This is a genomic window from Endobacter medicaginis (assembly GCF_014192375.1).
Taxonomy (GTDB): domain Bacteria; phylum Pseudomonadota; class Alphaproteobacteria; order Acetobacterales; family Acetobacteraceae; genus Endobacter; species Endobacter medicaginis.
Genome location: NZ_JACHXV010000006.1, coordinates 166176 through 223846, shown reverse-complemented (window position 1 = coordinate 223846; position 57671 = coordinate 166176). Strand labels below are relative to the sequence as shown.

The following is a 57671-nucleotide window of genomic DNA, read 5'->3' as shown; positions in this document are numbered from 1 at the left end:
AGGGGTGCGGCCACCGGCGCTGCTGGTGGTCGAGGGCTACATGGATGTCATCGCCCTGCACCAGGCCGGGCTGGTGGCGGTGGCACCGCTCGGTACGGCGCTGACATCCGAACAGATCGAGCTGTTGTGGCGGGCGGCGGCGGTGCCCGTGCTGTGCTTCGACGGCGATGCCGCCGGAACCCGCGCGGCGCGGCGCGCGGTCGAGGTCGCGCTGCCGCTGCTGACCCCGGAACGCTCCCTGCGCATCATCCGGCTGCCCCCCGGCGAGGATCCCGACAGCATGCTGCGCGCCTCCGGCCGGGCGGCGTTCGAGCCGTTGCTCGCCGCGGCGAGTCCGGTGTCCGAGGCGTTGTTCGACCTGCTGCGCGAGGGCGGCGAGGACAGTGCCGAGGGGCGCGCCGCGTTTCGGGCCCGGCTCGATGCGGCGGCGTCGGCGATCGGCGACCGCGCTTTGGCCCAGGAAGTGCGCAGCCTGCTGCGCGACAGGTTCTGGACCACCTTCCACAAGCGCTCCGACCGCCAGCCGCCGGTCGCGTCGCGTCCGCGCCGGGGCGGCGGTCGCGGCGATCCGGACCTTGCGCCCGCGTTGATCGGCACGCGGCCGGTGATGCGGCCCGGCGGTTCCGATGCCGAGCGGCTGCGGGCGATGACCGCGATCCTGCTGCGCCATCCGTCGCTGCTGCACGATCTCGAGGAGGCGTACGCCGGTCTGGTGTTGCCCGAAGGCCTCGCCCGGCTGCGCGCGGCACTGTTTGACTGGGCGGCGGAGACACGGGAACTTGACTCGCACGCCCTCATGGACCACCTGCACTCAGCCGGATTAGCGCCGGTCGCGACCGATGTTCTCGCCTCGTCGCCCTACCCACTGCCGAGCGAGGCGCGGGAGGGGGCGATGCCGGCGGAGGCCGCGGCGGGGTGGTGGCACTTCTTCGCGCTTGTCAGCCGCCACCGGCTCGACGCGGAGGTGGATGCGGCACGCGCGGCCATGTCCGCGTCATTCGACGCCGCTTCGGAGCGCCGGCTGGTGGCACTCTGCGCGGCGCGAGAGGCGTTGGCACGGGGCGAACAGGGCGAGGACGCCTGAGGCGAAGAGCGCCGGTAGGCGCGGTGGTCGATGCAACCTTCGGCCACCGGGTTGGATTTGAGGGTTGAGGATCGGGGATGAGTTCGGCGATGGCCACCAAGACAGCCGCGAGCACTGAGACCGCATCCAGCGATGCGGATGTCGATACCGGATTGCTGGATGTCCAGTCTGCGGCCGTGAAGCGCCTGATCGCGCGCGGCAAGGAACGCGGCTACATCACCTTCGACGAGCTCAATGCCGTCCTGCCGCCCGACCAGATGTCGTCGGAGCAGATCGAGGACGTGATGGCGACCCTGTCCGAGATGGGCATCCAGGTCGTCGAGAACGAGGAACAGGAAGACGGCGAGGCCGCCGCCCGCCCCGAGCCCGCCGAGGGCGAGGAGGAAGAGGAAAAGACCGGCAATCTCGACGAGGAGAGCCTCGGCCGCACCGATGACCCGGTGCGCATGTATCTGCGCGAGATGGGCAGCGTCGAACTGCTGTCGCGTGAGGGCGAGATCGCCATCGCCAAGCGCATCGAGGCCGGCCGCGACGAGATGATCGGCGGGTTGTGCGAGAGCCCGCTCACCTTCCGTGCGATCATCTCCTGGCATGACCGGCTCAAGGCCGGCAACATGCTGCTGCGCGACATCATCGACCTCGAGGCCACCCAGTCCGGGGGCGCTCCGACCGAGGAGGCCGAAGGCGACAGCGAGTCCGAGGGCGAGGCTGCCGAGCCGGCGGCGTTCGACGCCCCGCGCGGTGGCGACGACATGGACGAGGGCGAGGATGGCGAGGGCGCTGGCCTGTCGCTCTCCGCACTCGAGGAGAAGCTCAAGCCCGAGGTGCTCGCGCAGTTCGAGGAAATCGAAAGCCTCTACAAGAAGCTGCACAAGGTGCAGGCAAAGCGTCTCGACACGCTGACCGCCGGTGCGGTGATCTCCGACCGTTCGGAGAAGAGCTACGAGAAGCAGCGCGAGGAGCTGGTGCAGCTCGTCGAGCGCGTGCGGCTGCATAATAACCGCATCGAGGAGCTGGTCCTTTACCTCAAGCAGATCAACCAGCGGCTCAACGCGGCCGAGGGCAAGCTGCTGCGCCTGGCCGAGAGCTGCAAGATCGGCCGCGACGACTTCCTGCTCAAGTATCGCGGCCATGAGCTCGACCCGGCCTGGATCGAGACTGTCTCGGCGTTGCCCGGCAAGGGCTGGAAGACATTCGTCGCCAAGCATGCCGAGGAAGCGGCTCAGCTGCGCGGCCGCATCGCCGAGGTGGCACAGGATTCCGGCCTGCCGATCAGCGAGTTCCGCCGCGTCTATCAGACCATCAGCCGTGGCGAGCGCGATTCGGCGCGCGCCAAGAAGGAGATGATCGAGGCCAACCTGCGGCTGGTGATCTCGATCGCCAAGAAATACACCAATCGCGGGCTGCAATTCCTCGACCTGATCCAGGAAGGCAATATCGGCCTGATGAAGGCGGTCGACAAATTCGAATACCGCCGCGGCTACAAGTTCTCGACCTATGCCACCTGGTGGATCCGCCAGGCGATCACCCGTTCGATCGCCGACCAGGCGCGCACGATCCGCATTCCGGTGCACATGATCGAGACGATCAACAAGCTGGTGCGCACCTCGCGCCAGATGCTGCACGAGATCGGCCGCGAGCCCGCCCCCGAGGAGCTGGCCGAGAAACTCGGCATGCCGCTCGAGAAGGTGCGCAAGGTGCTCAAGATCGCCAAGGAGCCGATCTCGCTCGAGACGCCGATCGGCGATGAGGAAGACAGCCATCTCGGCGACTTCATCGAGGACAAGGCGGCCGTGATCCCGCTCGATGCGGCCATTCAGGCCAATCTGCGCGAGGCCACCACGCGCGTGCTCTCGTCGCTCACCCCGCGCGAGGAACGCGTGCTGCGCATGCGCTTCGGCATCGGCATGAACACCGACCACACGCTCGAGGAAGTCGGCCAGCAGTTCAACGTCACCCGCGAGCGCATCCGCCAGATCGAGGCCAAGGCGTTGCGCAAGCTCAAGCACCCCTCCCGCAGCCGCAAGCTGCGCAGCTTCCTCGACGACTGACCGGGTGGGCGAAATGCGTGGCCTGGCGCGGCAGGGTCCGTCCGGGACGATCCGGATCGTCGTGGAGGTCACTTTCCTGCGCATGTCGCGCCCGCTCCCGCGCCCGGCGGCGCCTCTGCCCGAGGGTCTTCGCCTCGAGGTGGCGCAGGCGGTTCCGGTCGCGTTCTACCGCGATCTCTACGACGCGGTCGGTGCCGATTATTGCTGGTGGCTGCGTCGCATCCTGCCCGACGAGGATATCAGGGCGGTGATGCGAGCGCCGGGCTGGTCGCTGCACGTCCTCTATAACGGCGACAGCCCGGCCGGGTTCTATGAACTCGAGCGACGCGGCGCGGACATCAACCTGTCCTATTTCGGTCTGATGCCGTCGATGATCGGCCGCGGCGCCGGCCGGCCACTGCTGGAGGCGGCGATCGAGAGCGCCTGGCGGCAGAACCCGTCGGCGCTGCGGGTCAATACCTGCACCGCCGATCATCCCCGCGCGCTGCCGCTCTACGAGGCGGCGGGTTTCCGCAGGATCCGGCAGGTGCGCGAGATCTGGGACATTCCCGACAGTCTCGGGTTGCGCATCCCCGCCTCGCTGCGGGTCTGATCGCTGGTATCGGCCGGATGCGGCGCTATTGCAGGGTCGTGCATTTCCAGGTCGATCCGATCAGGGCGCAGAGCTTGCTGTCGGCGGTGTCGACCAGCAGCGAGGTGGTGCCGGTGACAGTCGGGCTGGCGGTGCTCGGCACGGAGGCCGTCGTGGGCAGGTTGAGCTGCTGTTGGGCGGTGATCACGCTGGTCTGGAGTCGTGCGGTGCCGCCGCTTTTGAGACTGCCCAGAATCGCGCCACCGGTGCTGTCCGGCGACAGATAGGCGGCGGACCCGGCGCTGTCGCGCAGGATCAGCGCGCCTCCGTTGCCGGGATAGATGTTGGCGCTGGAGAACAGGTTGCCCGTCGAGGTGAAGTCGTTGCTGTGGGTGCTGGTATCTCCGACCAGCCCGGTCGCCGCGAGTGCGGTGAGGATCTGGTTGAGGGTGGAACTGCTGGTGCTCGCTCCCGTCACCACGGTCTGGGCGGCCGTGGCGTGGCCATAGAAGCCAAGCGCCTGTCCGGCAGCGGCCAGCGTCACGCCCGGGCTGCCGCCGCCGAAATTCACCGTCCCGTCCTTGTTGCCATTGATCGCCGAGCGGAGCGCGCCATTGCCGTCGCGGAAGCTCAGGCTGGCATTGCCGGCGTTCGTCAGCACCAGTTGCGGCGAGAATACGGCCGAGCCCGCGATCTGCATGTTGCCGTTGCCGTCGAGGCCCATGTCGCCGACGTTGCCATTATAGCCGTTGCCGCTCATCACGATTCCGCTGCCGGTGGGCAGTACGGCCGGGGTCGAGACACTCACCCCCGAACAGGTGTTGGCGGAGATGGTGGCGTTTCTGATCGAAGTCCCGAGATCGAAGCACGGTCCGTTGAGGAACACCACGGCGTTGTTGCTGACCACCTCGAACTGACCGTTGGTAATGCGGGCGAATGTCTCCGAGCCGACGCCGCCGCCATTGGTGGTGTTGGCGGTCAGCGTGTTGTAGCCGCTGGAGAGGAGCTGCACGGCTCCATAGTTGCCCGATGCGACCGGATTGAAATGCAGGAAGAGATTGTTGCTGATGTTGTTCTCGTTCCAGTTGCTGAGGTAGATGCCGGCGGTGGTGTTGTTCCAATGTGAATTGTTGACCGTCGCCAGTTCTGCATAGTGCGTGCCGTCATCGACACCATAGATGCCATAGTCCGATCCGATGCCCTCGCTGTTGGTGATGAACACACCCTGCACCGAGCCGATCAGCTGAAGGTTGATATGGCCGCCCTGGAAGGTCGAGTTGCTGATCTTCGCGTCGATCGCGAACTGCTGGTTCGACAGGCCCTGGATGATCATGCCGACCGGGCCGCTGGCCTGCATCGTGGCATCGGGCTGCTGCACGTTCAGCGCATCGATGGTCGGATTGACCAGCGAGACCAGCGACAGCCCGACATTCCAGGTATCGGCCCGGTTGAGGCCCATGAAGCTCAGATTGGTGAGATGGGTCGGTATGGAGTTGACCACGCCGGATGCCGCGCGAATGCTCAGCCCTGTGCCGACCGCGCCCTTGCCGTCGGACAACCGGATGAACCGCAGGTTTGCCGCGGAAAACGTGGCAGTGCCTGCGTTGAGGGCGATCGAGGGACCGTCGACCCCGCCTGGAAACAGAAGTGTCGATCCGTTGCTGCCCTCGAGGAAGACACCGCTCGACGCGCCGATCGACAGGCTGATGGCCGTTCCGATCAGGCAGCTTCCCCGCGGCACGGTGACCTTGGCATAGCCCATGCCTGACGCGACATTGAGCGCGGTCTGCACGGCCGCGCTGTCATCGGTGACACCGTCACATCTGGCGCCAAAGTCGCGTATGCTCACCACATCCGCAAAATGATCCGCGAGTGTCCGCGCCACCGCATTCGGCAGCGCCGCCGTCGAGCGGCCGGTGATCGTGTTGAACTGTCCGTCGCCGGCGCGCGAGAACACCGGCTGGCCGAGCGCCGGGCCGGCCGCCGCGGCGAGGGAGATGATCATCAAAAGTGAAGGCCGCACGGCTTACCCTTCCGGTGCTGGTCCGCGCCCGGCCGTATGGCGATCTGGCCTGACGGCGTGACGGCATTGCAGGTCAGCCGCATGATAGCCGACCCTAGCCGCCCCGATCTCGGAGACGCCGGTGCGGCGCGCGGCTCAGGTCACCCGGCGCGCCGTCGCGCCAAGCGCGGAGACCAGAGCCGCGCGCCGCGCCGGCGACATGCTGGCTGCGATGATCGGCAGCATGTCGAACAGCGGCAGGGCGGCCTCGGGGAGGATCGACGGCAGCGCCACCTCGCCGGTGATCGATCGCAGCAGCGCGATGCCGTTGTCCGATTCCAGCCACCGCGCCAGCGCTTCGCCCGGCGGTCGCAGCCTGAAGCGTTCCCACGCCTGGGCCCGCACGACATCGCCGATCACGGCACCGCCGTTCTCCGGCGGCTTCACGCCGAGGATGCGCCGGGTTTCGGGATTGCGGAACGAGAAATCGTCGTAATGATCCTCGAGGAGATAGCGCCGCATTCTGGTGGTGCGGAAATCGCCCTCGACATAGGGCCAGCCGCCCGGTCCTTCCGCCCAGAGCAGGAAGGCGGTGTCGGGCAGCGAGGACAGGGTCAGGCAGGCAAGCGGAAACGCCGGATGGTCGTCGCGTCGCGATACCAGTCCGTCATGCGTATCGAGCGCTACGAGATGACCGAAATCGCTGACCACCTCGCGCACCGTGATCCCGCTTGCGATCGTTGCGGATGCCGTGGCCGACACGGCTGATGGCTGTGCGGCCGTATCGACCGACAGTCCGGCGATGACGCGCTCCACCGTCAGCCGGTCGATGCTCCGGACCAGCTCGAGAACCTTCGCCGCCAGCTCGGATGCACGCAGGTCGGTCATCTCCGCGTAGTCCATCGCATCGAAGAGCGCGGGCGATGGCACGAGGTCCATGCGCTTCTTCATCCTGTCGACGAAATGCTCCATGCTGCGGAGCTGGAAATGCATCACCCGGGCATCGGTCCAGTCGACCTCGGCCAGCGTGATCCCGTCGCGTTCCCACTGGACGTCGCGGCCATTGGGATAGACGTAACGGCTGTTGCCCACATCGAACTTGTGGACGTTCATCCAGCCGCCGCACCACAGTCCCGGCCGAACGAAGGACTTCACGTGCCGATTGATGCCCGTTGCGGGATCGGCGTGATGAACATAGGTGGCGAAGGATGGCCCGCCATTGGCGATGACCCATCCGCTGCTGCCGTAGTTGCACCAGTGGAATGCCATCGCACCGACATCCGCATCGACGCTGTCGAGGCGCTCGCGAAGACCGCCGAGGCAGATCTTTCCGTCCTTGTAGAACGCGAGATACTCGTCGGCATCGAAGAACCCGATCCACTCGAACTCGTCGCGGTGGTTTTGCAGCATGTTCAGATAGCAGTCGCGCTGGCGTAGCTCGTAGCGCTCGGAGCGCCGCGACAGCCGCAGCACCCGGACGTCGAACATCCTGCCCGCATCCTCGGCAATCTCGGCCGTGCCATCGGTCGAGCCGTCGTCGAAGACGAAGATCGTGTCCGCGCCGAGCAGATGATACCAGGCGAGCCAGTAGGCGAGTTCCGTCGCCTCGTTCTTGACGATCACGGCGACGGCGATGCGGCCCGTTCCGTGCGGCGCGACGGACTGGCTCATGCCCGCTTGCCCGGATCGCCGGACCGGACGGGACGGTAGCCCAGCGCCGCGCCGCTGGCGACAAAGTGGTGAAGCGCGTCGTGGAATTCGTTGCGGCTAAGTGCCGCGGCGGCGGACGGATAGGCCAGGCAGTACCACTCGGGGTCGAGACGCAATGGCGGGTGGCCGCTCGCGAAGCCATGTTCAAGATAGTGGTTGTAGACCGCGCAGTCGCCATATTGCGTTCGCAGCGCTGCCAGACCGGGATTCGCCGATACGTAGTAATCGAGATCCAGCCACCTGGCGTAGTCATCGATGCGCCTCGGCGTGGTGCAGCTTCGCTCGGTGATCAGCCGCATCGTCGTTTCGTCGACGGCCTGCCAGCTTCCGGCCAGCGCCCGCTCGCTGTGCTCCTGGCGATCGATATCGGTCCAGTAGGTGTGGGGGAACAGGAAGTAGCGGAAGCGCTCGTCCCCATAGGGGATGAACATGCCCTGTCGATGCTGGCACGGATTCAGCAGGCCCAGCACCGGCATGAAGATCCGCTGGGCATCCGACAGCCACGCCGCGAGCCAGGCGAAGGTGCTGACGCTCGGAATGATGTTGACGGAGCGCCGGATGAAATCGAAATCGGCGGCAGCGTTCGTGCCGGCCCGGAAGATCGCATCGGGAAAACGCTTCCTCAGCCGGTCGCAATACGGATTGTCGCCGAGCTGGCCGAAGAAGACGGGCTTCAGTCCTGATTGCCGGATGATGTCGGCGTAGAAGTCGATCGGCACCTGCACATAGTCCGGATGTGCGATGTCGCGCAAAATCTCGCCGCCACGGATGCTGATGACCAGCTCGTCGTCGGCCCCTCCGGCGACCGGCAGGGCAGGGTGCGGAAAGATGGCCGCATAATCGACACTGTCGCGGCGGGGCAGGTTGCCAACGTGTTGGCAATAGCCTTCGATCTGGATGAAATCGGGCTGGTTGGCCCTGCACAGCGCCGAGATGGTGTCGAAAGGCAGCAACCCCCGAGACGTGAATTCCCCGGCCTCGCGAAGATGCAGCCCCGCGCGACCATGCAGGTCGATGTCGGGCAGCGAGATGTCGAACATCGGGATGCTGACGTTATGGACCTGTCCGCGCCCGAGCGTGTTCCGGATCGACAGTGCGGCAAGATACATGAACATCATGTTGCCCGGGTTGCCGGGCAGCTTGACGCGGATGGTGGGCGTGATCGAGGTCATTGAGAGAAGGCCCGGGCGAAATTACGAAACGACATGCACTTTATGTTCCGACCGGCCGGCATCCTGTGTCGCCAGCCGGTCGTCGGGAACATCGGTCCCGAAAATCTCGATACGGTCGAAATGAAGATAGGTGTCGCCCAGCACCGTCACGCGCACGAAACGGACCGCCAGCGGGCCCTCGACGAGGACCCTGAAGGGCGTTCCATCGAGGCCGCCATAGATCTCGCCGTCGGTCTTGACGAGCAGCGTCTGCCATTCGATGTCGTCGAGGGCGTATTCGATGCGGATGTTGGCGACGCGTTCGAGGGCCGTGTCGAGCCGGTTGAACAGGCGCACCTCTCGCAGCTCGACCACCCTGCCGAGGTCCACGCGCCACCACGGATCGACCTCCCGGTCGGTGTGATTGTGCGGCCGGCCGGTGGGGGCCTCGTTCAGCACGCTGGCGGCATCTTGTTCAATGCTGCGGCGTTCGGCATGCGGGGCGATGATCGAACTCTGCGTGGCCTGGCAGCCTTCCGACACCAGCGGCCAGGGCGACGCCTCGAAGCTGCTGTAGGCATACGCCTGGTCGAGATATGACTGCCAGTAATCGCGCAGGTAAGTGTCCGTGACCGCATTGGTGCGGTCGTGGAATTCCTGCCGCTCCGCCTGGGTCAGCTTGCCCCACATGCTCTCGACAAGGAACTCGCCCTTCAGCCCGCGCGCCACGCGCCGGTCGAAGTCCTCGTCCGATTTCATGGAGAAATGCGCCACATAGGCACGTTGGCGGATGCGCTCGTTGGTGTCGCCCTCCCGCAGGTAGGCCCAGGCATCGACGGGCCACTGCCGATAGTAATGGGTCATCGAATCACCCAGCACGTTGCACAGCCGCAGTTCCGGCCCGGCCTCGGCCCAATCGTGCATCATCGCGACGTGTGGTTTGTCGTGCAGCGCCGCGTAAGGAATGGCCGACGAGCGGATCAGCACCTTCGTGAAGGGCGAGACGATGCCCTCCGTCGCGGTGTAGTTCAGCAGCACGCTCCCGGCCGGCCGCCTGGCAAAGCCGCTGGTGCCGAAGGTCTTCCAGTTGAAGTAGATGGCATCGGTCCTGGACTCGAAATCGGCGACGAAGCGGCCGATATTGTCCACGCCCGGCAGGCAGAGGAACTCGTCGATATCGAGCATCATCACCCATCCCGCTTCGTTGCTGAAGCGCTGGAGGGCGTCACGGTAGATCGCAAGCTGCTGCCCGGAATACGCGTAGTGGCGGTAGGTGACGAACGGTTCGGGGCCCTGGAGATAGGGAAGCAGGCGCTCGTAAAGTGTCACCGGGCTGTCGTCGTTGCTGTACAGATAGACATGGTCGAACCCGATCGAGCGGTGATAGTCCAGCCACTCGCAGATGTGGGCCTCTTCCCAACGGGCGCAGGCGATCAGCACGAAGCCGTATCTGACACCCTTGGGGCTGGCATGTCGCTGCGTCAGATAGGTCTGGGGATCGTGCGCCTCAGACCATGTGCCAGAATCGGTCATTGATGCTCCCAGAGTGCTACCGGAGGCACGGCCACCGATGGCACGGACGCCGCAGTCATGACAGTCTACCCGAGCGTCCAGACCTCCGGAAGGTGCCTATTTCGGGAGGATTCCACTTGAACGGCGCCACCAGATGTGATTGAAGCCCCGACTTCCCTGCCGCGGACATGGCACGTCCGCGGCTATACCCGCGCCTTCTTCAGGAAGGCACCACGCCGGATCCCCGCGCGCGGCATCGGGTTGAACCAGCCGAAGGGAGAACACATGCCGCTTTATGAACACGTGCTGATCGCACGTAACGATGTCACGCAGCAGCAGGTCGAGGCGATCGCCGACCTCGTCGCCGCTCAGGTCGAGGGCGATGGCGGTGCAGTCCGCAAGCGCGAATACTGGGGCCTGCGCAGCTTGGCCTATCGGGTCAAGAAGAACCGTAAGGGCCATTACATGCTGCTCGGCCTCGAGGCGCCGCCGGCCTCCATCGTCGAGATGGAACGTCAGCTGAACCTCAACGAGGACATCCTGCGCTTCATGACCATCCGCGTCGACGAGATCGACGATGCCCCCTCCGCCATCCTGGCGCGCAAGGGCGACGATCGCGAGCGCGGCTTCCGCGGGCCCAAGCCCGCCGGGCGCTTCGACAGCGGCCGTGGCGGCAAGCGCGGCTATGACGATCGCGAGGAATTCCGCGCCCGTGACGAAGGTCCGCGCGGCGGCCGCGATCTGAACGACGAGTGAGGGGCGAGACGATGTCCGAGACCACCGAAATCAATCCCGCCGCCCGCCGCACCGCGGTCGGCGCGCGCCGTCCCTTCTATCGTCGCCGCAAGTCGTGCCCGTTCTCGGGTCCGAACGCGCCGAAGATCGATTACAAGGACGTCCGCCTGCTGTCGCGCTTCCTGTCGGAGCGCGGCAAGATCGTGCCGAGCCGCATCACCGCGGTGTCGGCGAAGAAGCAGCGCGAGCTGGCGCAGGCGATCAAGCGCGCCCGCTTCCTCGCCCTGCTCCCCTATGTTCTGAACTGAGGGGAGAAAGAGACCATGTCCGCCGTAGAAGTCATTCTCCTCCAGCGCGTCGAGAAGCTGGGCCAGATGGGCGACACCGTGAAGGTGAAGCCCGGCTATGCCCGCAATTTCCTGCTCCCCGAGGGCAAGGCGATCCGTGCGAACGCCGCCAACAAGGAGCGTTTCGAGCGTGAGCGTGCCAATCTCGAGGCGCAGAACCTCCAGCGCCGCGAAGAGGCCGAGGCCGTCGCCGCCCGCATCGGCGAGCTCTCCGTCGTCGTCATCCGTCAGGCTGGCGATTCCGGCAGCCTCTACGGGTCGGTAACCACTCGCGACATCGCCGATGCGGCGACCAGCGAGGGGCTCTCGATCCACCGGGGCCAGGTGCAGCTCGACCAGCCCATCAAGACCCTCGGCCTGTCCGAGGTCCGCGTGGTGCTGCATCCGGAAGTGGTGATCAAGGTCACCGTCAACGTCGCCCGCTCGGTCGAGGAAGCCGAACGCCAGGCGCGCGGCGAGACCGTCGCCGTCGAGGAAGACGAGGGTCGCGCCTATGTCGCCGAGCAGCTCGGCGACGATTTCGGTGCCCAGGCGCAGGGCGAGGAGGCTGCCGCCGGCTGAGCCCGGCGTCATCCGCTGAAGAAAAAACCCCGCAAGGCTCCGGCCTTGCGGGGTTTTTTCTTGTCCGTCGCCATCGTTGGGTTTTGACCCGTCCGGCAGGCTCGCTCATGATCCGACCCGGACTTGGAGGCGCGCGGGATGATCAGGTTGCTCGACATCTTTCTTCGCCTGTTCATCCGGCGCGGCACGCTGCGGGTGCGGCTGCCGGACGGCAGCTATCGCAGCTATGGTTCGGGCACACCGACCGCCGGCGTCCACCTGCGCAACGAACGCGCGGTGCGTGCCCTGCTCGTCAACCCCGGCCTGTCGTTCGGGGAAGCCTACATGGACGACGACCTGGTCCCGCTCGACGGCCCGCTTTACGAGCTGGTCGAGCTGCTGATGATCAACGCGGTGGCCGGCGGCCACCCCGGCATGCGCCTCGAAGGAGGCTGGCGCTGGCTCAAGCGCGGCGTGTCCCAGTTCAACCCCGAGCGACGCTCGCGGCGGAATGTCGCGCATCACTACGATCTCGACGGGCGGCTGTACTCCCTGTTCCTCGATCGCGACCGCCAGTATTCCTGCGCCTACTTCGTTCACGGCGACGAGACGCTGGAGGAGGCGCAGGAAGCCAAGAAGCATCACATCGCCGCCAAGCTGAAGCTCGATCGCCCCGGTCTGCGCGTGCTCGACATCGGCTGCGGCTGGGGCGGCATGGCGCTGACGCTGGCACGCGACTACGGTGTCACCGTCACCGGCATCACCCTGTCGACCGAGCAGCTCAACGAGGCACGCTCGCGCGCCGAGAGCGCCGGGCTGGCCGGCCAGGTGGAGTTCCAGCTCCGCGACTACCGCACCCTGACCGAGACCTACGACCGCGTGGTCTCCGTGGGCATGTTCGAGCATGTCGGGGTTGGCCATTTCGAGACATATTTCGGTGCCATCCGCGATGCGCTCGTGCCCGACGGCGTCGCCCTGGTGCATTCGATCGGGCGGATGGACGGGCCGGGGGCGACCAACGCCTGGCTGGAGAAATACATCTTCCCCGGCGGCTACTCGCCCGCCCTGAGCGAAACGCTGGCCGCCGTCGAGCGCTCGGGCCTGTGGATGACCGACTGTGAGGTGCTGCGGCTGCACTATGCGCGCACCATCGAGCACTGGCGCCGGCGCTTCGCCGCCAACCGCGACACCGTCGCATCGATGCACGACGAGCGGTTCTGCCGGATGTTCGAACTCTATCTCTGCGGCTCGGAACTCGCCTTCCGCCGCCAGGGCCACATGAACTTCCAGCTCCAGCTCACCCGCCGGATCGATGCCGTGCCGTTCACCCGCGACTATCTGTTCGAGGCCGAGCGTGCGGCCACCGAGCGGCGCAGCGTTGCCGAGAGCAAGGCCGCCTCGCTGGGTTAGGACACGAGACAACCTGCCAGGCGCTCGAACTCCGCCACCGACAGCGTCTCCGCCCGCCGCCGCGGATCGATCCCGGCGCGCTCCAGCAGCGCCTCGCCACCCAGGCCCGCCAGTGCGCCGCGCAGCATCTTGCGGCGCTGCCCGAAGGCGGCTGCCGTCAGACGCTCCATGGCGCCGAACAGCACCGGGTCGGGCTGCTTCTCACGGGGCGTCAGCCTGACCACCGCCGACCAGACCTTCGGTGGCGGCACGAAGGCGCCCGGCGGCACGCGCAGCACGATATCCGTGGTGCATACCCATTGGGCGAGCACCGCCAGCCGCCCATAGGCATCGGTATCCGGTGCGGCGCAGATCCGTTCGGCGACCTCGAGCTGGAACATCAGCGTCAGCCGTTCCCACAGCGCCGCCTGGCGCAGCCAGCCGACCAGCAGCGGCGTGCCGACATTGTAGGGCAGATTGGCCACCACCTGGCGCGGCGTGCCGGTCAGGCCGGCGAGATCGAGCCGGGTCGCATCGGCCTCGATCAGCCGCAACCGCCCGTCCTCCCCCGCGGCCAGCTCGCCGATCAGCGCGGCCGCGCGGGGATCGACCTCGATCGCGGTGACCGAGGCCGCGCCGGCATCGAGCAGTGCGCGGGTCAGACCGCCCGGGCCGGGCCCGACCTCGACGACGTGACGCCCCTCGAGCGGCCCGGGCAGGGCGGCGATGCGGCCGGTGATCGACGGGTCGAGCAGGAAGTGCTGGCCGAGCGACTTGCGCGCGTCGAGCCCGTGCCGCGCGATCGCCTCCGCCAGCGTCGGGCGGAGGCGCTCAGGAATTGCGGATCTCGATCACCGAGCGCCGGTGCAGCTCGCGCAGCAACTGGCGCGAGGCCATTTCCACACGCTCGCCGAGGAGCTGGTCGGCGATTTCCTCGCGCGACTGGGTGGCGAGGTTCTTCTGGTCGCGCGCGCACACCATCAGCACCGCGATGCCGTCTCCGGAGACCAGCGGCCGGCTGGCCTCGTTGATGGCCAGCTTGTCGACCACGGCGCGCATCGCCGGGTTGAGCCGGTCGGCCTCGACCTCGCCGGGATTGGCGGGCCGGATGTTGCCGTTCGCCGCGTTGGCGGCCTCGATGGCGCCGCAATCATGCGCCGACTTGCTCAGGGCTGCGGCCTTGACCAGCGTGTCGCGCTGCTGAGGGGTGGGCGCCTGCGGGTTCAGCGCGCTGGTGAAGGGGAAGAAGGCCTGGCGCAGCGACAGGATGTTGGCCATCTGGTGACCCACCGTGCGCTTGCCGCGCAGGGTGACGATCTCGTAGCCGCCGGCGACGCGGACCGGATCGGAGATCGCCCCCACCGGCATCTCGTTGAGCAGCGACACCACCTGCGGGTCGAGGCTGTCGGCCCCCACCCAGCCGCGCGCGCCGCCCTCGAGCGCGCTCTGGTCCTGGCTGAATTCGGCAGCGACCACGGCGAAGGGCGCGCCGGCGCGAAGCTGCTTGATGACGGTGGCGGCGAAGGTCTGGGCGTCGTTCTGGTGGGCGGGATCCTCGATCGGGACGAAGATCTCGCCGATGTTCCACTCCGGCTGGCCGTCCTCGGTCTTGAGCGCGGCCTCGCGCTGCTCGATGTCGTCCTCGCTGATACGGGCGCGGTCGGCGAGTTCCTGGCGCAGCACGTGCGACCAGCCGAGCTGCACGCGTACCTGGTCGATCAGCGTGTTGAAATCGACCCCGAGCCCGCTCAGGCGCCGGCGCAGCGAGCCCGGCTCCATGCCGTTGCGCTTCTCGATGTCGTCGATCGTGCCGGCGATCTCCTTGGTGGAGATGATGATCTTGCGGTTGAGGATCTCGCGCATCTTCAGCCGCTCGTCGATGAGCTGGCGGGTGATCTGCGGGCGCAGACGGGCCAGGACCTCCTCGCTGAGCGGCAGCCCGGTCGACATCGCGAACAGCCGGCCGCGATTGTCGACGTCGCGCTTGGTGATGACGTTGCCGTCCACGACCGCCGCGATCTCGTCGTCGGCGACCATCGGCTTGGCCGTGTCGGTCTTGCCGCCGCTGTCCGGCATCGCATCGCCTGGCGCCGGTGCTGCGTCTGCGGCGGCAGGCTGGTGATGGTGATGGTGCGCCGGCTGGGCGAAGGCCACCCCCGCGCTCCACCCGGCCAGGATCGCAGTCGCCGCCAGCAGGGTCGGGCGCCGTGTGGCGGAGCGGAACAGGGACATGCAAACGGGTCTTTCAGTCATGGAACCAGGCCGGCCTCGCGAACGCCCATCCGAATAGTCCTTCGCGGCCGGTTTGGGAATGTGTCTGCGCGGCACGGTGCCGGGAGCTTCGAGATGGCCCCTCAGCCGTTCACCGCGAAGATGCCCAGGGTCTTGAAGGTGAAGGTGAACAGGATCGACTGGTCGCCGGTGTCGCCGTTGATGGTCGTGTAGCGCTTCACATAGCTGATGTGGAAGCTGAAGCAGTCGTTGGTGTAGCCGGCATTGGCGCCCAGTGCGACCATGCGGCCGCGCTCGATGTCGCGACGGGCGAAGGTGTTGAGGCTGTATTCACGCCAGACCGACGATGTGCCGAGGGTGATCTCGTTGCGGGGAACGTAGTAATTCGGGTTGATCGTGCTCAGCCGGTAGTTGTTGTCGTAGTAATAATAGATGTCGTGGCTGTTGTAGGTGTAACCGCCGCTCACCCGCAGCAGCGGCACGCCGACGCTGACCAGCCCGTCGGCAAAATGGGTGTTGCCGTTCTTCGGATCGAAACGGCCGCGCGCGGTCATGTCCAGCCAGCTCGCCGGGGTGTAGCTGAGCCGGCCGACGAAATCGGAGATCGGGTGCTCGAGGCCGCTGTCGGGCACCTGGTTGCGGTCCACATGCGCCTGGTAGGACTGGCCGATCAGCGCGTCGAGCTGCTGGTCGCCCTTGAACGTCCAGTTGCCGTGCAGCCCGACATTGGCGCGCGCGCCGCCGTCGAGACGGTCGACGCCCTGGTGGCGGTTGATGTTGAACAGGGTCGCGTCGGTGAACTCGTAGTCGAGACTGTCCTCGTTGGGGATGTTGTCATTGACCGAGTTGCCTGATTGCGGGGCGGCGACGAGCTGCACGATCGGCTCGATGGTCTGGCTGCCGCCGCTGTGCAGACTGCGCACGAACGGCCAGTTCATCTTCAAGGCCACGGTGGGCAGGGCACGCGCGGTGGTCGCCGCATTGGTGGTGCCATAGACCGGGATCAGGTCGAGCTTGCGGGCGTTCCAGACGCCCGTGTCGACATGGGCGGTGAAGACGAACTGCTGGCCGAGGCTGTCGTGAAACGGCCGGTCCCAGTTCAGCCCGACCGCGAAGCGCTCGTCGCTGACGCCGTTGGGGCGATAGATGTTGAAGCTGGTGGAATCGAGCGAGAACCGCCCGCCAAGCGCGTCGGGCTGGCTGAAATAGCTGTAGGTGAAGCGCGGCAGCACCAGCGGCAGGGTGGAATCGTTGACGGTGACCTTGTTGAGGCCCTGGAACACGGTGCCGTCCAGCCGAGCATAGGAGCCGACGCCGAAGCCTTCGAGATAGGCGGTCGAGCCGAGCACGTCCGCACCGTAGCCCGGCACGCGGTAGTCGCGCATGTAGTTGGCCGAGGTCGACAGCGAGATGTCCGCACCGGCCCGCCAGACGCTGTTGAGCGCGAACAGCGCGTGCGCCTGCAGATAGGCCTGCACCGCACCCTCGTCGCCAGCCACCGCGCCGATCGCGTGCAGCACGCCGTCATTGAAGGATTTGCGGTAGTCCAGCGTGAGCTGCGGGTCCTTGCGGGTGGCCAGCAACGGCACGATGGTCAGATCGGAGCTGTCGTTGATCACCCAGTAATAGGGCAGGGTGGCGAAGGTGCCGAGATGTTCGTCATGCGGCGACAGCGTGCCCATCAGGAAGCCGCTCTGCCGGTGTACCGACGGATCGGGCGCCGAGAAGAACGGGAAATACATCACCGGCACGCCGAACATGTCGAGATAGGCGTCCTGGTACTCGATGCGCTTGTGCGGGATGTCCTGCACCGCCGAATAGGCGCGGATCTGCCAGAACGGCCGGGTCTCGGGATGCTGCGCGCAGACCTTGCAGGCAGTGTAGACGACACGTGACAGCTCGTTGATCTGCCCGTCGGTGCGTCGCGCGCCGTTGGCGGCGAGCTTGCCGTTCTGCGTCATCAGCGCGCGCATGTTGTCCATCACGCCCTGGCGCATGCCTTGCGTCAGCTCGGCATAGTCGGAGAACACCACCTGTCCGTCGGGCTCGACGAGGGCGACGTGGCCGGAGGCGGCGGCGACGTCGGTGTTGCGGTCGTAGGTGACGCGATCGGCACGCAGGATGTGGTCGTTCTGCCAGATCTGGACATGGCCGGTCCAGGTGACGAGGCCGTTATGGCTGTCGTAGTCGACATTGTCGGCGCGAAAGGTGACGGGTGCGCTGCGCGACGCCGGCGCGCCGCCATGGCCGTGCTGGACGGCGAACTGCGCCAGCGCCACGCCGGGGGCGACCAGAGCGCCGAGCGCGTAGCCGCCGCCGAGCAGGGCGGGTCGCAGACGCACGCCCCGACGCACGCCCTCGGCCGGAGGCGTGCAAAGCGGTGCGGTCCGGCGCTGCTTGGGCAATGGCTTGCGGCGGATGGCCGTCTGTCGCTTGCGGGCCATGGTCTCAGCCGTCCTCCAGATGCAGCAGCAGGGCGACCGCAAGCAGCAGTCCCGCGCCTGTGGGCGCCCAGGCGGCCATGATCGCCGGCAGTGCACCCGATTCGCCGAATTGTTCGGCCACCTTCGATACCGTGAAAAGGGCGAAGCCCGCGACCAGTCCGCTGCCGATCATCTGTGCGACACCGCCGCGACGCGCCGGCCGCATCGAGAACCCCGCCGCCACCAGCGACATCGTCGAGGCCAGCAGCGGCAGCGCGAGCAGCGACTGGAAATGCAGCCGGTGCCGTACCGAGGAAAAGCCCGAGCGGTCGAGCAGACGGATGAAGCCCGGCAGCGCCCAGACCGACAGCGTATCCGGCGAGGCGAAGCTCTCCTGCACGCGGCGGACCGTCAGGTCGGTCGGCAACTCGATGGTGCCCACATGGACCGGCAGGCTGTCGGGGGCGATGGTGGAGGCGTCGTGCAGCACCCATTGCCCGCCTTCGAGGGCGGCCCGGGGCGATTCGATACGGCTGAGCAGCCGGTCGGCGCCATCGAGGCGGAAGACGCTGGCGCCCGTGACGTAGAGCGACTTGCCCTCCAGCCGCACCTGGCGCGCATGCACGATCGCCACCCCATCCGGCACCAGCCCGTGATCGAGCTGGCGCAGCCAGAGCTGCCCGCCGCTGGTGGCGAGCGGGCCGCCGGTGGAGCGCAGCCAGGTGCGGTCGAGCTGTTCGGCGCGGCTGTACATTGCCGAGGAGACCGGGCTGATCACCCCGGTGAAGATGATGCCGAGCAGCATCGCGCTGGCCAGCGGGGCGGCGAGGAACTGCCATGCCGAGATACCGGCGGCGCGCGCGACGATGAGCTCCGACGAGCGCGTCAGCCGCCAGAAGCAGACAATGCCACCGAGCAGCACGCCGAACGGCATGATCTCGATCGCATAGTAGGGCACATGCAGGGCGGCGATCTGGGCGACCAGCGCGAAACCCACATCCTCGCGCGTGGACGCCCGGCGCAGCAGGTCGATCAGGTCGAACAGCCCGACCAGCCCGGTCAGGGCCGCGATCATGCCCAGCACCGACAGCGTGAACAGGCGCGCGATGTAGAGCGACAGGGTGACGGCGACGCCCATCGTCTCAACCCGCCACCGCGTGTGCCGGCCGGGCGGCGCGGCGTGGGGCCGGCGTGTCGCGCCGGAACAGCCACCATGCACAGACCAGCCCCGGCGCGATCGCCTGCACCCAGACCAGCGGCATCAGCGCCATCGCACCGGCGGCGATCGACTGGACGGTGAGCTGGACGGCGAGCAGCCCGACGACGATGCCGATCGCGCCGAGTGGGCGCCAGATATTGCCATGCCGGGAAAACCCGCCGCTGAGCACCGCCACCAGTGCCACCAGCGCGAAGCTGAGCGCCATGAACGGGCTCGACAGCCGGCGATTGGCCTCGACGGCGAACTTGCCGCGGTCGCGGTCGTGGAAGTTCATGCCCTGCGGGTGCAGCAACTCGGGGATCGACATCTCGGCCGCGTCGCGCTCGGGCGAGGACCCCTTGCCGTTGGAGGCGAGGTCGATCGTATTGCGCTGGAAGGTCAGCACGTTGAGCCGGCCCGTGCGGTGATCGAGCGACTGCCGCGAGCCGTTGAACAGCACCACCTGGGGCGCACTGTTCTCGTCGGTGGTCACCAGCGCGCCGGTCTGGGCGAGGATGGTGGCATGGGCATTGGGCTGGCGGTCGTCCTCGATCAGGATGCCGTGCAGCAGCCCGCTGCGGTCGCGTGAGCGCACATAGACGGTGAGGTTGTCCGACATCGAGGTGAACACGCCCTCCTGGAGCAGGAAGGCGGCCATGCGGTTGCGGATCTCGAATTCATAGGTGCGGAAGCGGTGATAGCTGGCCGGCACCAGCCAGACATTGAGAATCAGACACAGGATCGCCGCGACCGCCGCCGTCATCAGCGCCGGGCGGGCCAGTGCGAACGGCGACATGCCGGTCGCGCGCATCACCGTCAGCTCGCGGTCGCCGGACAGGCGCTGGTAGATGAATTGCACCACGACAAAGGTGGTGATCGGCAGGATCACCGCGATGAAGCCCGGGATCAGCAGCCCGGTGAGCTGGATGAACACCCGCAGCGACAGGCCGTGATCGACCACCAGCGTCACGAAGCGCAGCGACTGCGTCAGCCAGATCAGCGCTGCCAGACCGCCGGTGGTCACCAGCAGCGCCAGCAGCAGCTGCCGCAGCAGGTAGCGGTCGATCCGGCTCAAGGCGAGCAGGGGGTGGGGCGCAGTCATGGCCCTATCTAGCCGCCGCCGTGTCGCGGCAAAAGCCCAGGGCCCTGGAAGACGATGTTTCAGCCGGTGACCGTGACCCGCTCGCCCACATGCAGGGTGGCGGGGCAGGTCGAGGCCACCGGCACCGCATTGACGCCGAACACCATCTTGCGGCCGATTCCCGCCGCGCCGGCCAGCACCCGCAGCAGCCCGCGCGCCGCCGCGCTGCGTGGGTCCACCTCGCCGGTGTGCTGGTCGATGGTCGGCACCTGGCAGCGCTCGCAGGGGTGGGCGAGGCGCAGCTCCGCCGCGCCGATGCGCAGGCCCCGCCAGCCGTGCTCGGCCCAGGGTGTATCGTGCTCGACGATGAGATTGGCGCGGAAGCGGTCCATCGGCACCGCATCGAGCCCCGCCTGCGCCAGCAGCGAGCCGAGGGCGGCGAGCGAACCGGTGGTGGTGACCAGCACCGGCAGGGAGTCGGCCAGGCTGGTATATTCGGTCGACCCCGACGGCGCGGTGCCGCAACGGCGCGCATCCTCGCGGTCGAGACGCACCAGCCGCGCCTCCGTGTCCAGCAGCCCGGAGAGGAACGCCGATGCCTCGGGTGCGGCGAGGGCGGTATCGACCCGCGTGCCCCAGACGATCGCCTCCGCGCGGCCGTGCTCGCCGACGGGCGGGGCGATGTCGATGATGCCGGTGCGGGCGTGCAGCCTGAGGCTGCCGCCGGCACCCGGCAGGGCGCGGATCGCCGCCATGCGGGCGAACTGGCGCTGGGTCAGCACGGTGCCGTCGGCACCGATCACCGCCCAGCGCCGGTCGCCGTCCAGTCCGAGCGAGGTCAGCGTGACCGTATCCGCGATGACCCCGCCCAGCGACTTGACCGGGTAGCAGGCGAGGCCCGCAAGGCGCATCACGGCCGAGGCAGCATCACGAGCGGGTTGAGCAGGTGCTGCGGATCGAGGGCGGCCTTGATCGCCCGCATCGCCTCGAGCTCGGCTCCGCCACGCCACAGCGGCATCATGTAGGGCTTGAGCCGGCCCACCCCGTGCTCGGCGGAGAAGCTGCCATCGAGCCGCTGCACCACCGCGCCGACCGCATCCATCAGCGCGTGGTCGCGGGCGAGGAAGCCGGCCGGGTCGGCGCCTTCGGGCTGCACCAGATTGAAGTGGATGTTGCCGTCGCCGATATGGCCGAACGGTGCGACGCGGATGCCGGGAACCATCGCCTCGCAGACCCTGGTCGCCTCCTCGAGAAAGGCCGGGATGCGCGAGACCGGCACCGAGACGTCGTTCTTGACCGACGCGCCGGCGCGCTTCTGCGCCTCGGAATGTTCCTCGCGCAGCATCCATAGTCCCAGGCGCTGGGCCTCGCTCTCGGCGAGCACCGCGTCGAGCACCTCCTCCGCCTCGATCGCCGCCTCCAGCACGCTCTCCAGCCCGGCGCGCAGATCGCCGCCCTCGCGCGGGGTGGCGAGCTCGACCAGCACGTAATGCGCGGCCGGCTCGGCCAGCGGCAGCGTTGCGCCGGGGATCAGTGCGTTGACCAGCGCCATGCCGGTGCCGGACATGTATTCGAACGCCTGCACCGCGCCCGGATCGTGCTGCTGGAAGCGGCCGAACAGTGCCAGCGCCGCCTCCGCCGTGGGCAGCGCGCACAGCGCCACCTCGCGCTGACGCGGGCGGGGGGCGAGCTTGAGCACCGCGGCGGTGATGATGCCGAGCGTGCCCTCGCTGCCGACGAAGAGCTGGCGCAGGCAGTAGCCGGTATTGTCCTTTCGCAGCCGCCGCAGCCCCTCGAACACGCTGCCATCCGCCAGCACCACCTCGAGCCCGAGCACCAGATCGCGCGCATTGCCGTAGCGCACGGTGAGGTTGCCGCCGGCATTGGTGGCCAGCACGCCGCCGATGGTCGCCGAGCCCTCGGCGTTGATCGACAGCGGCAGCATCAGCCCGGCCGCCTCCGCCGCCTCCTGCCCGGCCTTCAGCGTCATGCCGGCCTCCAGCGTGATCGACATGTCGGCGCGGTCGAGCTCGCGGACCCGGTTCATCCGCGACAGCGACAACACGAACTGCGCCCCGCTCTCGTCGGGTGCGGCACCGCCGACCATCGAGGTATTGCCGCCTTGAGGCACGATCGACGCCCCGGCCGCGGCACACAGCCGCACGGCCTGCGCCACCTGCGCCGTATCCGCCGGCCGCAGCACCGCCGCTGCCCGGCCATGATACAGCCCCCGCCAGTCGGACTCGAAGCCGGTCATGTCGGAACCGGTGAGAAGGCCGGAGGGGCCAAGGAGGCTGGCAAGCTGATCGAGCAGAGGCATGGGCGGTCTTCCGGTGCGTTGCTACCGCGTTATGGTCACGGCGCGCGCATGTCCAGATGCCGCAAGGCGACATTCTCAAGCGCAACGGTCATCACCCCGGCCATCACCTGATGATCGCCGGTCAGGCCCGCGGTCGTGGCGTCGTCGTGGTCCGCGGGCGATCTGAGCGACCTCACCTGGCTCGACGGCCTGCGGAGCAAGGACCGGGAGGTGGCCTCTACCTCAGATAGCGCAGATTGTCCGATGCCACCGGTCGCTGGTCGAGCAGGGTGACGGCCATGGTGCAGGCGATGCCGATGGTCAGGCCGAGCAGCCCCACCAGCACATAGAGATAGTTGCGCGGCCGCGTGGTGCGGTGGGCGAGTTGGAGCGCCTGCTGCAGCTCGGCGCGCGACTGGCGGGTGAGCTGGAGTTCCTGGCGCAGCGAGTCGATTCGGCTGGAGGCGTTGCGCAGCTCGAGGTCCATCTTGTTCACATCCGCCGCGAGCTGGGCGATGCGGGTGCGGGCGGCCTGGATCTCGTTGGCGGCCGGCGCCTCCCTGGCTGCCGCGGTGGAGGCGGTCGAGCGCCGCGTGCGTGGCTTGGGCGTGGTCGCGGCACGCGCCGGCTCCCGGGCGACGGCCACGAAGAGGTTCTTCAGCGCGCCGCCGGTCTGCCCGTTGCGCCGCGCCCGTGCGCGCAGCGCATCGAGGGCGGCGGCGGACTGTCCGGGCTGATCTTCCAGCACCAGCGCGAGGATGTCGGAGAGGACCTTGAGCTCCTTGGGGTCGAACTCGCTCATGCAGCCCCCCTCGCGGCCGTCGCCGGGGTCGCCGCACGGCTGAGGCGGTCGTTGATCGCGGCCCCGATCCCGTCGGGCGGCACCGCCATCGCCGCGATGCCGCGCAGGCCAAGCCGCGTGCCCTCGCGGTCGAGATGGCGCAATCCGGCATAGAGCCGTGCGGCCGCCTCGGCGAGATCGCCACACTCGCTGAGCTGCCAGACCAGGGCGGCGCCCTGAGCGGCCTCAGGGACCGGCCCGAAGGCCAGCAGCGCCTCGTCGGGCCGCGCGCCGTCCGCCGCCAGCCGCACCGGCAGCGAGGGCGCGTAATGCGAGGCAAGACCTCCGGGGCCGCGCAGCGGGCCGGGGGCGGCGCCCGAGACGATCGGTCCGATGACCCGTTCGATCGCCCCGGCGGTGATGCTGCCGGGCCGCAGCAGCCGAGCTGTGGCGCCCGAGAGGTCGAGCACCGTGCTTTCCACCCCGACCGGGCAGGGGCCGCTGTCGAGCACCGCATCGATGCGACCGTCGAGTTCCTCGATCACGTCCGCCGACGTGCTGGGGCTGACGCGGCCGGAGCGGTTGGCCGACGGGGCAGCGATCGGGCATCCGCTGGCTTCGATCAGCGCGCGGGCGATGGCGGGTCCGGGGACGCGCACCGCCAGCGTGTCGAGCCCGGAGGCGGCGGCCGGCGCGATCCGCACGTCGGTGCGCCGCGGCAATACCAGGGTGAGCGGGCCGGGCCAGAAAGCCTCGGCCAGCGCGGTCGCGCGCGGGTCGGGACGGACGAGCGCGAAGGCCGCCTCCGTGGTGGCGAGGTGCACGATCAGCGGATTGTGCGACGGCCGTCCCTTGGCGGCGTAGAGGGCGGCGATCGCGTCGCCGCTGTTGGCATCCGCGCCCAGCCCGTAGACCGTCTCGGTGCCGAACGCCACCAGCCGGCCGTCGCGCAGCAATGCTGCCGCGGTCGCGATGCCGCCGGTGTCGGCCGCGAGGCGCAGGGTCGGACGCGATCTCATGCGCCGAGGCACAGGAAGGGCGGGTTGCGCCACTCCGGCTTGCCGTAGGCGAGGACGTCGCCGTCGAAGGTCTGCACCCGGCCGCCGGCGGCTTCCACGATCGCCTGCGGGGCGGCGGTGTCCCATTCCATGGTCGGACCCAGACGCGGGTAGAGATCGGCCTCACCCTCCGCGAGGCGGATGAACTTCGCCGCCGAGCCGAAATTGCGCCGTTCGGCCACCGGCCGCGCGGCGATGAAGGCGGCCAGTGCGGGATCGTCGGCATAATGACGCGACGCGAGGATGGTCAGCCCGGCTTCGGGGGCGGCGCGCACGCTGATCGGATGCATGCCCGTCGCATCGAAGCGGCGCGCCGGGGCCATCGTCCCGCCGGTGTAGAGCTGCCCGAAGGCCGGCAGGGCCACGGCGCCAAGCACCACCCGGCCGTCACGGACCAGGCCGATATTGACGGTGAAGGTGTCGCGCCCGGCGGCGAATTCGCGCGTGCCGTCGAGCGGATCGACCAGCCAGTACTCGTCGCCGGGAATGATCGAGATACCGGCCGCGGCCTCCTCCTCGGCAATCACCGCGATCTGCGGAAAGCGGGCGCGCAGCCCGTCCACGATCAGCGTCTCCGCGGCACGGTCGGCCTCGGTGACCGGGCTGTCATCGGCCTTGGTCTCGGTCGTGAAGCCCCGGCTGCGGATGCGCATGATCTCGCCCGCCGCCCGTGCCGCGAGGCGGCCGGCGAGGGCGAGCAGCTCGCCGTCACGGCCGGACGCACCGACGGCGGCCATATCGGGGAGCGCGAGAGCGGTCCGCGACCAGGGGTTCTGCGGGTCACATGGCGACTCGGATGCCGGCACGAAGTTCATCCCTTCTGGATAGCCGAGCGCCGCCGCCCGCGAAAAGGGCAATCCCGTGTCCGCTCAGGGCAGCCCGTGCAGAAGTGAACGCCGGTTGTTCCGGATCGGCCGGGTTGCCTCGCCGGTGGGCGAGGGGGATAACGCTCCATTCGGTCTGTGATCCGATCCCGGTCTGGAGTTGCCCCTTGCTCGACATCCGTTTCGCCGCGCCGCCGCTGCCGTCCGCCGAGGGCGAGGAGGCGTATGGCGTCGCCCTGCTGCTGAGCGCCGACGGTCCGAAGCCGCCCGGCTTCGAGGCCCTCGATGCCGCGACCGGCGGCGCATTGTCGCGCGCCATCGCCGCCGCCCAGTTCAAGGGCACCGCCGGCAAGACGCTGTCTCTGCTCGCGCCGGCGCCGGGGCTGGCGAGGGTGATCGCGGTCGGGCTCGGTGCGCAGGGCGAGCTCGATGCCGCCGCCGCGGAGCGTGCCGGCGGCATCGCGGCCGCCAGCCTCGCCGACACCGCCCGCGCCGTGATCGTCGCCGAGGCGGTGCCGAGCGCGCTCGCGGTGTCGGTCGCCACCGGTGCGGCACTGCGTCACTATCGCTTCGACCGCTACCGCACGCGGGAGAGTGCCGAGGACAAGCCGCGCCTCGCCGCGATCACCATCCACACCGCCGAACCCGATCACGCCACCACCGCCTGGGCAGCGGCGCAGGCGGTGGTGCGCGGCGCGTTCATCACCCGCGACCTGGTCAGCGAACCGGCCAACATCCTCACCCCGGCGGTGTTCGCCGAACGTATCGCGGCACTCTCCGAGCTCGGGCTCGAGATCGAGGTGCTGGACACTGCGGCGATGCGCGAGCTCGGCTTCGGCGCCCTGCTCGGCGTCGCCCAGGGCAGCGACAACCCGCCGAAGCTGGTGGTGATCCGCCATCGGGGCGGCCCGGACCCGGAGGCGGCGCCTGTCGCCTTCATCGGCAAGGGCGTGACCTTCGATTCCGGCGGCATCAGCATCAAGCCGGCCGGCGGCATGGAGGAGATGAAGACCGACATGGCCGGCGCGGGCGCGGTGGTCGGGCTGATGGCCGCACTCGCCGGACGCGGTGCGAAGGTCAACGCGGTCGGGCTGGTCGGGCTGGTCGAGAACATGCTGTCGGGCAACGCGCAGCGCCCGGGCGATGTGGTGACCTCCGCCTCGGGGCAGACCATCGAGGTGATCAACACCGATGCCGAGGGCCGTCTCGTGCTGGCCGACGTGCTGTGGTATGCGCAGGAGCGGTTCAAGCCGAAGCTGATGGTCGATCTCGCGACATTGACCGGCGCGATCGTGGTCAGCCTGGGCTACGAGCATGCCGGACTGTTCGCCACCGACGACACGCTCGCCGAACAGCTTGCCGCGAGCGGCCGCGCGACGGGCGAGAAGCTGTGGCGGATGCCGCTCGGCGAAGCCTATGACAAGCAGATCCGCTCCGACATCGCCGACATGAAGAACATCGGCGGCCGGCCGGGCGGTGCGATCACCGCAGCCCAGTTCCTCAAGCGCTTCGTCCGCAGCACGCCGTGGGCGCATCTCGACATCGCCGGCACCGCCTGGGGCAACAAGGACGTCGCCACCGCGCCGAAGGGTGCGACCGGCTTCGGCGTGCGCCTGCTCGACCGCTTCGTCGCCGATCATCACGAGGGCTGATCGGGCTCGGTCGTGGCGGCGATCGGCTTCTATCACCTCACCCGCGACAGCGCCGAGACCGCGCTGCCGCTGCTGCTCGACCGCACGCTGGCGAGCGGCGAGCGCGCGGTGGTGCGGCTGCGCGATGCGGAGCGGCTGAAGGTGATCGATATGGCGCTGTGGCAGGCGCCGGAGCTGTTCCTGCCGCATGGCAGTGCAGCCGACGCCGAGGCGGCCCGTCATGCGGAGATCCAGCCGATCTGGCTGACCGTCGGAGCCGACGACAACCCGGCCGGGGCGCGATTCCTGTTCCTGCTCGACGGCGTGGAGGCAAGCGGCTTCGACGGATTCGAGCGGGTGTTCGACCTGTTCGACGGCAATGACGACGTGCAGCTCGCCTCGGCCCGCGCCCGCTGGACGGAGCGCCGCGCGGCGGGGCATGCGCTGAGCTATTTCCGCCAGGAGGGTGGTCGCTGGCTGCGCGGCGGTTGACGCGGGGCGCAGCTTGGCCCTAGAGCAGCGTCATGCATCAGGAGTTGGGCGGTGGCCCGACGCCAACCTGCCTGCCCGGGCAAGGTGGCGCCTTCCGCAAGAGCGGAGGGGATGCGGCCTTGCCGTCCCATGACCGGGACGGGGCAACCAGACGGGTTGATCCGCCGCATCTCGAACACCGCCCGCTCCGAGCAGGAGAGGTGTGATGTTCGACGCGGCCGGTTTCGAGACGACGGATGACGCGTGTCGAGGCTTCGGCCCCGAGACCCTGGTCTGCCACATCACCGATCCCGGGCGCGGCTGGCGCCGTCGTTGCGGTGAGGTGCATGTGATCGTCGTCGAGACCATCGATGGCGCCTTCACCCAGGTGGTGCGCCTGCCCACCTTCGGGCGCGAGGTGTTCGTCGAACGGATCCTTTCGGGCCGCGATGTGGTGGCGGCGCGGGCCTACGCGCTGCAGCGGTTCGCAGGGGCCTCACGATCGGGGGAAGGGCAATGATCAAGCCGGTGATCGGGCTGGCAGCCGCTCTGACGGCACTCGCAGTGCCGGCCTGGGCGCAGGACGCAGTGCGCTGTCCAATGCGGTCGGCCGTCTACGAAGCGCCGAACGGGGCCTACAGCGTGGCCTTTCATCATGCGACCGCGATCCCCGATCACTATCCCGGATTCGACATCGTGATGCCCGGCACCGCCTCCGTGGCGCGGTTCGCCGTGGATGCGGGCAATGACGCGGCGCAGTCGGCCTTCCGGGTCGGGGCGGGTGGCGGCGATGGGCCGTACTTCTTCTATGCGTTCGACGACCGGATGGTCGAGGCTTTCGGCGGCGCTCACGACGACGAGCCGGCACCGCGATACCTGTTCTTTCCGAGGATCGAGGCGATGGTGGCGCCGGTGGTCGCCCCGGGCGGCCATCCGGCCCTGCGCCAGGGAATGGTGGTGCTGCACCGCTGCGCGCGATAGGGCGCACCCCTCCCGATCAGAAGAATCCTTCCGGGTTGCTGATCGGCCGGTCGTCGACGAGCGCGATCACCGGCCGCACCAGACGCACCAGCCACCACAAGCCGGCCAGGATCAGGATGATCACGCCGATGCCCACAAAGATCAGCACGGTGCCGATCACCGTCAGGATCAGCCCGATCCAGAAGCTGCGGATCGCATAGATCAGGTGGCTCTCATAGACCGTCCCCGCCGCCTCGGCACGCTTGGCGTAGGCGATCACCACCCCGATGATGCAGGTGATGCCGGTGAAGTAGGTGGCGATGTAGAGCGCCTGCACGATCCAGGTCCAGCCGCGGAGCGTGATGCCGCTGCTCGGGGCCGGCGCAGGGCTGAACGGGTCGGTGGCTGACATGAAAGGCGCTCCATCGGCTCGGGGGCGGACTTGTCGCAAACGGTATTGCCCGCGATACGGTTGCGAGGGTGCATCGACCGGCTCCGTGCTGTCGATCCCATGGTGAGGATCAAGGACGTGGCAGGGTCGTGATGCAGAGGAACGCCCGCGCCGAACGGCTTGCCGCCACCGTGACGTCGGTCGCGATCGTCGGGCTCGCCATCCTCCTGCACGCGCTCCTCGCCCGACCCTGGGGCGGGCTGGTGGCGGCGTCCTGCCGGTGGGACTGTGTGTGGTATGACCGCATTGCCGCGCATGGCTATGCAGCGCTCCCGCAGCTCTGTGACCCGGTCCGTCTCGGTCAGGCCGACTGGGCGTTCTTTCCGCTGTTCCCGCTGCTTGCCGGCCTGCTGGCACGGGTGACGCATCTGCCGGTGCCGATGGCGGCCCTGACGCTTAACATCGCACTGCTGCCCTGTCTGATCACGCTGTGCGCAGACGATCTCAAGCTGCAGGGCAGGGCGGTCGGGGCGTGGTTCCTGGCTGCGTTCTTCGTGCTGTATCCCTTCAATGTCTGGTACGTCTCCCAGTACTCCGAGACCGCGTTCGGCGTGGCGCTGATCGGTGGCGTGGTGGCGCTGCGGCGGGGCCGGGTCTGGCTGGCGGCGGTGGCGTTCTTCCTGCTCGGCATGGCGCGGCCGACGGGCTTCGTGCTGGCTGCCTGCATCGCAGGATACGACATCGTCACCGGCCGGATCGGCGGCGATCGGACGGCATCGACGCCTGCACGCCGGCTGGCGGACGGCGTGCTGCTGGTGGCCGCGGCCGGGGCGGGGCTCGGAGTGTTCGTGGTCTATCTTGATCACCTCACCGGCGACGGCTTCGCCTTCATGCACGTGCAGATCGCCTGGCACCGCCGGTTCCGCTTCTTCATTCTGCCCATCCTGCATGCGCTCGGCCACAGGCACTGGCTGCCGCAGGGGCTGTTCGCGATCGCCGGCATCGCGCTGATCGTGTGGCTGATCCGGACCGGTCGGCTCTTCGTCGGGCTGGTGGTCGGCGTCACCGCCCTGCTGGCGGGCTCGACCGGGGCCGCATCGATCGAGCGGTTCGTGTTCAGCAATCCGCTGGTGATCGAGGTCGGTGCCTCGCTGGCCTGGCAGCTCAACCCCAGGCGCCGATGGGCGGTGCTGGCGGCGATGGCGGTCGGGCAGGTACTTGCGACCGAGCTGTGGTTCTCCGGCTCGGATATTCTGACGTGACGGCGCTGAAGCTGCTGGCGGCAGCGGGGCTGCTCGGCTTCGATCTGTATGCACTCTGGCTCGGGCTGCATCCGCGCGTCGCCCCGGTCTGGCGGGCCTATTACATCACTCACGCCATCGACGTGGACGCGTTCGTCGCCGAGCTGCGCAGGACCCACCCCGTGCAGGACTCGCCTGCCGACATGCCGCCTCTGCGAGCCTATGGCCGGCCCGGCGGGCGGTGACGCACCGGCGGGCTCAACCCAGCGATTCGCGCTGGATCTCGAGTTCCAGCCACCGTTCCTCGGCCGCTTCGCGCGCGGCTTCGGCCTGTTCGAGGGCCGCACTGCTGCGCGCGAACGCACCCGCATCGCGCCCGTACAGGCCGGGATCGGCCAGAGTGGCACGCAGGGCCTCGATCTGTGCGGTCAGCGCCTCGATCTGCTTGAGCAGCGTCTCCAGCGCGTGCTTGTCCTTGAACGACAGTTTCGCCCGCCCGGCCGCGGCGGTGCCGCCCGCGCCCCCTCGGCCCGCCTTCGCCTCGCTGCGGGCCTCGCGGGCTGCGGGTGCTGCACGGCGCTGCGCCAGCATGTCGGAATAACCGCCGGCATACTCGATCCATCGCCCATCCCCTTCGGCCACCAGCACCGAGGTCGCCACGCGGTCGAGGAAATCGCGGTCGTGGCTGACCACCAGCACGGTGCCCGCATAGGCCGCGAGCATCTCCTGGAGCAGGTCGAGCGTCTCGAGATCGAGGTCGTTGGTCGGCTCGTCGAGCACCAGCAGGTTCGATGGCCGCGCCAGCGCGCAGGCCAGCATCAGCCGCCCGCGCTCGCCGCCCGACAGCACGCCGACCGGGGTGCGCGCCTGCTCGGGGCGGAACAGGAAATCCTTCATGTAGCCGATCACATGACGCTTCTCGTCGCCGACCTGTACCATGTCGCCGCCCCCGCCGGTCAGCGTGTCGGCCAGGGTGGCCCCCGGGTCGAGCGTGCGGCGCTGCTGGTCGAGGGTCACGGTCTGCAAGGCGCTGCCGATGGTGACGCGGCCCTGATCGGGCGCCTCCACCCCGGTCAGCAGGCGCAGCAGGGTGGACTTGCCCGCGCCGTTGGCGCCGACCACGCCGAGCCGGTCACCGCGCAGCAGCCGCAGGTCCAGATCGCGCACGATGACCTGATCGCCATAGGACTTCGCCAGACCCTCGGCGACCGCGACCAGCTTGCCGGAGGTCCCGCCGTCGCTGGCCGACATCGCCGACGCGCTGCCCGTGCGCACCGCCTCACGACGCTTCTGGCGCAGTTCCGCGAGCTCGGCGACGCGCCGCACATTGCGCTTGCGCCGCGCGGTCACCCCATAGCGCATCCAGTCCTCTTCGCGGGCGATCTGGCGGTCGAGCTTGTGGGCGTCGCGCTCCTCCTGCGCCTCGACCTCCTCGCGCCACGCCTCGAAGGCCGCGAAGCCGCGCTCCAGCCGTCGGGTGCGGCCACGATCGAGCCAGACGATGCCGCGGGCGAGCTTTTCCAGCAGGCGACGGTCATGGCTGATCAGCACCATCGCGCAGCGCATCGAGGCGAGCTCGCCTTCGAGCCATTCGATCGCCGGCAGGTCGAGATGATTGGTCGGCTCGTCCAGCAGCAGCAGGTCGGGCTCGGGGGCCAGCGCGCGGGCCAGTGCTGCGCGCCGGGCCTCGCCGCCAGAGAGATTGGCGGGGTTCTCGGCGCCGGTCAGGCCGAGCAGTCCCAGCAGCGCCTCGCCGCGGGCCGGGCTGTCCGCCTCGCCGAGCACGTCGAGCACATAGTCTCGCGTGGTGGCGAAGCCGGACAGGTCCGGCTCCTGGGGCAGATACTGCACGGTGGTGCCGGGCTGCAGGAAACGGATGCCGGAATCAGCCTCGAGCTGCCCGGCGGCAATTTTCAGCATCGTGGACTTGCCCGAGCCGTTGCGCCCGACCAGGCAGAGGCGCTCGCCGGGCTCGACGGCGAGAGCGGCGCCATCGAGCAACGGGCGACCGCCGAGGGAGTAGGTGATGTCGGACAGCGAGAGCAGGGGAGGCATGGCGCTGTTCCTGCCAGATGATATGGACGCGAGGCAATCATGCGGTGCCGGTGGCACAGGAGGACCGGCGATGGACGACGAACTCCCGCGACTGGTGACCTCCGGCTACGATGCGGCGGCGGAGGCCTCTCTTCGGCGGATCGATGCGGCGCGGCGCCATGTTCGCAAAGCGACGTTCATCGAGGTTGATATGTGCGAGGCGGACAGCTCGCGGATGACGACACCCTGCGACTGATCGGATCGGCGGGGTTGGCCATCGACATCGCACAGGTCGAACGACAGGACGACGAGGACGCCGCCTTTCTCTGGGTCCTGGCCCGAAAGCCCGCCATGGCGGGCTGACCCCGCCCCGGCGTTCAGTTCACGGACAGCGAGGTCGGCGGCACCAGGCGCAGTTCGGCGCCGCGGCGGTCGGCAGCCTTGCTGCCGACATTGGGGAAGGTCGCCGGGCTCAGATCGCCAGGACGCTGCACTCGACCCCCCTGGCTCTCGCCGCTGTCGGCGAGCGCGTTGACGAAGCTGCGGCCCCAGCCGAGGGCAGAGGTGTCCTTGATGGTCTCCCATAGCGCCATCCAGCGGTCCTGGCGCTCGGGTCGGCTCATCCGCAGCGCATTGTCGAGCGCATCGGCGATCTCGTCGGCATCGACGGGATTGACCAGCAGGGCCGCGCCGAGCTGGCGGGCGGCGCCGGCGAACTTCGACAGGATCAGCACACCCGGATCGTCGGGATTCTGCGCGGCGACGTATTCCTTGGCGACGAGGTTCATGCCGTCGCGCAGCGGCGTCACGAGGCCGATGCGGGCCTCGCGCATGTAGCCCGCGATGGTGTCGCGCGAGCCGCCGCGCGCGGTCAGCCGCAACGGCAGCCAGTCGGCCTCGCCGAAGGTGGAGTTGATCGACCCGCTCATGCGGTCGAGGTCCTCGCGCAGATACTGGTAGTTGTCGACTTCCTGCCGGCTCTCGGCGGCGATCTGCACGAACGTCATCGCGCGGCGCAGGGCCGGGCGGGTCTCCAGCAGGCGGCGATAGCCGGCAAGGCGGTGGCGCAGGCCCTTGGTCGGGTCCATGCGATCGACGCCGAGGATCAGGCTCTGGCCGTCGAGCGAGCGGCGCAGGCGCTGTGTGTCGGAGTTGTGCGAAGCGGTCTCGGCGGTGCGGGCGAACTCCTGCGGGTCGATCTCCACCGGAAAGGCGCCGACGCGGATATCGCGGCCGGCGATGCGCAGGGAGCCGCCGGGAAGGCGGGTGGCGCCGGCGATGCGATGGGCGGAGGCGGCGAAGTTCTCTGCGTCGTTGGCGGTCTGGAACCCGATCAGATCCGCCGAGAGCAGGTCGCGGATGATCACCGCCGCATCCGGCACCGAGGAGAGGATGTCGGGCGAGGGGAACGGGGTGTGCAGGAAGAAGCCGATCGGCGCGGTGACGCCGCGCGCGCGCAGGGCGGCCGGCATCGCCAGCAAGTGGTAGTCATGGATCCAGATCGCATCGTCCGGACGCAGCAGAGGCAGCAGGATGTCGGACAGGCGCTCGTTGACGGCCCGGTAGGCGGCGAGCGAGCGACGGTCGAAATGCATCTGCTCGGTCAGCGAATGCATCAGCGGCCACAGCGTGCCGTTGGAAAAATCGGTATAGTAGCGGCGGTATTCCTCATGGGTGAGGTCGACCGTCGCATACTGCACCGAGCCATGGTCGACGATGGCGGGCTTCGACGTGCTGGCGGCGTCGTCGGAGGCGCGGCCGCTCCAGCCGAACCACAGCCCGCCCTGGCGCTCCATCAGCTCGTTGAGGGCGACCGCGAGCCCGCCGGCCTTCGCGCCGGCGCTCGGGATCGTCACCCGATTGGACACCACCACCAGCCTGTTCATGCCCCATCCCCACATCAACACGACACTCCCTAGTCTCGTGCGGTCGTCCGGAACTGCGTAAGGGCAGGTGTCAGGCGTGGCGGCGCGCGATCGGAGTATCTTTAGAACCGAGATTACGCCGAATTGGCGGCAAGGGTTTGCACAAACGCCACAATCGGGAAAAAAATTTTCGACGGCTCAGCGTGCGTCCCGCCGCAGCGCGTCGAGCACCGCCAGACGTGCGGCGGTGGCGCTTTCATCGAGCAGGTGGCCGACCGGACGCGGCAGCCTGCGGCGCCAGTTCGGGTGCTGGTCGGTGGTGCCTGGCAGGTTGGGCTGCTCGATCAGCGCCAGCGCATCCTCCACCGTAAGCAGCATCAGGTGACAGGCGGCGCGGGCGGTATGGGCGATGGCGGCGGCCACCACCGGATAGGCGTCCCATCCCGGGGGGCGGGGTCCATTCGCGGCCCCGGAGGCCAGCATCGCCGACCAGAGCTGGGCGCGGTCGCGGTCGCGCTCGGCGCGCTGGTGGTCGCCGCCGCCATCGCCGAGCCGCTCGCGCCACTCGATGTCATGGCCGAGCCACCAGCCGCAGATGGTCGGCAGGTCGTGCGTGGAGGTCATCGCCGCCGCCTCGTGCGACCAGATCGAGGGTGCGTGGAAGCCGCCCCCATCGGCGTCGCGCTCGAACCAGAGCACGCGCATGCCGTTGATCGCGCCCTCATCCATCCGCGCCTGGAAGCCGTCCGGCAGGGTGCCGAGATCCTCGCCGACCACGATGGCGCGATTGCGCACCGATTCCAGCCGCAGCAGGCGCAGCATGTCGGTCTCGGGGAAATGCAGATAGGCGCCCTGTGACGACTTGCCGCCCTGCGGGATCACCCACAGCCGCGACAGCCCCATCGCATGGTCGATGCGCACGCCGCCGGCATGCGCCATCGCGGCCCGCAACATCTCGATGAAGGCGCGGTAGCCGGTGCGCCTGAGGCCGACCGGAGAGAAGGCGGTGATGCCCCAGTCCTGCCCGTCGGGTTGCAGCAGGTCGGGCGGGGCGCCGATCGACAGGCCGATCAGGCTCTCCTGCTGGTGGCTCCAGCAATGGCTGCCGCCCGGATCGGTGCCGACGGCGAGATCGGAGATCAGGCCGATCGACATGCCGGCCTCGCGCGCGGCACCCTGGGCGGCGGCGAGGCCAAGCCCGGCCTGATACTGCGCCCAGGCGTGGAAACTGACTTCGTCGGCGTGCTCGGTGGCGAAGGCGGCGATTTCGGGGGAATCGGGGGTGCGGAAGGGCTCTGGCCAGTCGCGCCAGTTCCACGAGCCACCCTGCTGGCGCCAGAGGTGCTCGTGCAGGGCCTCGAAAATGGCATGGCGTTCGAGGGCGACGCCCTGGCTCTCACGCCAGGCCATGAAGTCGGGGGCCTGACGGGCGTGCGCGAACTGACTGCGGAGGGCCGCCATCCTGTCGAGCCCCACCGCCGGCCAGTCGATCAGGTCGAGCGCCTCGAGTGCGGGGGCGGCGGTTTGCGTGGCCACGTGGATGACGTTGAACATCACCCGGCTGGACGGCGCGTAGGGGCTGAAGCGGTCGGGGTCGGCGCTGAACTGCGCGTGCACCGGCGAGATGGCCAGCGCATCCGCACCGTGGGCGGCCGCCTCGCGGGCGAAGCCGGCGAGGGCCGCATAGTCGCCGACCCCGCCATCGCCCGTCCGGCGCAGGCTGTAGAGCTGCACGGCAAGGCCCCAGGGGCGGTGGCGGTCGGAGGCGAGGTCCTCGATGTCGAAGCAGCGATGCGGAGCGACGGCGAGCTGGCCGGAATGTTCGCCGCAGGCCCAGACATGATAGCCGATCGCCCCGGGCGCGGTGAGGATCGCACCGTCGGGGCCGGGCTCGAGCGTGGCTTCCAGGGTGGTGCCGTCCTCGAGGGTGAGGCGGCAGGGGCGGGCGGGATCGACGTCGCGCCCCAGCGCCACCCGCCCGCCCGGATCGGCGGTCAGCAGCGGCAGCGAGGAGGCGGTCTCGCGGTCGAGGCGGGCGAGCGAGGCAGCGATCGCGTCGTCATCGCCGGCATCGAGGCCGAGATGGCCCAGAATGGCACGCAGATCGGACTCCGCGACCTCATGGTGTCGCGAAAACACGTCCTGCCAGCCGATCTGGACCCCGGCCCGCTCGCACAGGGTTCGCAACGCTTCCGGCAGCGCACTCACGAATGACGCTCTGGCGCCAGATACAGCGTGGCCAGAGGCGGCAGGGTCAGGGCGAGCGAATGGGGCTGGTCGTCCCAGCCCGGTCCGTCCGCCCAGGCCGAGCCCGAATTGCCGACATTGCTGCCGCCATAGCGCTCGGCATCGGTGTTGAGGATCTCGACCCACCTGCCCGGCAGCGGCACACCGATGCGGTAGTCGTGGCGTGGCACGGGGGTGAAGTTGCACACCACCAGCACCGGGTCGCGGCCATCCTCGGCGCGGCGAAGCCAGGCGAACACGCTGGCCTCGGAATCGTGCAGCTTGAGCCAGGTGAAGCCCGCGCCATCGGGGTCGCGCCGGTGCAGGCCGGGCTGCGCGCGATAGGCCGCGTTGAGATCGCCGATCAGCGCCTGCATGCCGCGATGCTCGGGGCGGTCGAGCTCGCCCCAGTCGAGCCCGGCATCATGGTTCCACTCGCGCCACTGGGCGAACTCGCCGCCCATGAACAGCAGCTTCTTGCCGGGATGGCCCCACATGAAGCCGTAATAAGCGCGCAGATTGGCGAAGCGCTGCCAGTGGTCGCCCGGCATCTTGCCGATCATCGAGCCCTTTCCGTAGACCACCTCGTCATGGGACAGCGGCAACACGAAACGCTCGGAAAAAGCATAGACCAGGCCGAAGGAAATCTCGCCATGCGCCCATTTGCGGTAGATGGGCGGCTGTTCGATGTAGTGCAGCGTGTCGTGCATCCAGCCCATGTTCCACTTGAAGTCGAAACCGAGGCCGCCCTCGTCCGCCGGGCGGGTGACGCCGGGGAAGGCGGTGCTCTCCTCGGCGATCAGCACCGCGCCGGGGGCATCCTCGCGCACCGCGCGCGACAAATCCTGCAAAAACGCGATGGATTCGAGATTTTCACGTCCCCCGTAACGATTGGGGACCCATTCGCCGTCCTTTCGGCTGTAGTCGCGGTACAGCATCGAGGCGACCGCATCCACGCGCAGCCCGTCGACATGGTAATGCTCGAGCCAGAACAGCGCCGAGGCGATCATGAAGCCGCGCACCTCGTTGCGGCCGAGATTGTAGATCAGCGTGTTCCAGTCCTGATGGAAGCCCTCGCGGGGATCCTCGTGCTCGTACAGCGCCGTGCCATCGAAGCGGGCGAGGCCGTGCGCGTCGGTGGGGAAATGCGCCGGCACCCAGTCGAGGATGATGCCGATCCCCGCATTGTGGGCGCGGTCGACGAAGCGGGCGAAGCCCTCCGGCGGGCCGAGGCGGGAATTGGGCGCGAACTGGCCGAGCGGCTGATAGCCCCAGGAGCCGCCGAACGGGTGCTCCATGATCGGCATCAGCTCGATATGGGTGAATCCGAGTTCGGTGATGTAGGGCAGCAGCCGGTCGGCGAGCGCGTCCCAGTCGGTCGTCGCCGCCTCGCCGCCGGGCAGCCAGGAGGTGGCGTGCATCTCGTAGATCGAGATCGGCGCGTCGGCCGCCTGATGTGCGCCGCGATTGGCCATCCAGTCGCCATCGCTCCATTTCGGGGTGAGGGCTGCGACGATCGAGGCGGTCTGCGGCGGTTTCTGCGCCGCCCAGGCGCAGGGGTCGGCGCGCAACGGCAACAACTCGCCTGACGGGCCGACAAGTTCGTATTTGTAGAGCGCGCCCGGGCCGACACCGGGAACGAACAGCTCCCAGACGCCGCATTCCACGCGCTTGCGCATCGGCAGGGTGCGCCCGTCCCAGGCGTTGAAGTCGCCCACCACGGAAACGCGTTGCGCATTCGGCGCCCAGACCGCGAAACGGGTGCCGGCGACGGCATCACCGAAACGGTCGGCGATGGTCATCGGATGGGCGCCCAACACCTCGCCGAGCCGGCGATGCCGCCCCTCGGCGAGCAGATAGACGTCGAGATCGCCCAGGGAGGGACCGAACGCATAAGGGTCGTCGATGACGCGCACGACGCCGGCGCCGTCATCGACGCGCAACCGGTAACCCTGATCGGCGGGAATGCGGGCGCTGAACAGCCCCTCTGGCCGCACGCGGGTCATCTGCGACAATGTCAGCGAGGTCGCGCGGGCGATGACCTCCACCGACGCCGCGCCCGGCAGGAAGGCCCGCACCACCAGCCCGCCCTCGACCGGATGCGGGCCGAGAAGCGAGAACGGATCACCGTGTCTCGCCGCGAGCAGGCTGTCGATCGCCGCCGGATGCGGTGTGTCGACAGCGGAGGCGGCGGTCAGCTCGTTCATGGACGGGTCTCCCTGTTGGGCAGGTCAACGCGGCCGGAACGCCGACGGTTTATTCCCCGACGACAACACGTCACTCATCGCGCCAGCCGTTCGGCGAGACGGGCGAGGCCCGAGAGCGGGATGCCGAGCCAGTCGGGACGGTTGGCGGCCTCGTAGCGGATTTCGTAGGCGGCCTTCTCGATCAGGAACAGGTCGATCAGCGCCGTCTCCGCCGCGCCCGTCACCCAGGGGCGTTCGGTGGTGCCCAGTGTGGCGCGATAGGCGGCGAGAAAGGCCTCCGATGCGGCGGGGACGAACCCGTCGATGACCTGGGCGTGGCGGTCTTCGAGATGCGCACCCACCGAGGCGCCGCGCGCGGATGCGGTGGCGGCGGCGTAGCTGAACGACCGCAGCAGGCCGGCGACATCGCGCAGCGGGCTCGAATGGCTGCGCCGCTGGGCCATGGTCTTGGCCGGCTCGCCCTCGAAATCGATCAGATAGGCATCGCCGCCGGAGACCAGCGCCTGGCCGAGATGGAAATCGCCATGCACGCGGGTGCGCAGACTGCCGATGCCACTGGCGGCCAGACGATCGATCGCCGCCCGCAATGCGCCGGCATGGGTCTCCACGGTATGGCGGTCGGCCAGCAGCGTCTTGTCCTGGCTGTCGAGGCGGGCAAGGGCGGCGAGCGCGCCATCGAGCTGCTCGCGCGCGCCGTCGGCCCAGCCGGCGACATCGGCTTCGGTGGCCGGGGCGGGGGCGAAGGCCGGTTCGTCATCGGCGGTGGCGAACACCGCGTGCAGTTCGGCGAGCCGGGTGCCGAGTGCCGCGGCAAAGCCGGCATAGTTGGCGAATGCGTCGGCATGCTCCTCGGGATCGTTGGCGAGCTGCGCGAGGTAGTCGAGCGTCCAGTGCCAGCCATCGCCCTGGTTGCGCACGAAGCCCTGCAGCAGCATCAGCGTGTTCGGCGTGCCGTCCGCGTCGATACGGGTGACCTCGCCGAGCAGCGGCGGCGTGTTGGCGTAGCCGCGATGGGTGAGGTAGCGCGAGATCTCGGCTTCCGGGTGCACGCCCGGCAGCACATGGCGGACGATCTTGACCACGATCTTGTCCGACACGATCAGCGACGAATTGGACTGCTCGGCCGACAGGCGCCGGATGTCGAGCGTCTCGCCGGCGAGATCCGCCCCGTCGATCTCGGCGAGCCGGTCGGTGTGGCTGAAACGCAGCGCACCGCCCTCGATCGGCAGTTCGGCCGCCTCGCGCACCAGGGCGAGGATGCGGCGGACGAAATCGTCGGAAGCGAAGGTATCGGTGATGTAGCCGACCAGCGGGCCGCGACGGATGCGCGACAGGGCGAGTTGCTGGGCGAGGGCGGAGGCGTGGTCCTCGGCGACCACGGCCAGCGGGATCGTGTAGCGGCTCGCGCCGCCGCCGGCCGAAGCGGTCTCGACCTCGGCGAACAGCAGGTTGTTGTCGCGGATGTCGGTCAGCGGCAGCACATAGGCGATGCGAACGGCGCCGAGCTTGCTGTCCTTGCCGGCGAACCAGCGGCGCTTGGGCAGATACGCCGGCAGGATGTCGGTCTCGAACAGCTCGCGCGTGGACCCCTGGGCGATCTCGCGGAAACGGTCGCGCACGATGATGGTCTGCAGGTCGGGAAGCGGCTCGGGCGTGGGCGTGTGCCAGTCGGGCAGCGCGTTCTCGGCGTTGAGCGAGAACCAGTAGAACCCGTAGGGCGGCAGGGTGAGCAGGTAGGTCAGCTCACCGATCGGCGGGAAGGCCGAGCCGCCCACCGCGTCGATCGGCACACGACCGTGGAATTCGGCCAGGTCGAGCTCCACGGCCTGTGCGGCGCGCGACAGGTTGTAGACGCACAGCACCGTCTCGTCCTCGAACTCGCGCAGATAGGCCAGCACCTTGCGGTTGGCGGGATAGAGGAAGCGCTGCGTGCCGCGGCCGAAGGCGCGATGGCGCTTGCGCACGGTCAGCATCCGCCGCGTCCAGTTCAGCAGACTGTGCGGATCGGCGTCCTGGGCCTCGACGTTGACCGCCTGGTAGCCATAGATCGGGTCCATGATCGGCGGCAGCACCAGGCCTGCCGGATCGGCACGCGAGAAGCCGCCATTGCGATCGCCCGACCACTGCATCGGCGTGCGCACGCCGTCGCGGTCGCCGAGATAGATGTTGTCGCCCATGCCGATCTCGTCGCCATAGTAGATGACCGGCGTGCCGGGCATCGACAGCACCAGCCCGTTCATCAGCTCGATCCGCCGCCGGTCGCGCTGCATCAGGGGCGCGAGGCGGCGGCGGATGCCGAGATTGATGCGGGCGCGCTTGTCGGACGCATAGGTCTCCCACAGATAGTCGCGCTCCGACGAGGTCACCATCTCCAGCGTGAGCTCGTCATGGTTGCGCAGGAACACCGCCCACTGGCAGTTGGCCGGGATGGCCGGGGTCTGGCGCATGATGTCGGTGATCGGGAAGCGGTCCTCGCGGGCGATCGCCATGTACATCCGCGGCATCAGCGGAAAATGAAACGACATGTGACATTCGTCGCCATCGCCGAAGTACACCTGCGCGTCCTCCGGCCACTGGTTGGCCTCGGCGAGCAGCATCCGGCCCGGCGCATAGGCGTCAATCTCGGCACGCACCCGCTTGATGACCTCGTGGGTCTCGGGAAGGTTCTCGTTGTTGGTGCCGTCACGCTCGACCAGATAGGGGATCGCATCGAGACGCAGCCCGTCGATGCCGAGATCCAGCCAGAAGCGCATCACCGAGAGCACTTCCTCCATCACCGCCGGATTGTCGAAGTTCAGGTCCGGCTGGTGGCTGTAGAAACGGTGCCAGAAATACGCACCCGCGACCTCGTCCCAGGTCCAGTTCGATTTCTCGGTGTCGAGAAAGATGATGCGCGTGCCGGCATATTTCTCATCGGTATCGGACCAGACGTAGAAATCGCGCTCCGGCGAGCCGGCGGGCGCGCGGCGGGCGCGCTGGAACCACGAATGCTGGTCGGAGGTGTGGTTGATGACCAGCTCGGTGATCACCCGCAAGCCGCGCTCATGGGCGGCGGTGATGAAGTTGCGGATGTCGGCGAGCGAGCCGTAATCCTCGTGCACGCCGCGATAATCGGCGATGTCGTAGCCGTCGTCGCGCCGCGGCGAGGGATAGAACGGCAGCATCCACACCGCGGTCACGCCGAGATTGACGATGTAGTCGAGTTTCGCGTTCAGCCCGGCAAAATCGCCTACACCGTCGTTGTTCGCATCGAAGAACGACTTGATATGGAGCTGGTAGATGACCGCATCCTTGTACCACAGCGGATCCCCGATCGGCGCCAGCGAATGGGTCGGGGTGGTGGAGGCGGTGGCGGCGGTCTGGCTCATGTGGTCGGGCTCGTTCGATGGCTGGCGTTTGTGGCGTGGCGGGCGGGAGGGTGAAACGCGGCGTGTCAGGTGACCAGACGCCACAGGATGAAGGGCATGTCCGGCGTCAGCCGCAGATCGTGCCAGGCGCCGTCGAGACCGAAGCGGACGCCGCTCATCAGATCCTCGATCTCGACATGCGCCTCGCCGGGCAGGCCGGATTTCCACAGCGGCAGCTCGATGCGGGTGTCGTGGATGGCGTGCGGGTCGAGACTGACGAAGCAGCAGATGACGTTGCCGCGGTCGTCGGTGGCCTTCTCATAGGCGATCACCGCCGGATCGCTGGATGGCAGGAAGGCGAGGCCGCCGGTGCGATGCAGGGCCGGGTTGGCGCGGCGGATGTGGTTGAGACGGGTGATCTCGGAGACGATGTTGCCGGGCCGCGCGGTGTCCCAGGCGCGGAGCTGGAATTTCTCGCTGTCGAGATATTCCTCCTTGCCGGGTGCGAGCGGCGTCGCCTCGCACAGTTCGAAGCCGTTATAGACCCCCCACAGCCCCGACAGCGTGGCGGCGAGGGCGGCGCGGACCAGATGACCGGCGCGTCCACCGGTCTGCAGGAAGGTCGGGTTGATGTCGGGCGTGTTGACGAAGAAATGCGGCCGGAAATACTCGCGTTCGGGACCGGTGGTGAGCGTGGTGAGGTATTCCTCCAGCTCGGGCCGCGTGTTGCGCCAGGTGAAGTAGGTGTAGGACTGCGAGAACCCGATCTTGGCAAGGCGGTTCATCACCTTCGGCCGCGTGAACGCCTCGGCCAGGAACACGGCATCGGGGAAGCGCGCGCGCACCTCGGTGATCATCCATTGCCAGAACGGCAGCGGCTTGGTGTGCGGGTTGTCGACGCGGAACAGCCGGATTCCCTGCCCGGCCCAGAACAGCACCACCTTCGCCAGCGCCACCCACAGATCCGGGATCGCGCCCTCGGCGTAGAAATCGACGTTGACGATGTCCTGATACTTCTTGGGCGGATTCTCGGCGTAGCGGATCGACCCGTCGGGGCGCCAGGCGAACCAGTCGCGATGCTCGCGCAGCCAGGGATGGTCGGGCGAGCACTGGATGGCGAAGTCGATCGCCAGCTCGAGCCCATGCCCGGCCGCGGCCTCGCGCAGGTGCAGGAAGTCCTCCAGCGTGCCGAGTTCGGGATGCAGCGCGTCGTGGCCGCCCCCTGCGGTGCCGATCGCATAGGGGCTGCCGGGATCGCCCTCGGCAGGGGTCAGGGTATTATTGGGGCCCTTGCGGTTGGTGCGGCCGATCGGGTGGATGGGAGGGAAGTAAAGCACGTCGAATCCCATCGCGGCGATGCGCGGCAGATGGCGTTCGACATCGGCGAAAGTGCCGTGACGCGAGACGTCGTCGCTCATCGAGCGTGGAAACACCTCGAACCAGCTCGCGAACCCCGCACCGGTACGTTCCGCATCGACTGTGTACACACCGGTGACACACATGCCGGGGCGGGTGTCGGCGCGGCGCATGGCGTCCGCGGTCTCGGGTGCGAGCAGCGTTTCCAGACGCGTGGCCTCGTCGGCGCCATCCATCGTGTAGAGCGGTCTGGTGAGCGGCCAGTCCAGTTCGTCCCCCTGATGGCGGGCGCGGGCGGCCACGATCTGCTCGGTGCCCTCCTGGATCTCGAGCGCGATCGGCACGCCCGCGGCATGTTTCTTGGCAATCTCGTCGCGAAACGTCTCGTAGGCATCGCGCCAGCCCAGCACGCGGAACTCGTAGAGGCCGAGGGTCGCCACCGGAAAGCTCGCCTGCCAGCGGTCATTGCCCAGCGGCACCATCGCCACCTCGTTCCACGCCGGATCGCCCAGCGCGTTCTGCATCGGTCCGCGCCACTGCACCGCGCCGGAGAGCTTGTCGTGGCCGTCGCAGATCAGGTCGGCCTCGACCACCACCCGCTCGCCGGCGATGCGCTTGACGGGGAAGGCGCCATCATCGACCGCGGGCGAGATCGCCTCGATCGCCACCCGCGCGAGCGAGGCGGCCGCCGCGGCCCGTGCGGAACTGATCGCCGGGTTGGGTCGCGCCGGCAGCCTGGTCGCGGCAAACTCCGCCGACGCACCGGGCGCCAGCTCCACCGGCCGCCCGGGCACCAGCTCGATGCCGTCCGCCGAGACGAAGGGCCCGAACAGGCCGCCGATACCGGGCAGGAACGTCGCGGGGTCGATCAGCGCCGTACGATCGGCGCCGGTGTTGAGCAGATGCAGCGTGGCGGCCTGCGCCAGGCGCGGATCGCCTGCACTGCCCAGCGTGACCAGCACCGACGCCTCCGGTGCAGACAGGATTTCGCGGATCTCGGACACGGCCGGGGGGGTCTCCATGTTCGGGGTGTGGGCACCGATGAGAGGGATGGCGAGCGCCCGCGCGAGGGACGCGGCCAAGCCGCCCGCATCGACGGCGACGACAGGCGCGATCGCGCGCAGCCGCATCAGCAGATACCCGAACCAGGCGCTGCGCCCGTCCCAGGCGCCAAGCGGGCAAGCGAGCGCATCGGCGACAGCGAAGGCCGGCCAGTGCTGGGTGTCGCATCCGGCCATGTCGACGATCAGCCACCGTCCGGGCGCCGCCTCGCGCAGCCCGGCGAGCACGAGACCGGTCGCCCAGCCGGGGATCTCACCCCATCCGCGCAGAATGGCGCCTTTCGCGCCACCCGCCGCCATCGCCTCGCCCCATACGCGACCAAGGGCCTGGGCGGCGGCTTCGTCAGTGATGTGCAGCGTGGCGAGATTCGGCAGCTCGCCGCGGGGATCGAGCCGCCGCGCGCGGTCGGGAGGCCGGTAGGCCCGCGTGGCAAGACCGGTGGGAGTGCCGTCGATCCGAGCCATCGGCAGCTCGACGACCGCATCGCGCCACGATGCGGGGGGGCAGGTGACCCAGGCGGCCGGCAGGGGGGCGCCTGACGCGACAAGGGTCGCTCCATGCAGGGTGGCGATCGGGTCGTGGCTGTCGACCATGTCCATCTCGCCTCCCTCACTTGTCCGGCTTGGTGTTCAACGCCGGGTGTTTTTCCCCGGTTGCGTGATCCGTGGCCTCGTCTCCGGGCTCAGGTCAGGGTGACGCCTCCGGTGACCGCCTGATAGGTGGCGATGGCCAGGGTCATCGGATCGAACGGCTTGGTGATGACGAAGGCCGGCTCGACCGCATCCCCGGTCAGCAGCCGCTCGGGATAGGCGGTGACGAAGATCACCGGCGCATAATGCGTCTCGAGGATGCGGCTGACGGCAGTGGTGCCGTCGCCGCCGATGCCGAGATTGATGTCGGCGAGGATCAGGCCCGGCTTGCTCTCGTCGGCCTGCCGCACCGCCTCCTTCTCGCTGTCGGCGACACCGACGACGCGATGGCCGCAGGACTGCACGAGCTCTTCGAGGTCCATGGCGATGATCGGCTCGTCCTCGATGATCAGGACGTCGGTCGCCGCGGCGTCGCGCAGCTGGGCGCGGGCGTCGTCGAGCTCGTTGGCGGCGTCGTCCTCGGCCAGCCCGGTGATGATCGCGGCCGCCTCGAGCGGCACGTCCTCCAGAGAGGTCAGCAGCAGCAATTGCCGCTGGCGCTGGCTGAGCCCGCCCGAGGCCGCGTCGGTGCCGAGCGAGGCGGCGCCGAGCCCGCCGGTGTTGAAGCGCGCCGTGATCCAGCCGTAGAGCGCGAAACGGGCCGGCAAGCTGCCATAGGGGTCGTTCTCGGCCTCGTTCATGGCGCGCAGGCTGTCGGAGACCAGCAGGTCCCCGCGCTGTTGGCTGCCGGTCACGGCACGTGCATAACGCCGCGCATAAGGAAGCGCACGAATGAGGTCGTTGCGCCGGGTCTCAGGCATAGTCGCTTCTCTCAACACTGGAATCGCGGTCATCGGAAAGACAGGACAGCCAGGGCCCGCAGGTGGCATCCCGACCGGGACGGACACCCGGGCGGAACGCGACCGGACGACCGCAGACAGTGCCGCGCAGCATGACCCGAAAGCCCTTCGACGGCAAATCGCGGCACTGCTGCCCGAGTTGCGCGGCTTCGCGCGCTTCCTTGCGCGTGATGCAAGCCAGGCCGACGACCTGGTGCAGGACACGGTGGTGCGTGCGCTGGCCGCGATCGGGCAGTACCGGCCGGGCACCAACCTGCGGGCCTGGCTGTTCACCATCCAGCGCAATGCGTTCTACGAGCAGATCCGCCGTCATCGCACCGAGCAGCGTCTGCTGGCCGGTCGCGTCGCCGCGGAGGAAGTGGTTGCCCCGCATGTGGAGCATCGCGCCGAGGTGGAGGAACTCCAGCGCCTGCTGTGGAAGCTCCCGGCATTGCTGCGCGAGGCGCTGGTGCTGGTGGGCGCGCAGGAGATGTCGATGGAGGAGGCGGCCGCGGTGTGCGGCGTGCCCGTCGGCACGATGAAGGCGCGTGTCTCGCGCGCCCGCGCGCAGCTCGCCACCCTCGGCGCGGCGGGGGCCGGTGCCGGACCTTGAATGTGCCGCACGGCGCAATCCCGGACACGCTCCGAGACGCTCGCGTTTTCGTGATCGAGACGATGCAACCTCGTCGTCGCGGCATCCATTGCTCCGCTGAATATCCGCTGCCTCGTGCGGCAGGATGAGGAGACGACAATGGCTTTCGATGCGACCCCGGCGACCGTGGACACCACCTCCAGCCAGGCCGCGGGGCCCCAGCCCCGCCAGGGCGGCGCCAGCCGCGACTTCCACGATCAGGTGATCGCGATCCTGCCGAAGCTGCGCGTGCAGGCGATGGCGCTGACCCGCAATCGCACCGCCGCCGAGGACCTGGTCCAGGACGCGGTGTGCAACGCGCTCTCGGCTCAGGCGAGCTTCATCCCGGGGACGAATTTCGCCGCCTGGATGCACAGGATCTTGCGCAACCGGTTCATCTCCAACCTGCGCAAGCGCCGCGACACCACCGATATCGACGACGTGCCGGCGTCGGTGTTCGCCACCGAGGCGTCGCACGAGAACAGCCTCGCGCTGAAGGATCTGAGCAAGTCGATCGCGAAGCTGCCGTCCGACCAGCGCGAGGCGCTGGTGATGGTGGTCGTGCAGGGCATGAGTTACGAGGCCTTGGCCGAGGCGACCGGCTGCGCCGTCGGCACCGCCAAGAGCCGCGTCTTCCGTGCCCGCCGCCAGCTCGAGGCAGGTCTGCTCGGCGAGGAGCGCAGCATCGCCACCGGCGGCCGCTCGGTGAAGCTCGTCGCCGAGAGCGACATCATGAGCGCGCTCCGCGCCTGAGCCCACCGGACGCCTGCGCGCGTCGGGCCCTCGGACCAAAGCCACCCGGGACATGCGTTCCGGGTGGCTTGTGGTCTGGTCCGCCGCGACGAGTGTGGCCTCGTGGCCACAGTCACGGAATGAGACGGGTGGGAGACGCCTCATCGGCCCGATGCGGATGGCGTCGCGGGCAACCCCTGTGGATCGGCCGCGTATCTGATCTCCGGGTGGCGTCAGGACGATTCCACCCCCGTCCATGCCGCCAGCAGGTCTGAATTCACTGCGATGCCCTCAGCCCCCGAAAAGCAACCTGGCCGTGCCCGGCGACTCCGCCCGGAGGCGGACGAGGGGGCCGCGCCGACGGCTCCGGGCGGAGGGGCAAGCGGGCGTGCGTTCGACCTGTGGCTCAACCGGGGCCTGCACAGCCTGTTCGATGGCATTGCCAGCGAACCCGTACCCGAGGAACTGCTGCGCCTGATCGAGGAGGATCGCGACGGTGGCGGTACCGCCGAAGGTGGCGCCGACGATCCGAGCCACGCCAGCCGTCGATGAAGCAGGCGGGATGACGGGAGCGCACACCGCGCCGCCGCGGCGTCGGCCCGCGCGGGGCAGGTGGCTGTTCGGCGGCGTCAACGAGCGGATGCTGGTCATCATCCTGCTGGCCACGCTGCCGATGGCGGCGCTCAGCGCGGTCACCGCGTGGCAGAATTACGGTGCCGTCCGGATGCACAACGTCGTGCAGACGCGCGACCTGCGTGACCATATCATCGAGCGCAGCCGAACCCAGATCGAGGTCGCAACCAACGTTCTCGACCGGCTCGCCGAGCGCCAGAAGACCATGTCCGACAGTGGCTGTGCCGACATGCTGCGGTTCGTCGTCAGCCTCGACGTGCTGAGAAGCACACGTCTGTCGATCCTCGACAATCATCACGGCATCCTGTGTTCGGAGGCGTCGCATGGCATGGCCGCCGATCCGGGCCTGACCGCCATCGCCTTGCCCCCGGCCGGTCAGATGGCGATCCTGCCCGCGGACGTGCAGCCATTGACCCTGGACATCGTCTCCCGCCCGGCAGAAGCCGTCGAGCAGGCGGCCGGCCCGGGGTTGCTCGTCGCCCAGATCGAGATCGGCTGGTGGAGCGCCAGCGGCCCGGGGCCGCATCAGCGTGTCCTGGGGATCGATGGCGGCCGCACGAGGGTGTGGATGCGCTTCGCCGATGGCGAGGTGCGCGCCTTATGCGGCGATTGCGGCTGGGCACCGCCGCCGGCGACCATGTGGCCCAGCCGTGACGCGGTGACGACCGAGGGTGTGTCGTCGCAGCAGCAGGATTATGCCTCCGGTCGTATCGCCAATGGGGTCGACCTGCTGGTCGTGACCCTGCCGGGCACCAGCGACGCGCAGGCGCTGGCGGCGTTCTTCCTGCGCGTGATCGAGATCGTGCTGATCCTTGGCGCGGCCCTGTTGCTGGTGGTGGTCGCGGCCAATCTCGCCATCGTGGCCCCGATCGACGAGCTGACCCGGGCGGTCGACCGCTGGCGGCACGGGGGCGCATTCCAGCGCAGCCGGATCGCGCTGATGCCGGCCGAATTGCGCCGCCTGTGGGAGGCCTTCGGCTCGGCGACCGAGGCGCTGACGCGTCACGAGGCGGAGCTGGCCGCAGCCGAGGTCAGGCAGGGTCTGCTGATCAAGGAGATTCATCACCGGGTGAAGAACAATCTCCAGATCATCGCCTCGCTGCTCAATCTTCAGGCCAACCGCATCAAGCAGCCCGACTCGAAGGCCGAATTCGCCTCCGCCCGCGACCGGGTCCGCGCGCTCGCCACCCTGCACCGGCATCTGTACCAGGAGGGCGAGCCGGAGACGATGGGCCTGCGCGGCTTCATCGAGGAACTCTGCGCGCAGCTGTTCCAGGCGATGGGCGAGCGCGCCGTAGGCGCGACGGGCGAGCGCGCGGTGGGCGCGACGGGCGAGCGCGCGGTGGGCGCGACGGGCGAGCACGTCGCAGGCGAGACGGGAGAGCGCGTCGCGGGCGTGACGCGGGAACGCGCCGGGCGGGCGACGGGCGGCCGCATCCGGCTCGAGGTCGCGGTGCCCGACATCGAAATGCCTGCGGACCAGGCCGTGCCGATCGCGCTCATCATCACCGAGGCGGTCAGCAATGCGGTCAAATATGCCTTCCCACCCGGGCGCAGCGGCCGCATCGCCCTCAGCCTGACGGAAATCGGTGCCGAAGCGGCACCCGATGGCATCGAGCGCCTGCGGCTGGTCATCGCCGATGACGGCATCGGCTTTCCCGAGGGGCGCGCCGAGACGGAGAGCGGCGTGCGCGACGGGCTGGGCATACAGCTGATCCGCGGCTTCGCCCGCCAGCTCGGCGCCACGCTCGACGTCGTGCAGGACCAGGGCACCACCTACACGGTCGACATCCCGCGCCACCTCGCCTCGCAGGGGGTCAGGCTCTGAGGCCGGGGGGAGGGTGATTTTCCGGCGCGGATGGTTCTAGGATGCTGCCCGCATGATCGACCGACCTTCTGCGGACCGCTCGCCTTCCCCCGCGCCCGATGTTTCGCCGGGTGCTCCCGCCACCGGTCGTGCCGCCACGCGACGCTGGATCGCCACGCAGTCCCGCCTGGGCCGGCGCGTGGCCCTGCCGGCCATCGCCCTGCAGACTCTCTCCGTCGCACTCGCCATCGCGCAGGCCTGGTGCGTGGCGGTCCTGCTGGCCGACGCGCTCGGCGGCGTGCACGCGCGCGATGTCCGCGTCTGGCTGCTGGCCTTTGCCATGCTCGGGCTGCTGCGCGGCCTCGCCCTGATGCTCGCCGAGCGGCGCGCCGCGGCGGCGGGCCGGGCGGGCCGCCGCCGCCTGCGCGGGATATTGCTGGGCGGGCTGCTGGCGCAGGGACCGGCATTGCTGCGCGGCCATGCCAGCGGCGAGCTCGCCGCGCTCGCCGTCGATCGCATCGAGGCGCTGGACGGGTTGTTCGCCCGCTGGGTGCCCGCGGCCAGCCTGGCCTTGCTCGGACCGCTGCTGGTGCTGCTGGCGGCACTCGCCGCGCAGCCCTATGCGGCGCTGGTGCTGCTGATTGCCGGGATCTGCGTGCCGTTCAGCCAGGCGGTGTTCGGAATCGGCGCGGCGCGGGCGGCAGCCCGTCAGTTCGTGGCGTTGTCGCGGCTCCAGGCGCGGTTCCTCGACCGCATGCGCGGCGTTTCCACCATCGTGCTCGCCGGCCGCGCCGCGGATGAGGCCCGCGCCCTTGGCATCGCGGCTGCCGAGCTGCGTCGTCGGACACTGCGTGTGCTGCGCGTGGCGTTCCTTTCCTCGGCGGCGCTCGATCTCGCCATGGTCGCTGCGCTGGTGGCGATCGCGCTGCATGACGGCGCGGCGCTGACACGGGCCGGTGCCGCCCCCGCCACGCCGCTCGGCGTCGCCCGCTCGCTGTTCGCGCTGCTGCTGGTGAGCGAGTTCTTCGCTCCGCTGCGCGCCTTCGCGCTTGCCTATCAGGACCGCATGCACGCCTCGGCCGCGGCCGAGACCCTGGTCGGGCTGCCGGCGCCGCCGGACGCCGTCGTGCTGCCCGAGGGCGGCGAGCATATGCCGCCGGCGATCCGCACCGTGCAGGCGCATGGGGTGACGGTGGCGTTCGAGGACGTTCGTTTCGGCTGGTCGGCGCACCGGCCGCCGGTACTCGACGGCCTGAGCTTCCGGGTGCCGCATGGCGAGACGCTGATCGTCGCCGGACCGTCGGGGGCGGGAAAATCGACCGTCATCGAACTGCTGCTGGGGTTCATCCGGCCGCAATCGGGGCGGATCACGCTCAACGGTGCGCCGATCGAGAGCATCGTGCCGGAGGCGCTGGCGCGGATGACCTCCTGGATCGGCCAGGGGCCGGTGCTGTTCGCCGGCAGTCTCGGCGACAACATCCGCTTCGCCCGGCCCGAGGCGAGCGAGGCGGAGCTCGAGGCGGCGGTACGTGATTCGGGACTCGCGGAGGTGGTCGCCAGCCTGCCGCGCGGGCTCGCGACCCCGATCGGCGAGGGCGGGTTCGGGCTGTCCGGCGGACAGGCGCAGCGTGTGGCGATCGCGCGTGCCTTCCTCAAGAACGCACCGCTGCTGCTGCTCGACGAGCCGACCGCGCATCTCGATCCGGTGACCGAGGCGCATATCCTGCGCTGCCTGCAGCGCCTGGCAATCAACCGTACCGTGATCCTGGTCGGGCACAGCCAGGCCGTGCATGCCTTCTCCGGCCGCCGCATCGATCTGGCGCCGCGGACGCGGCCGCAGGTGGCATGATGGTGCAACAGACGAAGACCGGCTGGGCGCCGCTGCACCGGATCGTGCTGTTGTGGCGGCCGCAATGGCCGCTGATGGCGGCGGGGCTCGTCGTCGCCCTGGCCGCCGGACTTGCCGGGCTGGCGGTGATGTCGGGGGCCGGCACCCATCTGGCCGGGCTGGTGGTGGCCTCGGAGGGTCATGCGCCGTCGCACGATATCGCCGCCCTCGCCGTGCTGCTGGCGACACCGGCGCTAATGCGGCTGACCGGGCTGGCGCGGATCGTGCTGCGCTACGCCGAGCGGCTGGTCACCCATTCGGCGACCTTCCGCGCACTCGCCGGGCTGCGGGTGTGGCTATTCGCCGGCATCGCGCGCAGTGCGGCGGGAGGCTTGGGCTTCCTGCGCTCCGGCGATCTGCTGTCGCGCCTGGTCGGGGATGTCGACGTGCTCGACGGGCTGTATCTGCGGCTGGTCGTGCCGGCGGGGGTGGCGCTGCTGAGTTTCGTGGTGCTGGTCGCCACCCTGGTGGCGATCCCCGGCGTACCGGCGGCGCTGGTGGCGGCGATCGCGCTGCTGTTCGTCGCAGCCGCGGTGGTCGGGCCGGTGCTGGCCGCCCGTGCCGGGCTGCATGCCGGCCCGGTGCTCAACGAGACCGTCGCCGCCCTGCGTGTCGCCGTGCTCGACGTGATCGTCGGCCTGCGCGAGATCCGCGTGTTCGGCGCCGAGGGGCGCATGCGGGCCATGGCTCAGTCGCGCGAATCCGCGCTGTTCGCCGCCCAGGCCGGGCTGTCGGCGCGGCTCGCGGCGGCCGGGCTGGCGGCCTTCCTGTGCGGTCAGGCGATCCTGCTCTGCCTGCTGGCGGCGGCCGTCGGCTGGGCGCCGTTCGCGGTGCCCCCGCTGGCGGCGATCGCGATGGTGTTCGTCGCCATCGCCGCCTTCGAGCCGGTCTCCGGCCTGCCGCGCGCCGGCGTGATGGCCGGTCAGATGGCGTCTGCCGCCGGGCGGGTGATCGAGGCCGCCAGCCTGCCGGAGGCCGCCCCCGATCCCGCCGTGCCGGTGTCGCTGCCTCCCGGCCACGCGCTCAGCTTCGACCAGGTGGGCTTCACCTGGGCTGCCGACCGCCCTGCCGTGTTCGATGGCCTGAGCCTCGACATCCCCGCCGGGCGGCGCGTGGCGATCCTGGGTCCGTCCGGGTCGGGCAAGTCCTCGCTCGCGGCACTCGCCCTGCGCCTGGCCGAACCGCAATCGGGGCAGGTGCGGCTCGGTGGCGTGCCGGTCTCGGCGCTGGCCGCCGCGGATCTGCGGTCGCGCTTCGCCTGGCTCGGCCAGACGACCCATCTGTTCTCCGACACCATCGCCGCCAATCTGCGGCTCCAGCGTGCGGAGGCGGACGAGGCGGAGCTGTGGACGGCACTCGAACAGGCCGGCATCGCAGAGGTGGTGCGCGGTCTGCCGGACGGGCTCGACACCTGGCTGGGCGAGGCCGGGGCGGGCCTGTCCGGCGGCCAGCAGCGACGCATCGCGCTGGCGCGGGTGCTGTTGTCGCGCGCGCCGGTCCTGATCCTCGACGAGCCCTGCGCCGGGCTCGACATCGACACCGAGCGCGCCTTCCTCGAGACCCTCAATACGGTCGCCGATGACCGTACGGTGGTGCTGATCACCCATCGCCTGCTCGGCGTCGAGCGACTTGACCGCATCTGGCGGCTGGTCGGCGGCCGCGCCACAGCGGCGGCGGGATGAGCGTCGCAGGCCCGCGCAGGGGCGCTCGGGCCATTGACGCGACGCTGCGCTTGTTGGCACTGACCTCAGTCATGGCGCGCCGTCCGGCGTGCGTGGTGCGAGTCGTGCCGGCCGGGTCCTGACCCGGATCGGGGCGCCTCCGGCCTGAGCTGGGATGGGTTCGATGCGTCGCTGGGCAATGCTGTTTGGTCTTACGGTCTTCTCCGGCACGATGCTGGCCGGCTGCGCCGATGACGGGCCGGGCCGGCGCTACGTTGTGTTCTTCTCCAAGGGCTCGGCCGGAATCGACACCGCCGCCGATCGCGTGATCCGTGCGGCCGCGACCGCTGCCGCGGGCTATCCGGCCTCGCCGGTGACCGTGGCGGGCTACGCCGCCGCCAATGGCAGCCGTGACGCCGAGGAGGCGCTGGTCGGCAGCCGCATCGCCATCGTCTCGGCGACACTGCGCATCGACGGTGTCGATCCGGCCCGGATCGTCACCCAGCCGCGTCCGCCGAGCAACGAGACCCCGACCGTCGGCGCGCGTCGCGTCGAGATCACCATCGGCGCCGCGCCGTAGGCCTCCTTACCGGGACCGGACGCATGTCGCCTCCGGAGGACATGGATTTCGGCGCCGACGCCGATCCGGACGCTTGGCGGCTGGAAATGGAGTCTGGCGCTTTGGGAGACGACGAGGCGCACGACACGCCGGTCGCGCCTGAGCAGACGACGCGCTGGCCGGCCGGACATCTCGCAGGGCGCGCACCGCTCGAGGTGCTGTCGAGCGTATTCGGTTACGAGAGCTTCCGGCTGGTGCAGGCGGCGGCGATCGAGCGGGTGATGGCCGGTGGCGATGCGCTGGTGCTGATGCCGACCGGCGGCGGCAAGAGCCTGTGCTACCAGATCCCCGCCTTGTGCCGTCCCGGCATGGCGATCGTGGTGTCGCCGCTGATCGCGCTGATGGATGACCAGGTCGCCGCCCTGCGGCAGCTCGGTATCGCGGCGGCCGCCCTGCATTCGGAGCTCGGCTACGACGAGGCGGACGCGGTCGGCTATGCGCTCGATCGCGGCCGGCTCGACCTGCTCTACATCTCGCCGGAGCGGCTGCTTTCGCCGGGCATGCTGCCGCGTCTGGCAAAGCTCGACCTCGCGCTGGTGGCGATCGACGAGGCGCATTGCGTCTCCGCCTGGGGGCATGAATTCCGACCCGAATACCGTGCGCTGGTCTCGCTGGGCGACATGCTGCCCGGCGTGCCGCGAATCGCGCTGACCGCCACCGCCGATCCGCGCACGCGCACCGATATTCTCGCCGCCCTGGGGCTTGCGGACGCGGAAGTGTTCGCGACCTCGTTCCATCGGCCGAACCTGTTCGTCTCGGCGCAGCCCAAGGGCTCCGAACTGGGCCAGCTCACTGCCTGGCTGGAGGCGCGGCGCGGGCAGGCGGGGATCCTGTACTGCGGCAGCCGGGCCAAGACCGAACGTATCGCCACCGCGCTGGCCGGGCGCGGGGTGCCGGCGGTGGCGTTCCATGCCGGGCTCACCCCCGAGCAGAAACGCTCCGCGCTGCGCCGGTTCCGCTCCGGCGAGGAGATGGTGATCGTCGCCACCATCGCCTTCGGCATGGGCATCGACCGGCCGGACGTGCGTTTCGTCGTGCATCTCGACATGCCGGACAGCCCGGAGGGCTACTACCAGCAGATCGGCCGCGCCGGACGTGATGGAGAGCCGGCCGACACGCTGCTGCTGCATGGTGGCGAGGACATCTCGCGGGCCCGGTTCTGGCTGGAGCAGTCGGGCGCGCCCGAGCAGCAGAAGCGGGTCAGCGCGCAGCGGCTCGAATCGATGATCGCGCTGACCGAGACCACCGCCTGCCGCACCCGCGCGCTGCTGGCGTGTTTCGGCGAAACGCTGGCGGTCGATTGCGGCCATTGCGACAACTGCACCCGGCCGGTGGCGACGTTCGACGGCACCGAGGCGGCGCGCAAGGTGCTGTCGGCGATCTACCGCACCGGCCAGCGCTTCGGTGCGCTGCACATCGTGAGCGTGCTGCGCGGCGAGGACAGCGAGATGGTGCGCCGCCACGGCCATGACCGCCTCGCGCTGTTCGGCATCGGCCGTGACCAGGCAAAGGGCTTCTGGCGTTCGGTGATCCGCCAGCTCATCGCCCGCGATGCGCTGCGGACCGGCGGCGAGTATGCCACGCTGAGCCTGCACGAGCCGGTCGCACGGCCGATCCTGCGCGGCGAGGCGCCGGTGCTGCTGCGCGAGGACCCGGTGGTGGCGACCGACAAGGCGGCCCGCAGCTCGCGGCCGGTCGCGGAACCGACCCTGCTCGACCCCGGCGCACAGTCGCTGTTCGACCGGCTGCGGGCCTGGCGCATGGAGCAGGCCAAGGCGCAGTCGGTGCCCCCTTACGTCATCTTCAATGACGCCACGCTGCGCGAGATCGCCGCCGAGCGGCCGGCCGACCGCGCCCGGCTGGCGGAGATCCGCGGCGTCGGCGCATCGAAACTCGAACGCTACGGCGCGGAGGTGCTGGAAATCGTCACGCAATCGAACGTATCCTGACACAAACACTTCCTTGATGTTCGGCATGACGTTCGTACGAACATTTGCTCAGAAAAGATCGGCACCATGGCCAGAAGCCGGCTTGTCAGCCCACGCAATTCGAATGCCCGACAGGAATCGATCCTCGAACTGATCAGCGCCGATGGCCGCATCGCGGTCGAGGAACTGGCCGAGCGCTTCGCCGTCACCCCGCAGACCATCCGCCGCGACCTCAACGAGCTGGCCGCCGCAAGGCGGCTGACCCGGGTGCATGGTGGCGCGGTCGTCGCCTCCGGGATCGAGAATCTCGCCTACGAGACCCGCAAGGGCACCGCCTCCGAGGCCAAGGAACGCATCGGTGCGGTGGCCGCCTCGATGATCGAGCAGGGCAGCTCGCTGTTCATCAATCTCGGCACCACCACCGAGGCGGTGGCGCGTGCGCTGGCGCGCCATACCGGGCTGCTGGTGGTCACCAATAATTTCAACGTGGCCGGCACGCTCTACGCCAATCCGGAGATCAAGGTGATCATGGCCGGCGGTTCGATGCGCAGCTCCGACGGCGGCATCGTGGGCCAGGCGGCGGCGGCCGCGATGGCCGGCTTCAAGATGGATCTGGCGGTGATCGGTACCTCGGCGATCGACGAGGAAGGGGTGCTGCTCGATTACGACGTGCGCGAGGTGCAGGTCAGCCGCGCGATCATCGAGAACGCACGGCGGGTGATGCTGGTCGCCGATGCCGGCAAGTTCGCCCGGCGCGCGCCGATCCGTATCGCACGGCTGGCGGAGATCGACCTGTTCGTCACCGACCGGCTGCCGACCCCGCGCGCCGCCGCCCTGTGCCGTGACAGCAAGGTGGAAGTGGTCGAAGTGCTCGCTTGAACATTCGTTCGCGCCGTGCCATCGTCATCCGGGGAAGAAACGATCAGGGTGACAGGCATGGCCGATCACAGCAGTCCGGCGATCGCTGCCGGCGGGCCGGACCAGGGCGCCGACGAGCGCATTTTCGACATCGCGATCATCGGCGGCGGCGTCAATGGTTGCGGCATCGCGCGCGATGCGGCCGGACGTGGCTGGAGCGTCTATCTGTGTGAACAGAACGACCTCGCCTCCGGGACCTCGTCGGCCGCGACCAAGCTGATTCATGGCGGACTCCGCTATCTCGAATATTACGAGTTCCGGCTGGTGCGCGAGGCGCTGCAGGAGCGTGAGGTGCTGTGGGGCATCGCGCCGCACATCATCTGGCCGCTGCGTTTCGTGCTGCCTTACCACAAGAAGTTGCGACCCGCCTGGATGCTGCGTCTGGGGCTGTTCCTCTACGACCATATCGGCGGCCGCAAGCGTCTGCCGGCGACGCGCACCGTGCGCCTGCATGAGGATGTGGTCGGCGGTCCGCTGAAGGACGAGTTCGGGCTCGGCTTCGAATATTCCGATTGCTGGGTGCAGGATTCACGCATGGTGGTGCTCAATGCCCGCGATGCACAGCGTCTCGGCGCGGTGATCGAGACCCGCACGCGCTGCGTCAACGCGCGGCATGAGGGCGGGCTGTGGGTGGTCGATGTCGACAGCGAGCAGGGCGGGCGCCACACCATCCGCGCGCGCAGCCTGGTCAATGCCGCCGGCCCCTGGGTCGGCGCGGTGGCGCAGAACGCTTTCCACGCCAACACCCATTCTCCGGTCCGCCTGGTGCAGGGCAGCCACATCGTGGTGCCGCGCCTTTACGAGCACGACCGCTGCTACATCTTCCAGAATGCCGACAAGCGCATCTTTTTCGTCATTCCCTACGAGCAGCATTACACGCTGATCGGCACCACCGATCGCGATTACAGCGGCGATCCGGCGGATGTGCGTGCGACCGATGACGAGATCGCGTATCTGTGCCGCTCGGCTTCGGATTATCTCAAGACGCCGATCACGCCGAAGGATGTGGTGTGGACCTATTCCGGTGTGCGCCCGCTCTATGACGAGAGCGGCGTGGGTGCCGCCCAGGCGGCGACGCGCGACTACGTGCTCAAGCTCGACAGCGAAGGCGGTCGCGCGCCGCTGCTGTCGGTCTATGGCGGCAAGCTGACCACCTATCGCCGTCTCGCCGAGCATGCGCTGGAGCATCTGGTGCCGCTGCTGCCCAAGGCCGCGACGCGCCAGCCCGGCTGGACCGGAGACTCCAAGCTGCCGGGCGGCGATTTCCCGATCGACGGGGCGCCGGCGCTGCTCGCGCGGCTGCGCAGGCAATATCCTTTTCTCAGCGCCGATCATTCCGACCGGCTGCTGCGTGCGTACGGCACCGAAGCGTTCGACATCCTTGGCGATGCCAGGTCGATGTCGGATCTCGGCGAGCTGTACGGGGCCGACTTCACGGAGGCCGAACTGAAATTCCTGGTGCGTCACGAGTGGGTTCGTCGCGCCGAGGATGCCGTGTGGCGCCGCAGCCGGATCGGGATCCGGCTCAAGCCCGCACAGATCGAGCGGATCGGTGCCGCGATCGAGACGATGCTCGCCCAACAGACCGCATCGGAGCCTGTCGCCGC

The 57671-nt window shown here is 69.0% G+C and carries 47 protein-coding genes and 1 riboswitch (2 of these 48 cut by a window edge); of the genes, 24 read left to right on the top strand and 23 right to left on the bottom strand.

Annotated elements, in window-relative coordinates; all coding sequences use genetic code 11:
- From dnaG to FHR90_RS10240, 3 genes are all read left to right on the top strand, one after another.
- Positions 1–1084: the 3' portion of a DNA primase gene (gene dnaG / locus FHR90_RS10250; RefSeq protein ID WP_183275173.1), read on the top strand. It extends 767 nt beyond the left edge of the window; the window shows 1084 of its 1851 coding nt (coding positions 768–1851); its start codon lies off the left edge, out of view; it ends in the stop codon at positions 1082–1084.
- 89 nt (positions 1085–1173) lie between these two features.
- On the top strand, positions 1174–3135 hold the full coding sequence (rpoD, locus tag FHR90_RS10245; protein WP_176624308.1) for an RNA polymerase sigma factor RpoD: 1962 nt from the start codon (positions 1174–1176) through the stop codon (positions 3133–3135).
- Between the two features lie 13 nt (positions 3136–3148).
- On the top strand, positions 3149–3727 hold the full coding sequence (locus tag FHR90_RS10240) for a GNAT family N-acetyltransferase (protein ID WP_176624310.1): 579 nt from the start codon (positions 3149–3151) through the stop codon (positions 3725–3727).
- Between the two features lie 25 nt (positions 3728–3752).
- Here the strand turns inward: FHR90_RS10240 and FHR90_RS10235 are convergent, their stop codons facing one another.
- The 4 genes from FHR90_RS10235 to FHR90_RS10220 form a co-directional block, all read right to left on the bottom strand.
- Positions 3753–5711, bottom strand: coding sequence for a glycoside hydrolase family protein (locus FHR90_RS10235; protein ID WP_176624312.1), 1959 nt, complete (start codon positions 5709–5711; stop codon positions 3753–3755).
- Positions 5712–5864: 153 nt separating this feature from the next.
- Positions 5865–7379, bottom strand: coding sequence for a glycosyltransferase family 2 protein (locus FHR90_RS10230; RefSeq protein ID WP_183275172.1), 1515 nt, complete (start codon positions 7377–7379; stop codon positions 5865–5867).
- The gene (locus FHR90_RS10225; RefSeq protein WP_176623310.1) at positions 7376–8590 is read right to left on the bottom strand and encodes an O-fucosyltransferase family protein; all 1215 of its coding nucleotides are present in this window, start codon (positions 8588–8590) and stop codon (positions 7376–7378) included. The genes FHR90_RS10230 and FHR90_RS10225 overlap by 4 nt, the downstream gene beginning before the upstream one ends.
- A 21-nt stretch (positions 8591–8611) precedes the next feature.
- The gene (locus FHR90_RS10220) at positions 8612–10102 is read right to left on the bottom strand and encodes a glycosyltransferase family 2 protein (RefSeq protein WP_176623311.1); all 1491 of its coding nucleotides are present in this window, start codon (positions 10100–10102) and stop codon (positions 8612–8614) included.
- 264 nt (positions 10103–10366) lie between these two features.
- Between FHR90_RS10220 and rpsF the strand changes: the two genes are divergently transcribed.
- From rpsF to FHR90_RS10200, 4 genes are all read left to right on the top strand, one after another.
- Positions 10367–10837, top strand: a complete 471-nt coding sequence (gene rpsF, locus FHR90_RS10215) for a 30S ribosomal protein S6 (RefSeq protein WP_176623313.1) — start codon at positions 10367–10369, stop codon at positions 10835–10837.
- An 11-nt stretch (positions 10838–10848) separates the two neighbouring features.
- Positions 10849–11124, top strand: coding sequence for a 30S ribosomal protein S18 (gene rpsR / locus FHR90_RS10210; RefSeq protein ID WP_176623315.1), 276 nt, complete (start codon positions 10849–10851; stop codon positions 11122–11124).
- Between the two features lie 15 nt (positions 11125–11139).
- Positions 11140–11724, top strand: a complete 585-nt coding sequence (gene rplI / locus FHR90_RS10205; RefSeq protein WP_176623317.1) for a 50S ribosomal protein L9 — start codon at positions 11140–11142, stop codon at positions 11722–11724.
- 138 nt (positions 11725–11862) lie between these two features.
- Positions 11863–13113, top strand: coding sequence for an SAM-dependent methyltransferase (locus tag FHR90_RS10200; protein WP_176623319.1), 1251 nt, complete (start codon positions 11863–11865; stop codon positions 13111–13113).
- Here the strand turns inward: FHR90_RS10200 and rsmA are convergent.
- The 11 genes from rsmA to FHR90_RS10145 all read right to left on the bottom strand — a co-directional run bounded on the left by rsmA (position 13110) and on the right by FHR90_RS10145 (position 24901).
- Positions 13110–13931 (bottom strand): 16S rRNA (adenine(1518)-N(6)/adenine(1519)-N(6))-dimethyltransferase RsmA, encoded by an 822-nt coding sequence (rsmA, locus tag FHR90_RS10195; protein WP_183275196.1) that lies wholly within the window; start codon positions 13929–13931, stop codon positions 13110–13112. The genes FHR90_RS10200 and rsmA overlap by 4 nt on opposite strands.
- On the bottom strand, positions 13924–15324 hold the full coding sequence (locus tag FHR90_RS10190) for a peptidylprolyl isomerase (RefSeq protein WP_176625120.1): 1401 nt from the start codon (positions 15322–15324) through the stop codon (positions 13924–13926). Before FHR90_RS10190 ends, rsmA begins: the two co-directional genes overlap by 8 nt.
- A 122-nt stretch (positions 15325–15446) precedes the next feature.
- A complete protein-coding gene (locus FHR90_RS10185; protein ID WP_183275171.1) occupies positions 15447–17768 on the bottom strand; it encodes an LPS-assembly protein LptD in 2322 nt (773 codons plus the stop codon).
- A 4-nt stretch (positions 17769–17772) separates the two neighbouring features.
- On the bottom strand, positions 17773–18885 hold the full coding sequence (gene lptG, locus FHR90_RS10180; RefSeq protein ID WP_176625822.1) for an LPS export ABC transporter permease LptG: 1113 nt from the start codon (positions 18883–18885) through the stop codon (positions 17773–17775).
- 4 nt (positions 18886–18889) lie between these two features.
- Positions 18890–20047: an LPS export ABC transporter permease LptF gene (lptF, locus tag FHR90_RS10175; protein ID WP_176625820.1), complete on the bottom strand. Its 1158-nt coding sequence runs from the start codon at positions 20045–20047 to the stop codon at positions 18890–18892.
- A gap of 59 nt (positions 20048–20106) precedes the next feature.
- The gene (locus FHR90_RS10170; protein ID WP_246330192.1) at positions 20107–20937 is read right to left on the bottom strand and encodes an MOSC domain-containing protein; all 831 of its coding nucleotides are present in this window, start codon (positions 20935–20937) and stop codon (positions 20107–20109) included.
- Positions 20937–22346 carry an FAD-binding oxidoreductase gene (locus tag FHR90_RS10165; RefSeq protein ID WP_176625753.1) on the bottom strand — a complete coding sequence of 470 codons (1410 nt, stop codon included), beginning with the start codon at positions 22344–22346 and terminating at the stop codon, positions 20937–20939. Before FHR90_RS10165 ends, FHR90_RS10170 begins: the two co-directional genes overlap by 1 nt.
- Before the next feature lie 35 nt (positions 22347–22381).
- A complete protein-coding gene (locus FHR90_RS10160; RefSeq protein WP_176625755.1) occupies positions 22382–22522 on the bottom strand; it encodes a hypothetical protein in 141 nt (46 codons plus the stop codon).
- A 41-nt stretch (positions 22523–22563) separates the two neighbouring features.
- On the bottom strand, positions 22564–23127 hold the full coding sequence (locus FHR90_RS10155) for a hypothetical protein (RefSeq protein ID WP_183275169.1): 564 nt from the start codon (positions 23125–23127) through the stop codon (positions 22564–22566).
- Positions 23124–24125, bottom strand: a complete 1002-nt coding sequence (locus tag FHR90_RS10150; protein ID WP_183275168.1) for an L-threonylcarbamoyladenylate synthase — start codon at positions 24123–24125, stop codon at positions 23124–23126. Before FHR90_RS10150 ends, FHR90_RS10155 begins: the two co-directional genes overlap by 4 nt.
- Entirely contained in the window at positions 24122–24901 is a 780-nt protein-coding gene (locus tag FHR90_RS10145) for a 3'(2'),5'-bisphosphate nucleotidase CysQ family protein (protein ID WP_176626637.1), read from the bottom strand. The genes FHR90_RS10150 and FHR90_RS10145 overlap by 4 nt, the downstream gene beginning before the upstream one ends.
- 254 nt (positions 24902–25155) lie before the next feature.
- Between FHR90_RS10145 and FHR90_RS10140 the strand changes: the two genes are divergently transcribed.
- From FHR90_RS10140 to FHR90_RS10125, 4 genes are all read left to right on the top strand, one after another.
- Positions 25156–26640 (top strand): leucyl aminopeptidase, encoded by a 1485-nt coding sequence (locus FHR90_RS10140; protein WP_246330173.1) that lies wholly within the window; start codon positions 25156–25158, stop codon positions 26638–26640.
- A gap of 12 nt (positions 26641–26652) precedes the next feature.
- Complete coding sequence (locus FHR90_RS10135; RefSeq protein ID WP_176624629.1) at positions 26653–27111, top strand: DNA polymerase III subunit chi; 459 nt, start codon at positions 26653–26655, stop codon at positions 27109–27111.
- Between the two features lie 29 nt (positions 27112–27140).
- A riboswitch (SAM-I-IV-variant riboswitch) is annotated at positions 27141–27272 on the top strand.
- Positions 27273–27316: 44 nt separating this feature from the next.
- Complete coding sequence (locus FHR90_RS10130) at positions 27317–27610, top strand: hypothetical protein (protein ID WP_176624631.1); 294 nt, start codon at positions 27317–27319, stop codon at positions 27608–27610.
- Positions 27607–28071, top strand: coding sequence for a hypothetical protein (locus tag FHR90_RS10125; protein WP_176624632.1), 465 nt, complete (start codon positions 27607–27609; stop codon positions 28069–28071). Before FHR90_RS10130 ends, FHR90_RS10125 begins: the two co-directional genes overlap by 4 nt.
- A 16-nt stretch (positions 28072–28087) precedes the next feature.
- On the opposite strand, the gene FHR90_RS10120 is transcribed toward FHR90_RS10125, so the two are convergent.
- Positions 28088–28462 (bottom strand): DUF4870 family protein, encoded by a 375-nt coding sequence (locus FHR90_RS10120; protein ID WP_176624634.1) that lies wholly within the window; start codon positions 28460–28462, stop codon positions 28088–28090.
- A 131-nt stretch (positions 28463–28593) separates the two neighbouring features.
- Between FHR90_RS10120 and FHR90_RS10115 the strand changes: the two genes are divergently transcribed.
- Together FHR90_RS10115 and FHR90_RS10110 are read left to right on the top strand one after the other, a co-directional pair.
- A complete protein-coding gene (locus tag FHR90_RS10115) occupies positions 28594–29703 on the top strand; it encodes a mannosyltransferase family protein (protein ID WP_246330190.1) in 1110 nt (369 codons plus the stop codon).
- A complete protein-coding gene (locus FHR90_RS10110; RefSeq protein ID WP_176624638.1) occupies positions 29700–29927 on the top strand; it encodes a hypothetical protein in 228 nt (75 codons plus the stop codon). The genes FHR90_RS10115 and FHR90_RS10110 overlap by 4 nt, the downstream gene beginning before the upstream one ends.
- A gap of 13 nt (positions 29928–29940) precedes the next feature.
- Here the strand turns inward: FHR90_RS10110 and FHR90_RS10105 are convergent, their stop codons facing one another.
- Positions 29941–31737 carry an ABC-F family ATP-binding cassette domain-containing protein gene (locus FHR90_RS10105; RefSeq protein WP_183275166.1) on the bottom strand — a complete coding sequence of 599 codons (1797 nt, stop codon included), beginning with the start codon at positions 31735–31737 and terminating at the stop codon, positions 29941–29943.
- Between the two features lie 70 nt (positions 31738–31807).
- On the opposite strand from FHR90_RS10105, the gene FHR90_RS10100 reads away from it, so the two are divergent.
- Positions 31808–31972, top strand: coding sequence for a hypothetical protein (locus FHR90_RS10100; protein ID WP_176624359.1), 165 nt, complete (start codon positions 31808–31810; stop codon positions 31970–31972).
- 121 nt (positions 31973–32093) lie between these two features.
- On the opposite strand, the gene FHR90_RS10095 is transcribed toward FHR90_RS10100, so the two are convergent.
- From FHR90_RS10095 to FHR90_RS10070, 6 genes are all read right to left on the bottom strand, one after another.
- Positions 32094–33602, bottom strand: coding sequence for an alpha,alpha-trehalose-phosphate synthase (UDP-forming) (locus tag FHR90_RS10095; protein ID WP_176624357.1), 1509 nt, complete (start codon positions 33600–33602; stop codon positions 32094–32096).
- 177 nt (positions 33603–33779) lie between these two features.
- Entirely contained in the window at positions 33780–35789 is a 2010-nt protein-coding gene (gene malQ, locus FHR90_RS10090) for a 4-alpha-glucanotransferase (protein WP_266152640.1), read from the bottom strand.
- Positions 35786–38014: a 1,4-alpha-glucan branching protein GlgB gene (gene glgB, locus FHR90_RS10085; protein WP_176623286.1), complete on the bottom strand. Its 2229-nt coding sequence runs from the start codon at positions 38012–38014 to the stop codon at positions 35786–35788. The genes malQ and glgB overlap by 4 nt, the downstream gene beginning before the upstream one ends.
- Positions 38015–38088: 74 nt before the next feature.
- Positions 38089–41382, bottom strand: a complete 3294-nt coding sequence (gene treS, locus FHR90_RS10080) for a maltose alpha-D-glucosyltransferase (RefSeq protein ID WP_176623288.1) — start codon at positions 41380–41382, stop codon at positions 38089–38091.
- 65 nt (positions 41383–41447) lie between these two features.
- On the bottom strand, positions 41448–44378 hold the full coding sequence (locus FHR90_RS10075) for an alpha-1,4-glucan--maltose-1-phosphate maltosyltransferase (protein WP_183275165.1): 2931 nt from the start codon (positions 44376–44378) through the stop codon (positions 41448–41450).
- Between the two features lie 83 nt (positions 44379–44461).
- The gene (locus tag FHR90_RS10070; protein WP_176624429.1) at positions 44462–45229 is read right to left on the bottom strand and encodes a response regulator; all 768 of its coding nucleotides are present in this window, start codon (positions 45227–45229) and stop codon (positions 44462–44464) included.
- Positions 45230–45386: 157 nt separating this feature from the next.
- Here FHR90_RS10070 and FHR90_RS10065 point away from each other — a divergent pair, with 157 nt between their 5' ends.
- The 10 genes from FHR90_RS10065 to glpD all read left to right on the top strand — a co-directional run.
- Complete coding sequence (locus tag FHR90_RS10065) at positions 45387–45860, top strand: sigma-70 family RNA polymerase sigma factor (RefSeq protein WP_394367842.1); 474 nt, start codon at positions 45387–45389, stop codon at positions 45858–45860.
- 138 nt (positions 45861–45998) lie between these two features.
- On the top strand, positions 45999–46631 hold the full coding sequence (locus FHR90_RS10060) for a sigma-70 family RNA polymerase sigma factor (RefSeq protein WP_176624433.1): 633 nt from the start codon (positions 45999–46001) through the stop codon (positions 46629–46631).
- 264 nt (positions 46632–46895) lie between these two features.
- Positions 46896–47162 (top strand): hypothetical protein, encoded by a 267-nt coding sequence (locus FHR90_RS10055; RefSeq protein WP_176624425.1) that lies wholly within the window; start codon positions 46896–46898, stop codon positions 47160–47162.
- A gap of 10 nt (positions 47163–47172) precedes the next feature.
- Positions 47173–49071 carry a sensor histidine kinase gene (locus tag FHR90_RS10050; protein WP_183275164.1) on the top strand — a complete coding sequence of 633 codons (1899 nt, stop codon included), beginning with the start codon at positions 47173–47175 and terminating at the stop codon, positions 49069–49071.
- Between the two features lie 52 nt (positions 49072–49123).
- Positions 49124–50899, top strand: coding sequence for a thiol reductant ABC exporter subunit CydD (gene cydD, locus FHR90_RS10045; protein WP_183275163.1), 1776 nt, complete (start codon positions 49124–49126; stop codon positions 50897–50899).
- Positions 50899–52620 (top strand): thiol reductant ABC exporter subunit CydC, encoded by a 1722-nt coding sequence (gene cydC, locus FHR90_RS10040; protein ID WP_246330172.1) that lies wholly within the window; start codon positions 50899–50901, stop codon positions 52618–52620. The genes cydD and cydC overlap by 1 nt, the downstream gene beginning before the upstream one ends.
- Before the next feature lie 163 nt (positions 52621–52783).
- Complete coding sequence (locus FHR90_RS10035; RefSeq protein WP_176625887.1) at positions 52784–53179, top strand: OmpA family protein; 396 nt, start codon at positions 52784–52786, stop codon at positions 53177–53179.
- 23 nt (positions 53180–53202) lie between these two features.
- The gene (gene recQ, locus FHR90_RS10030) at positions 53203–55167 is read left to right on the top strand and encodes a DNA helicase RecQ (RefSeq protein WP_246330171.1); all 1965 of its coding nucleotides are present in this window, start codon (positions 53203–53205) and stop codon (positions 55165–55167) included.
- Positions 55168–55233: 66 nt separating this feature from the next.
- On the top strand, positions 55234–56025 hold the full coding sequence (locus FHR90_RS10025) for a DeoR/GlpR family DNA-binding transcription regulator (RefSeq protein ID WP_176623170.1): 792 nt from the start codon (positions 55234–55236) through the stop codon (positions 56023–56025).
- A gap of 57 nt (positions 56026–56082) precedes the next feature.
- Positions 56083–57671: the 5' portion of a glycerol-3-phosphate dehydrogenase gene (gene glpD, locus FHR90_RS10020; protein ID WP_176623168.1), read on the top strand. 10 nt of this gene lie beyond the right edge of the window; only the first 1589 of its 1599 coding nucleotides appear in the window; the start codon lies at positions 56083–56085; its stop codon lies off the right edge, out of view.

Coding starts and splice junctions, on each gene's coding strand:
- rpoD (WP_176624308.1), top strand. CDS start 1,174: ATGGCCACCAAGACAGCCGCGAGCACTGAGACCGCATCCAGCGATGCG.
- FHR90_RS10240 (WP_176624310.1), top strand. CDS start 3,149: ATGCGTGGCCTGGCGCGGCAGGGTCCGTCCGGGACGATCCGGATCGTC.
- FHR90_RS10235 (WP_176624312.1), bottom strand. CDS start 5,711: ATGATCATCTCCCTCGCCGCGGCGGCCGGCCCGGCGCTCGGCCAGCCG.
- FHR90_RS10230 (WP_183275172.1), bottom strand. CDS start 7,379: ATGAGCCAGTCCGTCGCGCCGCACGGAACGGGCCGCATCGCCGTCGCC.
- FHR90_RS10225 (WP_176623310.1), bottom strand. CDS start 8,590: ATGACCTCGATCACGCCCACCATCCGCGTCAAGCTGCCCGGCAACCCG.
- FHR90_RS10220 (WP_176623311.1), bottom strand. CDS start 10,102: ATGACCGATTCTGGCACATGGTCTGAGGCGCACGATCCCCAGACCTAT.
- rpsF (WP_176623313.1), top strand. CDS start 10,367: ATGCCGCTTTATGAACACGTGCTGATCGCACGTAACGATGTCACGCAG.
- rpsR (WP_176623315.1), top strand. CDS start 10,849: ATGTCCGAGACCACCGAAATCAATCCCGCCGCCCGCCGCACCGCGGTC.
- rplI (WP_176623317.1), top strand. CDS start 11,140: ATGTCCGCCGTAGAAGTCATTCTCCTCCAGCGCGTCGAGAAGCTGGGC.
- FHR90_RS10200 (WP_176623319.1), top strand. CDS start 11,863: ATGATCAGGTTGCTCGACATCTTTCTTCGCCTGTTCATCCGGCGCGGC.
- FHR90_RS10190 (WP_176625120.1), bottom strand. CDS start 15,324: ATGTCCCTGTTCCGCTCCGCCACACGGCGCCCGACCCTGCTGGCGGCG.
- FHR90_RS10185 (WP_183275171.1), bottom strand. CDS start 17,768: ATGGCCCGCAAGCGACAGACGGCCATCCGCCGCAAGCCATTGCCCAAG.
- lptG (WP_176625822.1), bottom strand. CDS start 18,885: ATGGGCGTCGCCGTCACCCTGTCGCTCTACATCGCGCGCCTGTTCACG.
- lptF (WP_176625820.1), bottom strand. CDS start 20,047: ATGACTGCGCCCCACCCCCTGCTCGCCTTGAGCCGGATCGACCGCTAC.
- FHR90_RS10170 (WP_246330192.1), bottom strand. CDS start 20,937: ATGCGCCTTGCGGGCCTCGCCTGCTACCCGGTCAAGTCGCTGGGCGGG.
- FHR90_RS10165 (WP_176625753.1), bottom strand. CDS start 22,346: ATGCCTCTGCTCGATCAGCTTGCCAGCCTCCTTGGCCCCTCCGGCCTT.
- FHR90_RS10155 (WP_183275169.1), bottom strand. CDS start 23,127: ATGAGCGAGTTCGACCCCAAGGAGCTCAAGGTCCTCTCCGACATCCTC.
- FHR90_RS10150 (WP_183275168.1), bottom strand. CDS start 24,125: ATGAGATCGCGTCCGACCCTGCGCCTCGCGGCCGACACCGGCGGCATC.
- FHR90_RS10145 (WP_176626637.1), bottom strand. CDS start 24,901: ATGGCCGCCGTCGGTGCGTCCGGCCGTGACGGCGAGCTGCTCGCCCTC.
- FHR90_RS10130 (WP_176624631.1), top strand. CDS start 27,317: ATGTTCGACGCGGCCGGTTTCGAGACGACGGATGACGCGTGTCGAGGC.
- FHR90_RS10125 (WP_176624632.1), top strand. CDS start 27,607: ATGATCAAGCCGGTGATCGGGCTGGCAGCCGCTCTGACGGCACTCGCA.
- FHR90_RS10120 (WP_176624634.1), bottom strand. CDS start 28,462: ATGTCAGCCACCGACCCGTTCAGCCCTGCGCCGGCCCCGAGCAGCGGC.
- FHR90_RS10115 (WP_246330190.1), top strand. CDS start 28,594: ATGCAGAGGAACGCCCGCGCCGAACGGCTTGCCGCCACCGTGACGTCG.
- FHR90_RS10105 (WP_183275166.1), bottom strand. CDS start 31,737: ATGCCTCCCCTGCTCTCGCTGTCCGACATCACCTACTCCCTCGGCGGT.
- FHR90_RS10100 (WP_176624359.1), top strand. CDS start 31,808: ATGGACGACGAACTCCCGCGACTGGTGACCTCCGGCTACGATGCGGCG.
- FHR90_RS10095 (WP_176624357.1), bottom strand. CDS start 33,602: ATGAACAGGCTGGTGGTGGTGTCCAATCGGGTGACGATCCCGAGCGCC.
- glgB (WP_176623286.1), bottom strand. CDS start 38,014: ATGAACGAGCTGACCGCCGCCTCCGCTGTCGACACACCGCATCCGGCG.
- treS (WP_176623288.1), bottom strand. CDS start 41,382: ATGAGCCAGACCGCCGCCACCGCCTCCACCACCCCGACCCATTCGCTG.
- FHR90_RS10075 (WP_183275165.1), bottom strand. CDS start 44,378: ATGGACATGGTCGACAGCCACGACCCGATCGCCACCCTGCATGGAGCG.
- FHR90_RS10070 (WP_176624429.1), bottom strand. CDS start 45,229: ATGCCTGAGACCCGGCGCAACGACCTCATTCGTGCGCTTCCTTATGCG.
- FHR90_RS10060 (WP_176624433.1), top strand. CDS start 45,999: ATGGCTTTCGATGCGACCCCGGCGACCGTGGACACCACCTCCAGCCAG.
- FHR90_RS10055 (WP_176624425.1), top strand. CDS start 46,896: ATGCCCTCAGCCCCCGAAAAGCAACCTGGCCGTGCCCGGCGACTCCGC.
- FHR90_RS10050 (WP_183275164.1), top strand. CDS start 47,173: ATGACGGGAGCGCACACCGCGCCGCCGCGGCGTCGGCCCGCGCGGGGC.
- cydD (WP_183275163.1), top strand. CDS start 49,124: ATGATCGACCGACCTTCTGCGGACCGCTCGCCTTCCCCCGCGCCCGAT.
- cydC (WP_246330172.1), top strand. CDS start 50,899: ATGGTGCAACAGACGAAGACCGGCTGGGCGCCGCTGCACCGGATCGTG.
- FHR90_RS10035 (WP_176625887.1), top strand. CDS start 52,784: ATGCGTCGCTGGGCAATGCTGTTTGGTCTTACGGTCTTCTCCGGCACG.
- recQ (WP_246330171.1), top strand. CDS start 53,203: ATGTCGCCTCCGGAGGACATGGATTTCGGCGCCGACGCCGATCCGGAC.
- FHR90_RS10025 (WP_176623170.1), top strand. CDS start 55,234: ATGGCCAGAAGCCGGCTTGTCAGCCCACGCAATTCGAATGCCCGACAG.